This is a genomic window from Burkholderia sp. AU31652, assembly GCF_002223155.1.
In the GTDB taxonomy this organism is placed as follows: domain Bacteria; phylum Pseudomonadota; class Gammaproteobacteria; order Burkholderiales; family Burkholderiaceae; genus Burkholderia.
The window spans coordinates 448,025-504,003 of the sequence record NZ_NKFG01000004.1; the positions used below are offsets into that span (position 1 = coordinate 448,025).

Genomic DNA, 55,979 nt, shown 5'->3' on the forward strand with positions numbered 1-55,979 from the left:
CGACGCCGATGCGGCCCTTGCGGTGGATGTGACCCGGCATGATGCCGATCTTCAGTTCGTCCGGCGTGATCGTGCCCGGGCAGTTCGGCCCGAGCAGCAGCGTCTTGCGGCCTTCGCGACGCATGCGGTCCTTCACTTCGATCATGTCGCGCACGGGGATGCCTTCCGTGATGCAGATCGCGAGATCCAGATCGGCTTCGACCGCTTCCCAGATCGCAGCGGCTGCGCCTGCCGGCGGAACGTAGATGACCGACACGGTCGCGCCGGTTTCCGCCTTCGCTTCCTTGACGCTTGCGTAGATCGGAATGCCTTCGAAATCTTCGCCGGCCTTCTTCGGGTTCACGCCCGCGACGAATGCTTCGCGGCCGTTTGCGTATTCACGGCAGGCGCGCGTATGGAACTGACCGGTTTTGCCGGTAATGCCCTGCGTGATGACCTTCGTGTCCTTGTTGATCAGAATCGACATGTATTTTGACCTCTGTTCGATTGGCGTCGCGAGCGAACCGCGCCGCCATACCTATTCATTGAGCGCGCTTACTTGCCTGCGGCAGCCGCGACGACCTTCTGCGCAGCCTCTTCCATGCTGTCCGCCGAGATGATCGGCAGGCCCGAATCGGCCAGCATCTTCTTGCCGAGGTCCTCGTTCGTGCCCTTCATGCGCACGACGAGCGGCACGTTCAGGTTCACGGCCTTCGAACCGGCGATCACGCCTTCCGCGATCACGTCGCAGCGCATGATGCCGCCGAAGATGTTCACGAGGATCGCCTTCAGATCCGGGTTTTTCAGCATCAGCTTGAACGCTTCCGTGACCTTCTCGGTGGTCGCGCCACCGCCGACGTCCAGGAAGTTCGCCGGCTCACCGCCGAACAGCTTGATCGTGTCCATCGTCGCCATTGCCAGGCCTGCGCCGTTCACGAGACAGCCGATGTTGCCGTCGAGCGAGATGTACGCGAGGTCGAACTTCGACGCTTCGATTTCAGCCGGATCTTCTTCGTCCAGATCGCGGTATGCGACGATTTCCGGGTGGCGGAACAGCGCGTTCGAGTCGAAGTTGAACTTCGCGTCGAGTGCGATGACCTTGCCGTCGCTGGAAACGTTCAGCGGGTTGATTTCAGCCAGCGACGCGTCGGTTTCCCAGAATGCCTTGTACAGGCCTTGCAGGATCGCGCGCGCTTGCGGAATCGAAGCAGCCGGCACGCCGATCTTCGCGGCGAGGTCGTCGGCCTGTGCGTCGAGCAGGCCCGTCGACGGCTCGACGATGACCTTGTGGATCAGTTCCGGGTGCTTTTCGGCGACTTCTTCGATGTCCATGCCGCCTTCGCTCGAACCCATCAGAACGATCTTTTGCGTCACGCGGTCAACGACGAGGCTGACATACAGTTCCTGCTTGATGTCGGCGCCTTCTTCGACCATCAGACGGTTGACCTTCTGGCCTTCCGGGCCCGTCTGGTGCGTGACGAGCTGCATGCCGAGGATCTGGTTCGCGTATTCGCGGACCTGCTCGATCGACTTCGCCACCTTCACGCCGCCGCCCTTGCCACGGCCACCTGCGTGAATCTGAGCCTTCACGACCCATACCGGGCCGCCGAGCTCTTCTGCCACCTTGACGGCCTCGTCCACCGAGAACGCCGGCTTGCCGCGCGGTACCGCGACTCCGAATTTCCGCAGGATTTCCTTACCCTGGTACTCGTGAATCTTCATGCGTGATTCCCTTCAGTCTGAGAGTTGGATGAAAAGTCGCTTTAGACGCTTCTTCGAATGATTTCCGTTCATTCCTTCGTGCTGCCTTCACCGGGCACGTCCGGCCGGCTCGCGCCATACCAGCGCGGGTAGTACTGCCGCACGACCTCGCCGTCGAACCGCAACGCCCGGCAGCGGCCGAGCTGGAAAGGCGCTTCGTCGTGCACGCCGTCATGGTCCGGCCCCTCGCCCCCCTCCTCGCGCACGTTCCACACGTCACCGGCGAACGCCTGGATCGCTGCGGTCGGCAGCACGGCGCACAGTTCGGTGAGATGGGAGCAGCCTGCGACGCCGGCGAGCAGCCGGTTCGCGTTGCGGCGGAAATTGCGGAAGAGATTGAGCCCGATGAGGGCGCGATAGGCGGGAGTGGCGGATTGACAGTGACCGGGATAGGGAACCCATTCCGAAGACGCTTCGGCGTCGACGACATTGAGGTCACGATCGATAGTCACGCGCAGCCAGAGTTCGTGGATCGGCAGGCCCTGGGGCCGGATGCCCGACGCAAGCGCGACATCGCGCGGCTTGTGGTCGGTCAGGCAGGCTTCGATGTCCCACAAGCCGTCGCCGCGCTCGTAAGCTTCCGCTCGGATTGCGCGTTGATGTCGCAACTGACGGGGCACGGGCTCGGATAGCGGCATGCTGGAGGTTGAGGCCGAAGAGGAAAACCCAAGGATTTTAGCATATTGGGTATTTGAGACAGCTTGACGCAACGGCGGGTATTCCCGCCTGTCCGGAAGCGGTTGCGATGCAGCAAAATCGCGCGCCACGCGCGCGATCGGCGTGGTCAGTCGTCGACCAGGAAATCGTCGCCGACCTTCAGCAACTTCACGATGGTCGCACTCGAGAAGCCGCGCGCGGCGAGAAAGCGCGCCTGCTTCGCACGCTCGGCCGGCGTTTGCGGCAGTGCACCGAATTTCTTGCGCCAGACCGCCTGCGCACGCGCCCATTCAGTCTCGCGGAGCTGCGCATTCACCTCTTCGACGAGCGTGTCGCCCACCGCATGACGCTTCAGCTCGCTGACGATGCGTGCGACGCCGACACGCGACGCGCGACGATGCACGAGACTCTCGGCAAAGCGCGCATCGGACAGCCAGCCTTCCTGTTCCAGCGCATCGAGCACGGGATCGACGGATTCGTCTTCGCCGACGTAGGGCGCGAGCTTGCGCGCGAGTTCCGTGCGACTGTATTCACGGCGGGATAGATAGCCGAGCGCGCGGCCCTTCAGCGATCGCTGAGGCTTCGATGACTTGCGCTCGGTCGCGCCCGGAGCGTCACCTGATGCAGTGCTGGAAGAAGCACCCGGCGCGCGACGTGTGCGGCGCGGATGCTGGCTGCTGCGCGTATAGACATCTTCCCTGGCCGGCGCCGATGCATCGGCTGCGCGATCACCCGGGAAGCTGACACCGGAAACACGACGGCGGGAGCGATCGTGCGCGTCGAACGATTCATCGTCGTCGAACGGATCGTCCGGTGCGGCAATCTCAAACGAAACGAGGGCATCGTCGGATGCCCTCGTCGCGGTGCGGTTCGCGGCATTGCTGCCTGCGCCCCGCCGATCGGCGCCCGAGGATCCGGCTCGCCGGCCGGAGCGACCCGCCGTTTCGGGCGCGTCGCTCTCCTCCGGCTCGCCAGCCTGACCTCGGCGCCCGACCATCACTCTTCTTCGTCCATCGCCTCGGCTTCGTCCTGGCCTGCCCCATCGGGCATGGTGACCACGCCAAGCGATTCGCGAATGCGGTTCTCGATCTCGCGTGCGATTTCCGGATTCTCGCGCAGGAATTCACGCGCGTTGTCCTTGCCCTGGCCGATCTTCTCGCCGTTGTAGCTGTACCAGGCGCCCGCCTTGTCGACGATCTTCGCCTGCACGCCGAGATCGATGATCTCGCCCTGACGCGAAATGCCTTCGCCGTACAGGATGTCGAAGATCGCTTCGCGGAACGGCGGCGACACCTTGTTCTTGACGACCTTCACGCGGGTTTCGTTGCCGATCACCTCGTCGTTCTTCTTGATCGAGCCGATCCGGCGGATGTCGAGACGCACCGACGAGTAGAACTTCAGCGCGTTGCCGCCCGTCGTGGTTTCCGGGTTGCCGAACATCACGCCGATCTTCATCCGGATCTGGTTGATGAAGATCACCAGGCAGTTCGTGCGCTTGATCGTGCCGGTCAGCTTGCGCAGCGCCTGCGACATCAGGCGGGCCTGCAGACCCGGCAGCGAATCGCCCATCTCGCCTTCGATTTCGGCCTTCGGCACGAGCGCCGCGACCGAGTCGATGACGATCATGTCGATCGAGCCCGAGCGCACCAGCGCGTCGGTGATTTCAAGCGCCTGCTCGCCGGTGTCCGGCTGCGAGATCAGCAGCTCCGGCACGTTCACGCCAAGCTTCGCCGCATATTGAACGTCGAGCGCGTGCTCGGCGTCGATGAACGCTGCGGTGCCGCCGATCTTCTGCAGTTCGGCAATGACCTGCAGCGTGAGCGTGGTTTTACCGGACGATTCCGGACCGTAGATCTCGACCACCCGGCCGCGCGGCAGGCCGCCGACGCCGAGCGCGATATCGAGACCCAGCGAGCCCGTGGACACGACCTGGATGTTCTCGGCCGCCTCGCCGTCGCCCATGCGCATGATCGAGCCCTTGCCGAACTGCTTCTCGATCTGGGCAAGCGCGGCGGCCAGCGCCTTGCTCTTCTCGGCGGTCATCCCGGAGCCCTTCTTGCTATCTTCCATGAATCGTCCTTTGCTATGATGAGCAGCGTCTGTTAGAGGCGCGCCCGCTTTCAAGCGCTGCCCACGAATGCAGACACTGTATAAAAAAACAGTGTTTTGTGCAAGCCCGCAATGCAGAGCGTTGTACACGAATAACTTCGGAGACAGCCGGCCGGCGCGAACGCCCTGCCGGCCATCGGTCAGCACCATGCGAATTCTCATCGCGGAAGACGACAGCATACTCGCGGACGGCCTCACCCGGTCACTCCGCCAATCGGGCTATGCGGTCGACCACGTGAAGACCGGTGTCGACGCCGATACCGCGCTGTCGATGCAGACATTCGACCTGCTGATCCTCGATCTCGGGCTCCCGAAAATGCCCGGGCTCGACGTGCTCAAGCGCCTGCGCGCCCGCAATTCCAACCTCCCCGTGCTGATCCTGACGGCCGCCGACAGCGTCGACGAGCGCGTGAAGGGGCTCGACCTCGGCGCCGACGACTACATGGCCAAGCCGTTCGCGCTCAACGAGCTCGAGGCGCGCGTGCGCGCACTGACCCGGCGCGGCGCGGGCGGCGGCCCGACCGTCGTGCGCCACGGCTCGCTCGCGTTCGACCAGGTCGGCCGGATCGCGTATGCGAACGATCACGTGCTCGACCTTTCCGCCCGCGAGCTCGGCCTGCTCGAGGTGCTGCTGCAGCGCATCGGCCGGCTCGTGTCGAAGGAGCAGCTCGTCGACCATCTCTGTGAATGGGGCGAGGAAGTCAGCAACAACGCGATCGAAGTCTACGTGCACCGGCTGCGCAAGAAGATCGAACCCAGCGGCGTACGGATCTCGACCGTGCGCGGCCTCGGCTATTGCCTCGAGAAGGTCGCGCCCGCCGCGCCGGCCGACACGGCAGCGCCCCAGCCCGCGGTGGCCGGCACGCCGTTGCGCTGAACCCGGGCGTCGCCGCGATGGCCACGCCGGCCCCTACCCGCCATCCGACCGGCGCGCCGTCGTCGGCCGCCGACGAAGCGCGCGACGCGCGCTACGAGAACCCGTTCGCGCCGCCCGACGAAACCGATGCGCCCGAGGCGCCGCGCCCGCGCTCGCTGTTCGGCGAGATCCTCGACTGGATGCTCGCGCCGCTGCTGCTGCTGTGGCCGATGAGCATCGCCGTTACCTATCTGGTCGCGAAGACGATCGCGAACGGCCCGTTCGACCGCGCGCTCGAGACCAACGCCTATGTGCTCGCGCGGCAGATCCATCCGGTGAACGGTGTCGCCGAGCTGACGCTGCCGGAGCAGACCCGCGATTTCCTGCGCGCGGACAACGTCGACAGCGTGTACTTCCAGGTGCTCGGCACACGCGGCGAGCTGGTCGCGGGCGAAGCCGACATGCCGCTGCCGCGCGACGAGGACCGCCCGCCGCCGGGCGTCGTCATGTTTCGCGACGACCTGCTGCGCGGCAACGACGTGCGCGTCGCTTATACGACAGTCGCGCTGCCGCAAGCGGGCAGCCCGCAGCCCGTGCTCGTGCAGGTCGGCGAAACGCTGGACAAGCGCAACGCGCTCGCGAACGACATCATCAAGGGCGTGATCCTGCCGCAGTTCGTGATCCTGCCGCTCGCGATCCTGCTGGTCTGGTTCGGGCTGTCGCGCGGGCTCGCGCCGCTCAACGCGCTGCAGGCGCACATCCGCGCGCGGCGGCCCGACGACCTGTCGCCCGTCGAGGCGCAGCGCGCGCCGCCCGAGATCGAGCCGCTCGTCACGTCGTTCAACGACCTGCTCGCCCGCCTCGAACAGAACATGGCGCTGCAGAAGCGCTTCATCGCCGACGCCGCCCATCAGATGAAGACACCGCTCGCGGGCCTGCGCACGCAGGCCGAGTTCGCGCTGCGCCACCCCGTCCCGCCCGACGTGCAGCGCTCGCTCGAGCAGATCGCGACGAGCTCCGAGCAGGCCGCGCGGCTCGTCACGCAGTTGCTTGCGCTGGCGCGCGCCGAGAACCGCGCGAGCGGGCTGACGTTCGAGCCGGTCGAGATCGCCACGCTCGCGCGGCGCGCGGTGCGCGACTGGGTACAGGCCGCGCTCGCGAAACGGATGGATCTCGGCTACGAAGGCCCGCCGGACCCGCCGGACGACGGGCCGCTCGACGTCGACGGCAATCCGGTGATGCTGCGCGAGATGCTCGGCAACCTGATCGACAACGCGATCCGCTACACGCCGGACGGCGGCCGCATCACGGTGCGCGTGCGCGCCGAGCCCGCGGCGCGGCTCGTGCATCTCGAAGTCGAGGACACCGGGCCGGGCATCCCGGCCGCCGAACGCGAGCGCGTCGTCGAGCGTTTCTACCGGATCCTCGGCCGCGAAGGCGACGGCAGCGGCCTCGGGCTCGCGATCGTGCGCGAGATCGCCACGCAGCACGGCGGCACGCTGACGCTCGACGATCACGTCTACCAGCACGCACCGCGCCTCGCCGGCACGCTCGTGCGCGTCAGCCTGCCGCTGGCCGAAACCGCCCCGGATTAACCCTGATGGGCGCCGCCGCAGCACGCCGCGATTGAGTCGAAATCGACGATTTACCAGACAATCAAAGCACTTCGCAGCACGATGAGCTCACAAAGCCACCGATTCGGCGCGGGTTAACCTGCAGTCGTTTTGCACGCGCGAGTCAGTCGGCCGTAAGTTTCCGTACCAATAATCCTCGACAGGCCCGTCCACCCAAGGCGGCCGCACATCTATATCAAGGGACTTGGAGACGACTCATGGCAACGTTAGGCGGGCAAATTTCCCACTCGCCGATGACGGGCGAAGAGAAGAAAGTGATCTTCGCGTCGTCGCTCGGCACCGTGTTCGAGTGGTACGACTTTTACCTGGCCGGCTCGCTCGCGGCCTACATCAGCAAGAGTTTCTTCTCCGGCGTCAATCCAACCGCCGCCTTCATCTTCACGCTGCTCGGCTTCGCGGCCGGCTTCGCGGTGCGGCCGTTCGGCGCGATCGTGTTCGGCCGCCTCGGCGACCTCGTCGGCCGCAAGCACACGTTCCTCGTGACGATCGTGATCATGGGCATCTCGACGTTCGTGGTCGGCTTCCTGCCCGGCTACGCGTCGATCGGCATCGCCGCCCCCGTGATCTTCATCGCGATGCGGCTGTTGCAGGGCCTCGCGCTCGGCGGCGAGTACGGCGGCGCGGCGACCTACGTCGCCGAGCATGCGCCGGCCAACCGTCGCGGCTTCTACACCGCGTGGATCCAGACGACCGCCACGCTCGGCCTGTTCCTGTCGCTGCTCGTGATCCTCGGCGTGCGCACGTTCATCGGCGAGGAAGCGTTCGGCAGCTGGGGCTGGCGCGTGCCGTTCGTCGCGTCGATCCTGCTGCTAGCGGTGTCGGTGTGGATCCGGATGCAGCTGAACGAATCGCCGGTGTTCCTGCGCATCAAGGCGGAAGGCAAGACGTCGAAGGCGCCGCTGACCGAAGCGTTCGGCCAGTGGAAGAACCTGAAGATCGTGATCCTCGCGCTCGTCGGCCTGACCGCCGGCCAGGCCGTCGTGTGGTACACGGGCCAGTTCTACGCGCTGTTCTTCCTCACGCAGACGCTGAAGGTGGATGGTGCGAGCGCGAACATCCTGATCGCGATCGCGCTCCTGATCGGCACGCCGTTCTTCCTGTTCTTCGGTTCGCTGTCGGACAAGATCGGCCGCAAGCCGATCATCCTCGCGGGCTGCCTGATCGCGGCATTGACCTACTTCCCGCTGTTCAAGGCGCTCACGCACTACGCGAACCCGCAGCTCGAGGTCGCGACGCAGAAGGCGCCGATCACGGTCATCGCCGATCCGGCCGCCTGCTCGTTCCAGTTCAACCCGGTGGGCACGTCGAAGTTCACGAACTCGTGCGACGTCGCCAAGAGCGCGCTCGCGAAGGCCGGCCTGAACTACGAGAACGTCGCGGCACCGGCTGGCGCGACGGCCCAGATCAAGGTCGGCGACACGGTGATCCCCGCCTATGAAGGCAAGGCGGCCGACGCGAAGGCGCAGGGCGCGGCGTTCGACAAGACGCTCGCGTCGACGCTGAAATCGGCCGGCTACCCGGCGAAGGCCGACCCGGCGCAGCTCAACTGGCCGATGACGATCGTGATCCTGACGATCCTCGTGATCTACGTGACGATGGTCTACGGCCCGATCGCGGCGATGCTGGTCGAGATGTTCCCGACGCGGATCCGCTACACGTCGATGTCGCTGCCCTATCACATCGGCAACGGCTGGTTCGGCGGCTTCCTGCCGGCCACCGCGTTCGCGATCGTCGCGGCGAAGGGCAACATCTACTCGGGCCTCTGGTATCCGATCGTGATCGCGCTGGCCACGTTCGTGATCGGCCTGCTGTTCGTCAAGGAGACGAAGGACTCGAACATCTACGCGCAGGATTGATGGCGGGTGCGCAGCGGGGACGGTCGGCGGAAGGCCTCCTTCCGGGGACCGGCTCCCGCCCGCAATGAAGGTCGACACGGGCCGCCGGCGACTTTTTTCGGGAAAGATGGAAAAAGGTATTGACAGCCGACCGTCCGATCGACATAATTCAAGTCTTCGGCGAATTAGCTCAGTCGGTTAGAGCGACGGAATCATAATCCGCAGGTCCGGGGTTCGAATCCCTGATTCGCCACCAAATGCGAGAGCCGCTGTTTCGAAAGAAACAGCGGCTTTTTCATTTGCATCTTCCGATGCGCCGGTTCCGCTTTCACGAGCCGACCTTCGCGCCGCCTGAGTCGCGCATCAACACCGCCGCCCTGCTTCGAAGGCACAATGACGCCGTCCAGTACACGGCCGACGTCACCCTATGATCCCGAGCATCCCCGACAAGCCATGGCGCACCGCCGCCCTCGCACTTGTGGCGGTCGCGCTTTGCTATACCGGTGCCGGTGCGCCGACGCTCTCCCGCCTGCTCGACCCCGCCGTGATGGGCGAAGGTCTCGCCCTCAAACCGATCACCTATCACTGGGTCAATCACGTCGACCGCGCGATCCCTGAGGCTGACCTGTTCGCCAGCCGCTTCTACGTACTGGTGCTGGCCTCACTCAACGCCATGGCCGCGCTGTTTGCACTTGACGCCCATCGCAGCCGCAGGCGCTTCGCGCTCGTGCTCGGCTGGGCCTTCGTCATGCTGATCGTGCTCGTCAACGCGCAGATCCAGGCGTTCTACAACGTGGGCTGACCGATGAAGCGGCGCATCATGATCGTCATTGCCACGCTGCTCACGCTGATCGGGCTCGTGTTCGTCGCCGGCACATTCGTCAACCTGTCGACGCCCGACCAGTTGCATCGCCTGCTGAGCTACGACTACATGAGCTTCGCGGACAGCCTCGTCGAACGCGACCTAGGCAAATTCGCCAACAGCTTCTACATCGGCGTGGCGCTGATGCTCGTCGGCAGCACGCTCTTCATCCGGATCGAACGCACACGCACGGTCGCCCGCATCGTCACGTCGCTGCTGTTCGCGCTGCTCGCCTTCAGCCTCGTCTACGCGTGCCTGAATCCGCGCATCGGCATGCTCCCGACCTGATCGGGCGCGACTCGCTCGGCCGGTCTCGCCGCGCAAGGCTACGCCGCGACCGAGCTGCGCGGCTCTCGGACCGCCTGCGCCCCCACCCGCCCGCGCCAGTTCTCCCCACCTTCCAGCGACGGCGTCGACTCGAACACCTCCGCGATCCAGTCCGCGAACACGCGCACCTTCTGCGACAAATGCCGGTTGTGCGGATACACAATCGAAATCGGCTTCGGCTTCGGATTGCAGTCCGGCAGCACCTCGACCAGCGAGCCGTCGAGCAGGTGCGGCAGCACCATGAACAGCGTCGGCTGGATCATCCCGAACCCTTCGAGCCCGCACGTCACATAGGCATCCGAATCGTTGACCGTGACGCTCCCGTTCATCCGCACCTCGAACGGCTTGCCGTCGATCATGAACACCCACGGAATTGCCCGCGCGCCGTGGCTCGACCGAAAATTCACCGCGTGGTGGTCGGCGAGATCGGCAATCTCGTGCGGCTCGCCGTGACGCGCGAGGTAGTCGGGCGACGCGCAGGTCACGCGCTTCAGCATCCCGATCCGCCGCGCGACCATCGACGAATCCTCGAGCGGACCGACCCGGATCATGCAGTCGATCCCCTCCTCGACCGGATCCACGTAACGGTCGGAGAGCCCCAGTTCGAGCGTGATGTCCGGATAGCGCTGCCGGAAAATCGACAGTGACGGCAGCACGATGCGCCGCCCGAGCGAACTCGGCATGTGAACGCGCAACACGCCGCTCGGCTTGCGGTTGCCGGTCTGGAAACTCGCGTCGGCCTCCGCGATCTCCGAGATGATCTTCATGCAATGCTCGTAGTACGCCGCACCTTCCGGCGTCAGCGACAGCCGGCGCGTCGTGCGGTGCATCAGGCGCACGCCGAGCAGCGCCTCGAGATTCTGGATGATGGTCGTCACCGACGCGCGCGGCATCGCGAGCGTGTCGGCCGCGCGCGTGAAGCTGTTCGCGTCGACCACACGGGTAAAAACTTCCATTGCCTGGATTCGGTCCATGCTGCCCCCTTCGAATCGCCAACGAAACAGAATAGAGCGCGCGACGCGCGCGGCACAAGTCCCCACCCATTGTTCTTCGATCCTGAATAGTTTCGGCGTTTCGGACTGGAAAGCGATCGATTTCCGTTCAGTCCCACGCGGCGATCGTTCCGGCCCCGCCGGTCGCACGCCGCGCGTTACCGCACGAATCGCTCGCGATACCCCTGCGGCGACACGCCCAGCACGCGCACGAAACAGCGGCGCAGCGTCTCCTCCGAGCCGAAGCCGCACCGCGCGGCGATCCGCTTGACGGGCCATGCCGTTTCACCGAGCAGGCGTTGCGCGGCCTCGACGCGGATCTGCTCGACCGCTCGCGCGGGCGTGCGGCCGGTTCCGGCGCGGTAGTGGCGCACGAAGCTGCGCTCGCTCATGCGCACGCGCTCGGCCAGCGCGGGCACCGACAGGTCGGCCGCCAGGTGCTCGGCCATCCATGCGTGCAGTTCGCCGAACCGGTCGTCGGTGCGCTGCATCGACAGCATCGTGCTGAACTGGGCCTGCCCGCCCGGACGCTTCAGGAACACGACGAGTTCGCGCGCGACGTCGAGGGCGGTCGCGCGCCCGAGATCCTCCTCGACCAGCGCGAGCGCGAGATCGATGCCGGCCGTCACGCCGGCCGACGTCCACAACGCACCTTCGCGGATGAAGATCGGATCGGATTCGACGCGCACATTCGGATAGCGTGCCGCGAATTCTTCGCAGCGCGCCCAGTGCGTGACCGCCCGCCGCCCGTCGAGCAGGCCGGCCTCGGCGAGCAGGAACGCGCCGGTGCAGACCGATGCCACGCGCCGTGTGCGCGCCGCCTGCTGCCGCACCCAGCGCACCAGCCGCGCATCCTTCGATGCCGCATGCACGCCCTTGCCGCCGGCGACGATCAGCGTGTCCGGATGGCGCACCGCCGAGCGCAGCGATTCCGCCATCACGACCAGGCCCGACGACGTCTCGACGGGCCCCGCCTCGGCCGCGATAACGCGCGGCGCATACGGCGCCGGCTGGCCGCGCTCCTGCGCCAGCTCGTTGACGGACGCAAACACCTGCAGCGGCCCCGACACGTCGAGCAGCTGGGCACGAGGAAACGCGAGGATCAGGATCGAACGCGGGGTGGCAGGCATGGCGATTGGCTGAAAACGTGGGTGATATGGCAATTTCGCCAAACACTACGCGCCTAGAATCGACCTGTCCATCCCGTACCGGCTACGGCCCGCCCCCATCCAATCGGAGTCTTCGCATGACCCTGCATATCGGCTTTCTCGTGTTTCCAGGCGTCCAGCAACTCGATCTCACCGGCCCGCACGACGTGCTCGCGTCGGTGCCCGACGCCACCGTTCATCTGGTCGGGAAGTCGCGCGACTCCGTCGCATCGAGCAGCGGACTCGCGCTCGCGCCGACCTGCACGTTCGACGACTGTCCGCCGCTCGACGTGATCTGCATTCCGGGCGGGATCGGGATCAACGCGCTGTTGCTCGATGCCGAAACGATCGCGTTCGTGCAGCAGCGCGCGGCCGCCGCGCGCTACGTGACGTCGGTGTGCACGGGTGCGCTGCTGCTGGGCGTGGCCGGCCTGTTGCGCGGGCGGCGCGCGACGACGCACTGGGCGTTCCACTCGCTGCTCGAAACGCTCGGCGCGGTGCCGGTGCGCGAGCGCGTGGTACGCGACGGCAACTTGATCACGGGCGGCGGCGTCACGGCCGGCATCGACTTCGCCTTGACGATCGCCGCGGAGCTGGCCGGCGAAGATGAAGCGCAGGCGATCCAGCTGCAACTCGAGTACGCGCCGGCACCGCCGTTCGACGCCGGTTCGCCCGACACCGCACCGGCAGCGGTCGTGAAGCGCGTCACCGAACGGTCGGCCGCCGGTTTCGCAACGCGCAAGGCGACGATCGAACAGGCGCTGCGCGCGAGGTCGCGCTGAATGCGGACACCAGAAAATTGACTCGAAGACTGGCAGACGACGCGCATTCGCGCCGGAGAACCCATCGATGAACATCATCCGCAGCGCCGCGTTCACGGCGGATCGCGCGTGGGGCGCGCTCGACATCGCGAACCTGAACGGCATCACGGTCCGCCTGCACTGGACCGACCGGCCGTATCGGTGGCACGTCAACGACGGCGAGGAAGTGTTCGCGGTGCTCGACGGTCGCGTCGAGATGCGCTACCGAGAAGCGGGCGTCGAGCACGCGACGGTGCTCGAAACGGGTGACGTGTTCCACGCATCGGCCGGCACCGAGCACGTCGCGCATCCGCTCGGGGAAGCACGCATCCTCGTGATCGAAACCGAAGGCAGCGTCTGACGGCCAGCGGCCGGGCGTCGATGCCGCGCGGATGGCAGCCGCCTCCGCGCGGCGGGTTTCACCCGGTGATCGTCCCGGTGGCCTGCGACGCGATCAGCTTCGGCTGCGGCGTGCACAGGCACTGGCACAGGTCGTGTTCGAGCGCGACGACCTTGCCCATCACGGTCATCGTCCGCTCGCCGCCGTCGGACACGATCACGCCCGGCGACTTGCAGGCGGCGCAGAACACCGGCGCGCCGAGATAGGCGAGTTCGCGTCCGTCGAACGACGAATTGGCGATCCCTTCGAGCACGACGCCGCCGTGGTCGGTCGTGTCGCCCTTCAGAATGAATTTGCGGCTCATGTTGTCGGTTCTTCCCTCGGAAATGCCGTGCAACGCGGCAGCGCGCAGGCAGTCGGAATCTGCCCGTCGATCGCGGGCGTCCCGCGAGCATATCACCGCGCGCCTCAGCCGCCCCCCGGATCAGAGCTCGTGCCGTATGCTGCCGGCGCCGCCATTCAGACGAACAGCGCGAAACACAGCGCGGCACCGCACAGATACGTGCCGAGCGCGCCGACGAAACGCGCGGGATTCGGGTCGGCCATCGTCGGCCAGGCAAGCAGGCCGATCACGAGCAGGCAGCGGCACGCGGTCGCCGCGACGATCAGCGTCAGGATCGCGCGCGATGGATCGTGTGTACCGAAATAGAGAAACAGCACCGCGAGAAACGGCGCGTATTCGGCCGTGTTGCCGTGCGCGCGCACGATCTTGTGCAACCCGTTCGCGGGATCGGCCGCACACCCGGAACCGGTGGTGCACCGGAAGCGCGTGACGGACACGACGAGCCCGAGCCCGAACAGCAGCAGCCCGAGGATGGCCGTGCAAACGAGCGCGACGGGGTGGATCGGCATGGGACTCCCGGCAAACGCAGAAATGCGCCGCATAGCCAATGATCGTACCCGTGACCGACACGCGCGACCATCACGGAAACCCGCAGCATCGTCGTGCGGCGGACACAATTTTACGGTCGGGTTCCGATCCCAATTGTCGCGCCGCCGTACCGCACGAAACCGGTGCATCTCCCCCGCCTGCCGCGCCGTCCGGGCCTGCCCGCTGACCCACCCCAGCACACGGACATCCCGGCACGAAACGCGCAAACGTTACGCATGCGACGGCATGCACCATCGCAACACAACGCGGGTTACAGCGCGTCGCAGGCATGCGCGTTGCGTCGACGCATCTCGGTAGTGAACGTCCTTGGCAGCCCGCTGCGGAGGACTACACTAATCCTTAATGGGGTGCGGCCGGAGCCCGCGCCTTCAGGGAGACGCCGCCATGAATCGGCCGCTGAATCGTATCCTGCCGCGCGTGACCGGTCCCGCATCGGTCTGGACGTGGGTCAAGTGGTCTTTGCTGGCCGCGCTGCTGATCGCCGTGGCGATCGTTGCGCGACTCGTGCAGAGCGAGATCGAAACGTCCCGGTTGCAGGCGCACTACCTGTCCGAGCTCACCCGCGACGTCGGCTACACGGTCGAGACGGGCCCGAGCGATCACATCCGCTTCCCTGCGAACGGCCCCTACGACCAGCGCCTCGGCTACGCGATGATTCCGGCGTTCCAGGAGCGGCTGCTCGCGCGCGGCTTCGTCGTCGGCAAGCAGGCGCGCGATTCGCAGCGAATGCTGTCGCTCGGCGAGCGCGGATTGTTCCTCCCGTTTGAAGAAAAGGACCAGGCGGGCCTGATGCTGTTCGACTCGACCGGCGCGCCGCTGTTCGCGACCGTGTTCCCGCAGCGCGTCTACGCCGACTTCGACCTGGTGCCGCGCGTGGTGGCCGATTCGCTGCTGTTCATCGAGGATCGCTACCTGCTCGATGCGAACGAACCGAACCGCAACCCGGCGATCGACTGGGGGCGCTTCGGCCGCGCGGTCGCCGACCAGGCGCTGCACGTCGTCAACCGCCACCAGGCGCGCCCGGGCGGCAGCACGCTCGCGACGCAGATCGAGAAGTTCCGCCATTCGCCCGAGGGCCGCACCGCGACGCCGCCCGAGAAGCTGCGGCAGATCGCGTCCGCGTCGGTGCGCGCGTACCTGAACGGCCCGCAGACGATGCTCGCACGCCGCACCATCGTCGTGCGCTACCTGAACTCGGTGCCGCTCGCCGCACGGCCGCATATCGGCGAAATCACCGGCATCGGCGACGGTCTCGCCGCGTGGTACGGCCGCGACTTCAACGACGTGAACCGGATCCTGTCCGCGCCGACGACCGGCGACAACGTCGACGAGCAAGGCAAGACGTTCCGCGAGGTGCTGTCGCTGATCATCGCGCAGCGCGCGCCGTCGTACTTCCTCAACCGCGGCTACCCGGCGCTGCAGAAGCTGACCGACAGCTACCTGCGGCTGCTGTCGAACGGCGGCGTGATCTCGCCCGCGCTGCGCGACGCCGCGCTTGCCGCGCAGATCGAACGCAGCGCGCCGCCGGCCGCCGCGCATGTGCAGTCGTTCGTGTCGCGCAAGGCCGTGACGTCCGCGCGCGCGTCGCTGCTGTCGGCGCTCGGCATCAGCGACCTGTACCAGCTCGACCAGTTCGACCTGCAGGCGACCAGCACGCTCGACAACGGCGTGCAGCAGGCGGTCGCCGAACGGCTCGCGCAGGCGTCGACGCGCGACGGGGCGCAGAAGGCCGGCCTGTACGGTTTCGAGATGCTCGCGCCGAAGGACGACCCGTCGCACCTCACGTACAGCTTCACGCTGTACGAACACCGCAACGGCGCGAACCTGCTGCGCGTGCAGACCGACAGCGTGAACGAGCCGTTCGACGTGAATCGCGGCGGCCGCATCAACCTCGGCTCGACCGCGAAGCTGCGCACGCTGATCACGTACCTGCAGATCGTGTCCGACCTGCATGCGCGCTACGCGAACCTGTCGAACGCGGAGCTGGCGCGCGTGAAGCCCGACCCGATCGACGGGCTGTCGCGCTGGGCGCTCGACTACCTGTCGCATACGCGCGACCGCTCGCTGCAGGCGATGCTCGACGCGGCCGTCGAACGCAAGTATTCGGCGAGCCCGGACGTGTTCTACACGGGCGGCGGCGCGCAGGTGTTCTCGAACTTCGAGAAGTCGGACAACGGCCGCATCCTGACGCTGCACAAGGCGTTCGAGCATTCGGTCAACCTCGTGTTCGTGCGGCTGATGCGCGACATCGTCCACTACGAGACGCTGCAGGCGGCCGGCCCGTCGTCATCGTGGCTCGGCGATCCGGAGCAGCGCCGGCATTACCTGCAGCAGTTCGTCGACGGCGAAAGCCAGGTCTACGTGAAGCGCTACTACACGCGCTATGCGGGCAAGGCACCTGACGACGCGCTCGCGCTGATGCTGAAGGACGTGCGCAAATCGCCGCCGAAGATCGCGACGGTGCTGCGCAGCGTCGCACCGAACGAATCGCTCGCGTGGTTCGATACGCAGATGCGCGCGCAACTGAAGGGCACGCCGGCCGCGACGCTGTCCGACGACGATCTCGCCAGGCTCTACGCGAAGTACGCGATCGACCGCTTCAACCTCAACGATCGCGGCTATATCGCGAGCGTGCATCCGCTCGCGCTGTGGACGCTCAACTACCTGCGCGCGCATCCGGCAGCGTCGCTCGCCGATGTCCAGCGCGAGAGCCGCGACGCGCGTTTCTACACGTACTCGTGGCTGTACAAGACGCGCTACCACGCGACCCAGGACCGCCGCATCCGCCGCATGGTCGAGCTGCGCGCGTACGCGGAAATCACGAAGTCGTGGCGCGCGCTCGGCTACCCGTTCGCGGAAGTCACGCCGTCGTACGCGGCCGCGATCGGCGCATCGGGCGACCAGCCCGACGCACTCGCGAAACTGATCGGCCTGATCGCGAACGGCGGTCAGAAGGCGCCGACCGAGACGATCACGCGGCTCGACTTCGCGAAGGGCACGCCGTACGAAACGCGCTTCGTGCGCGCGGCCGCCCAGCCGCAGCCGATGCTGTCGCCGGAGATCGTCAACGTGGCGCACACGCTGCTGCGCGACGTCGTGCTCAACGGCACCGCGCGCCGCCTCGCGGGCGGCTTCACGCTGCCCGACGGCAAGACGCTCGACGTGTACGGCAAGACGGGGACGGGCGACCAGCGCTTCAACGTCTATGCGCGCGGCGCGCGGCTGATCGAGTCGCGCAAGGTGAACCGCAGCGGCACCTTCGTGTTCGTGCTCGGCGACCGGTTCTTCGGGGTCCTGACCGCAACGGCGCACGAACCGTATGCCGCACGCTACGACTTCACGAGCGCGATGGCCGTGCAGTTGCTGAAGTCGATGGCGCCGGCGCTCGCGCCGCTGATCGAGCGCCCGGCCGGCACGCGCACCGCGGGCCCCGCCCCGCAGGCGGAAACGCCCGCGCCGGGCGCCGCGACCGCGCAACCGTCCTGACGGCCACGCGTCCGTTCATGCGCCGGCGCGCCGCTCAATGCGAGCGGCCGTCGTAGTGCGTGACCGGCAGCGCGTCGATATCGACATCCTCGAGACAGCGCACGTTGATCGCGGCCATCGCGGTGCCGTTCGGGTGGACGCCCTCGCCGAACGTGTGAATCCCGCAGCGCTTGCAGAAGCGGTGCTGGATCACGTGCTTGTTGAACGTGTAGGTGGCGAGATGGTCGTCGGGCGTGAGGAGCGTCATGTGGTCGCGCGGCACGAACCACATCAGCGCGCCCTTGCGCCGGCAGATCGAGCAGTTGCACGCCATCACGCCCTGCAGGTCGCCTTCCGCCTCGAACTTCACGTCACCGCAGTGACAGCTTCCGCGATAAAGCATGGTCGTCTCCCGGTGCGGCCCGTGCGCATCGACGGCGCCCCGGCGGAACACCGTTGGCCGGGCCGATCCAAGCGGGTACAGTAGCGCGCACATGCGCCGCATGCAATGTCCGTGCGGCGCCCGTCCCGACCCTGTCCAAACCAAGGAAAACCGTCATGCTCGAACTGCGCCCCGGCTGCGAATGCTGCGACAAGGACCTGCCGCCCGATTCGGCCGATGCACGCATCTGTACGTTCGAATGCACGTTCTGCGCGACCTGCGCCGACGACGTGCTGAAGGGCCGCTGCCCGAACTGCGGCGGCGACCTGGTCGCGCGCCCGCGGCGGCCGGCGAGCCTGCTCGCGAAGTACCCGGCGTCCACCGAACGCATCCACAAGCCGGGCGGCTGCGCGAACGCCTGACGGCGCCGCACTGCCCCGCCCCTCCCGTCACGACATCTCGATCCGGGCGCGCGTCACCGCGAGCAGCGCGGCCATCGCGCGGCGCGCACCGTCCTCGTCGCGCACGCGGATCGCGTCGCTGACGGCCATGTGCTCGGCGAGCGACGCGTTGTATACGTCCGCGCGGCGCGCATTCAGATGCAGTTGCGCCTCGAGCGTGCGATCGATCAGCGTGCCGAGCGGTACCAGCAGTTCGTTGCCGCCGGCCTCGAGCACGCTCAGGTGAAAGCGCAGGTCGGCGCGCACCCATTCGTCGACGTTGCGCGCGGCGGCCATCGCGCGCGCCGCGCCGTCGATCGCGTCGAACGTCTCCGGCGTATGCATGCGCGCGGCGAGCGCGGCCGCGTACGGCTCGACCATCTCGCGCATCTCCTGCAGCTTCAGCGCGAACGCGATCGGCGGCGCGACACGCGCGTACCAGTCGAGCAGGTCGGCGTCGAGCAGGTTCCAGACGCCGCGCGGCCGCACGCGCGTGCCGATCTTCGGCCGCGACTCGACGAGCCCCTTCGACGTGAGCGTACGCAGCGCCTCGCGCATCACCGTGCGGCTCACGCCGTACATCACCATCAGGTCGGGTTCCCTCGGCAGCAGCGACTCGGGCGGGTAGTCGCCGCGCAGGATCGCCGTGGCGAGCCGGAAGGCCGTTTGTCCATGCAGGTCGCGTCGAATGATCGTTCTCCGTTATGCGAGTACCCGGGCGTGCCGGCTGCCCACTATCTGCACAATAGTGCTATTAATACTATTTTTTATCGGACTGCGCTAGGATAACCGCGAAAGCACGCGACTGCGCGCCGCGCCCGACTGCCCGCGCTGGTCAACCCTGGAGACTCGCACCGTGAAAATCACCCGCCTCGAAACCTTCGTCGTCCCGCCGCGCTGGCTGTTTCTCAAGATCGAAACCGACGAGGGCATCGTCGGCTGGGGCGAGCCGATCGTCGAAGGCCGCGCGCACACGGTCGAGGCTGCCGTGCAGGAGCTGGCCGACTACCTCGTCGGCCGCGATCCGCTGCTGATCGAGGATCACTGGCAGGTGATGTACCGCGCAGGCTTCTACCGCGGCGGCCCGATCACGATGAGCGCGATCGCTGGCGTCGACCAGGCGCTGTGGGACATCAAGGGCAAGCATCACGGCGTGCCCGTGCACGCGCTGCTCGGCGGCCAGGTGCGCGATCGCATCAAGGTGTATTCGTGGATCGGCGGCGACCGGCCGAGCGACGTCGCGAACAATGCGCGCGCGGTGGTCGAGCGCGGCTTCAAGGCCGTGAAGATGAACGGCTCCGAGGAGCTGCAGATCGTCGACACCTACGACAAGGTCGAGCAGGTGATCGCGAACGTCGCGGCGGTGCGCGACGCGGTCGGCCCGCACGTCGGGATCGGCGTCGACTTCCACGGCCGCGTGCACAAGCCGATGGCGAAGGTGCTCGCGAAGGAACTCGATCCGTACAAGCTGATGTTCATCGAGGAGCCGGTGCTGTCGGAGAACGCCGAGGCGCTGCGCGACATCGTCAACCAGACCAACACGCCGATCGCGCTCGGCGAGCGGCTCTACTCGCGCTGGGATTTCAAGCACATCCTCGCAGGCGGCTACGTCGACATCATCCAGCCCGACGCATCGCACGCGGGCGGCATCACCGAGTGCCGCAAGATCGCGACGCTCGCGGAGAGCTACGACGTCGCGCTCGCGCTGCACTGCCCGCTTGGGCCCATTGCGCTCGCCGCGTGCCTGCAGCTCGACGCGGTCAGCTACAACGCGTTCATCCAGGAGCAGAGCCTCGGCATCCACTACAACCAGGGCAACGACCTGCTCGACTACCTGCGCAACCCCGAGGTGTTCCGCTACGAGGACGGCTTCGTCGCGATCCCGCAGGGCCCGGGGCTCGGCATCGACGTGAACGAGGAGAAGGTGCGCGAGATGGCGAAGACGGGGCACCGCTGGCGCAACCCGGTGTGGCGTCACGAGGACGGCAGCGTCGCCGAGTGGTGAGCGCGATGCGCGGCGTGCGGCTTCGGCCGCGCGGCAAGTATCGATTCGAGAACGGCTGCCGACGGGCAGCCGTTTTTGCATGCGCAGTGCGGGGCCCGGCACGTGCCTGGTGCGCGACGGCGGCCTTGCGCCGCGCGCGCCCTGCCGTCAGCCGATCGCCGCGAACCCCGGCACGCTGAACGACAGCACGGCGGCCGCGACGAACACGCCGATCATCGTCAGCGCTTCGAGATGCAGGATGTTGCGGAACGTGTGCGCATCCTCGGTCGACGCGGTGCGGCGCAGGCGCGGCAGCGCCGCGAAGCGGTTCAGGCCGCCGAGCACGAGCGCGAGCGCGACGAGCAGCAGCTTCAGCAGCAACACGCGCCCCCACGTGCTGCCGTCGAGCGGTGCGAGCGAACCGCCGAGCCCGCGGATCGCATTGAGCGCGCCGGTGCCGAGCACGAAGACGACCGCGATGATCGACGTGCGCGACAGATGCTGGCCGATGCGGATCAGCGCGCCGCGCGCGACCGACGACCCGAGCGCCGGCAGCACCGCGAGCCCGCCCGCGAGCACGAGGCCACCCCACACGGCCGTCGCGAGCAGGTGCAGCGTCTGCACGCCGACCGCCGCGGACAGCGCACCCGTATCGGCCGCATGGCCGAGCGACGCCTTGCCGGCCGCGACCACGATCACCGCGAGCCACAGCACCGCGTGCGCGGCCGGGCCCTCCGGCTTCGCCAGCGCGACGATCGCGAGCACCACGGCGCCGGCGAACGCGACGCTCCACGCGAAGCCCGTATGCGTCTGCATCAGCATCACCGGAATCGCGGCGAACGCGCCGCCGAGCCCCGCCCCGCTCATCGTCGCGGCCTCGTAGACGAGCCAGCCGAGATCCGCGAGCACCAGCGCCAGCGCCGCCGCGACCAGCGAATGTTGCGCGCGCAGCCACGCGGAGTGCGACGGCGCGACGACCGGACGCGCACCGTCCTTGCCGAGCCATGCCTTGAGCAGCGCCGAGCCGACCGCCATCGCGAACGCGGCGTCCATCAGTGCCGCGAGCGCGACCTGACCGATCCACAAGCTGTCGAACTTCATCGCGCACACCCTCCCGACAGCGGCAGGCCGACGAGATGGCAGCAACGGGATGGACAGCGTGAGGAAGGCAACGGCACGGTAGAAAACGTCATCGATGAATCCGGAAACGGGAGAAATGACTGGACCTGCGGCGGAGGCGGCGCCGCGCGACCCGCGAGTGTACGGTCTTCGATGGTGAAAACGCACGCCGGTTCACACCGACACGTCGCAATGCGCGTCAAATTGTCGCAAGTCGCAAACGGACAGGAACCGATGTCCTTTTGCCAAATAGCCGTCATTACCCATCGATGATAGAATGCCGCGTCGCAGCAGCCCGGCTGCCCTGCCGTCATGCGCCGAGCCGATCGTAGCCCGGACAACAGGTCCCCGTCGAATAAACATGGAGTCTCGTGTGTCTTCAAGACGCCTCTTCCGTCCGCTGCTCGCCGTACTGATGTTCGGCAGCGCGGGCCTTATGAGCGCTGCCCAAGCGCAGACCAAGCCCACGGAGCAAGCGCACGCCCAGCAGGCGCCGCTCAAGGCACCCGATACCATGGCCGAGCGTGTGCGCGGCTGTACGGCCTGCCATGGCGTCCATGGCCAGGGCACGGACAACGACTACTTCCCGCGTCTTGCCGGCAAGCCGGCCGAGTACCTGTACAACCAGCTCGTCAACTTCCGTGACGGCCGGCGCAAGTACCCGCCGATGAACTACCTGCTGACGTACCTGAACGACGACTACCTGCGTGAAATGGCCGAGCACTTCTCGGCCGAACGCCCGCCGTACCCGGCGCCGGCGAAGCCGACGCTGCCGGCCGCGACGCTCGCGCGCGGCAAGCAGCTCGTCACGCAAGGCGACCCGTCCCGCAAGCTGCCGGCCTGCGTGGCCTGCCACGGCGCGACGCTGACCGGCATGCAGCCGGCGATCCCGGGCCTGGTCGGCCTGCACGCCGACTACCTGAGCGCGCAGATCGGTGCATGGCGTTCGGGCAACCGTCACGCGAAGGCGCCTGACTGCATGCATGAAGTCGCGTCGAAGCTTTCCGACGAAGACGTGACGGCCGTGACCGCATGGCTTGCCGCGCAACCGGCGCCCGCCAACCCCGTGCCGGCTCCGGCGCGTTCGATGAAGACTCCGCTCGCCTGCGGCAGCGAACCGCAATAAGGCAAGGGAGACAGACACAATGAAACGCAAGTCCCTGTTTGCACTCTCGGCCGTCGCGATCGTCGCGGCTGCCGCTCTCGTGCCGGTCCTGTGGCCGGGCAACGACACGCTGCACGGCGCTTCCGCCGTCGCGGCCACGCCGGCCGACCAGGCCGCGCTGATCAAGAAGGGCGAATACCTCGCGCGCGTCGGCGACTGTATCGCGTGCCACACCGTGCGCGGCGGCAAGTCGTTCGCGGGCGGCCTGCCGATGGCGACGCCGTTCGGCACGATGTACACGCCGAACATCACGCCGGACGACAAGGATGGCATCGGCAAGTGGACGTCGGACGACTTCTACCGCGCGATGCACACCGGTCGTTCGAAGGACGGCAGCCTGCTCTACCCGGGCTTCCCGTTCGCGAGCTACACGAAGGTCACGCGTGCGGATTCGGACGCGATCTACGCGTACCTGCGCTCGGTCGCGCCGGTGTCGGTGCCGAGCCGTCCGCATGAACTGAAGTTCCCGTTCAACAACCGCAACCTGCTGATCGGCTGGCGCACGCTGTTCTTCAAGGAAGGCGAATACAAGCCGGATCCGACCAAGTCGGTCGAATGGAACCGCGGCGCGTACCTCGTCGAAGGCCTCGGCCACTGCTCGATGTGCCACACGTCGATCAACATGATGGGCGGCCCGGTGACGGGCTCGGCGTTTGCCGGCGGCCTGATCCCGCTGCAGAACTGGTATGCGCCGTCGCTGACGAACGACAAGGAACTCGGCCTCGGCGACTGGCACGTGCAGGAGCTGTCCGACCTGCTGCAGGCCGGCGTGTCGCAGAAGGGCGCGGTGTTCGGCCCGATGGCGGACGTGGTCCACAACAGCCTGCAGTACATGACCGACGAAGATACGCGCGCAATGTCGACGTACCTGAAGTCGATCCCGCAGAAGGCTGAAGCGCCGAAGAACATGCAGTACGAGCCGTCGAAGCAGTTCGGCAACGCGCTGTTCGACCAGGGCAAGAAGATCTACGCGGACAACTGCGCGACCTGCCACGCCGAAAACGGCGCGGGCAAGCCGCCGGCGTATCCGCCGCTCGCGGGCAACCACTCGATCATGATGGAATCGGCCGTCAACCCGATCCGCATGGTGCTGAACGGTGGCTATCCGCCGAGCACGTTCAAGAATCCGCGTCCGTACGGGATGCCGCCGTTCGCGCAGTCGCTGTCGAACCAGGAAGTTGCGGCGGTCGTCACGTATATCCGGGTATCGTGGGGCAACAACGGTACGCCGATCTCGCCGCAACAGGTGAGCGACCTGCGTTCCGCGCCGCTCGACTAAGAAGCGGCTGACACAAACGGGGCGCGGCTGCGGGAAACCGCGGCCGCGCCCTTTTGCATTTTGCATTTTGCGATGTCACTTCCCGCGCGGGCCGCGCGCGACGTCGCCGATCATAAAACTGAAGAGTGGTATCTATGTCTTTCGAATCTCTCGGCTTGGCCGAACCGCTGGTCAAGGCGGTCAACGAGCTCGGCTACACGTCGCCGACCCCGATCCAGCAACAGGCGATCCCGGCCGTCCTCGGCGGCGGCGACCTGCTCGCCGGCGCGCAAACGGGCACCGGCAAGACCGCCGGCTTCACGCTGCCGATCCTGCAACGCCTGCATACGTTCTATGCGGAACATCGCGGCGCGAAGCGCGCAGTGCGCGCGCTGATCCTCACGCCGACGCGCGAACTCGCCGCCCAGGTCGAGGAAAGCGTCCGTGCGTACAGCAAGTACCTGAAGCTGCGCTCGACCGTGATGTTCGGCGGCGTCAGCATCAATCCGCAGATAGATGCGCTCAAGCGCGGCGTCGACATCGTCGTCGCGACGCCGGGCCGCCTGCTCGATCACATGCAGCAGAAGACGATCGACCTGTCGGACCTCGACATCCTCGTGCTCGACGAAGCCGACCGGATGCTCGACATGGGCTTCATTCACGACATCAAGCGCGTGCTCGCGAAGCTGCCGCCGCAGCGCCAGAACCTGCTGTTCTCGGCCACCTTCTCCGACGAGATCAAGGCGCTCGCCGACAGCCTGCTCGACTCGCCCGCGCTGATCGAGGTCGCACGCCGCAACACGACCGCCGAAAGCGTCGCGCAGAAGATCCACCCGGTCGACCGCGACCGCAAGCGCGAACTGCTCACGCACCTGATCCGCGAACACAACTGGTTCCAGGTGCTCGTGTTCACGCGCACGAAGCACGGCGCGAACCGGCTCGCCGAGCAGCTGACGAAGGACGGCATCAGCGCGATGGCGATCCACGGCAACAAGAGCCAGTCGGCCCGCACGCGCGCGCTGGCGGAGTTCAAGAACAGCACGCTGCAGGTGCTCGTCGCGACCGACATCGCCGCGCGCGGGATCGACATCGACCAGCTGCCGCACGTCGTCAATTTCGACCTGCCGAACGTGCCGGAAGACTACGTGCACCGGATCGGCCGCACGGGCCGCGCGGGCGCGACCGGCGAAGCCGTGTCGCTCGTGTGCGTCGACGAGAAGCAGCTGCTGCGCGACATCGAGCGGCTGATCAAGCGCGAGATTCCGCAGGAAGTGATCGCGGGCTTCGAACCCGATCCGAACGCGAAGCCGGAGCCGATCCAGCAGCGCCGCGGGCAGCAGCAGCCGCGCGGCGGTGGCGGCGGCGGTGGCAATCGCCAGCCGCGCGCAGGCGGCTCAGGCCAGCCGGCCGCGAAACGCGACGGCAATGCGCAACCGAAGGCGACCCAGCAGAAGGCCGCGAAGCCGCGCACGCAAGGGCAAGGCGGCGCCGGCGGCAACGGCGGGCGTCCGGCCGGTGGCGGCAACAGCGCACGCCCGGCGAACGGCAATGCCGCGCACGCGAACCGCAACCGCTCGTCGCGCAGCGGCCAGCGCGGTCACTGAAGCCGTGCGGCTGCGCGCCGCAGGTGCTCGACCTGGCGTTGCCAGCGCGCGAGCACCTCGGTGCGCTCCCCTTCCAGCGTGAACGTGACACCTGTCGCGAGACGCGCATAGCCGACCCGCTGCGCATCGCCGTGCGCGATCGTCGCAGCGAATCCGGCCAGTCCGCCGAAATCTCCTTCGAGCGGCGCCATTCTCAATTGCGCCTGAAAGAACGCGCCGTCCGCGACCAGCGTCAACGCGGCCGACCGCCGTTGCGCGATCGCGCGCGCCGCACGCGATTGCGGCCAGAGCGCCAGCAGCAGCGTGCGCGCATCGTGTGCATAGATTTCGCCGACGCCGAGCAGCGTCGTGCGCAACTGGCCATCGTCGGTCGCGACGATCAACGATGCGGCGAGGTCGGCATGACGCTCGAGCGCGGTACCGTCGAACAACGAGACGACGGCCGGCGGCCACGCATCGAACGTCCATTGTTCGAGCGCGTGGCGATGGGTATCGGTCATGATGGCGTGGCCCCGATGGATAAGCGGATGAAGAGCCGCAGCATACGCGCGTCGGGCCGCGCCGCGGCGCTCAGCGCAGGAACACGTGCCGCGTGATCTTCGTGAGCGGATAGTGAACGCCCGGCTGGATCTTCGCGGGCAGGTCGAGCGGCTTGAGCAGCATCTTCACGCACATGTCGGCCGACAGGTTGCGCCGCACGAGCGTGCTGATGCGCGCGGCGCGTTCGCGGTTGTACTGGCTGTCGCCGACACGATCCGGATAGCGCACCGCGAACACGTGGCGCAGCGCGATCTCCGAATCCTCGTTCTTGATCTCCATCACGCGGCGCGCCAGCGCGCCGAGCACCGCAAGGCGGCCATTGCCTTCGACCTGGTTGTACTTCTTGAAGAACTTGAAGAAGTGCTTGTAGTGGCGCACTTCGTCGGTGCGGATGTTGTCGGTGATTTCCTTCAGCACGGGCTCGTCCGAGCACTCGTTGATCGCGCGATAGAGCGTGGCCGTGCCCGTCTCGACGACGCAGCGCGCGACCATCTCGAGCGCGCGGGTCTTCTCGAACGCCTCGACCTTGCAGGTCTGCGAATACTCGGCGAAGAAGTTCGCGAACGCGGTATCCCAGTCGAACTCCGGCCACACGTGCGCGATGTATGCCTTCAGCGCGCGCCCGTGCTGCAATTCTTCGTGCTCCCATGCATTGTTGAGCCATGCGGAGACTTCCGGATCGTCGTTGAAGAACTGGCTCAGATTGCTCGTGTAGAGATCCGAGCCGCTTTCGATGAACGACGACGCGCACAGCAGCAGCAACAGATCCTCGTTCGCGGCGGCACGTTGACGATCGATCCGGTTCAGGTCGATGTCCTCGATTCGCCACGGCATCACATGCGTCGTTTTGGTGTCCATGGTGGTGCGCTCCCAGTCGTCGCGCGGAGGCCGGCCCATGCCTTCGGCACAGGCGCCGGCCCTCCCGCAGGCGGCGTTTTACTTGCGTTTATAGTGGATTGGTCCGGCCGAACCATGCTGGCATCTTAGCCGGACTTTGATGTTCATGCTTCAAAGCACTGACCATACCCGACAAGCGCAGTTCCACGGCGTCTGTTGCCGTTCGTTAGACGAGTCCTTCAAACCGCTTGCGCCCGCGCGGTGATACGGCTTGCCGCAAACGAAACGGGCGGCCATTCGGCCGCCCGCTAAGCACACGACATGCCGGCGAACGTCGCCGGGAATCCGTCAGAAACCGGCCGCCAGACCGTCGCGCCGGCTGTCGCTCGCGGCCACGTAGCCGCGCTCGCGATCGTCGCGATCGAGACGCCAGATGAACTGCCCCGAACCGAAATCCATGTAAGGATCGTCGATCGACTTGATCGTATGGCCGCGTGCGGCCAGCCCATCGACGGTCGCGCGATGCATCGTTGCCTCGACGTCGAGCGTGAAGTCGCGGTTGACCTTCCAGCGCGGCGCATCGCAGGCCGCCTGCGGTTGCTGCCCGTAGCCGAGCATCCGCACGACGGTCTGCAGGTGTCCTTGCGGCTGCATGTCGCCGCCCATCACGCCGAAGCTCATCACGGCCTCGGTCCGGCCTTCGACCTCCTCGGTGACGAACGCCGGGATGATCGTGTGGAACGGCCGCTTGCCGCCCGCGACGACGTTCGGCGAAGCCGGGTCCATCGAGAAGCCGTGCCCGCGATTCTGCAGCGCGATGCCGGTGCCGGGCACGACGAGCCCCGAGCCGAAGCCCATGTAGTTCGACTGAATGAAGCTCACCATCATCCCGCGCTCGTCGGCCGCCGACAGGTAGATCGTGCCGCCCGAATGCGGCCGGCCAGCGGCGAAGTGCGTCGCGCGCGCGGGGTCGATCAGTTTCGCGCGCTCGGCGAGATACGCGTCGTCGAGCATCTGCTCGGGCGTGACTTCCATCGCGCGCGGATCGGCGACGTAGCGATAGACATCGGCGAACGCGAGCTTCATCGCCTCGATCTGCAGATGCTGCGAGTCGACCGAATCGACTGGCCACTCGGTCACGCCCGCATGCCCGGCGATCCCGAGCGCGATCAGCGCGGCGATGCCCTGCCCGTTCGGCGGAATCTCGTGGATCGTGTGACGGCCGAAGCGCTTGCCGATCGGCTCGACCCATTCGGGCCGGTAAGCCTGCAGGTCGGCTGCGGTCAGCGCACCACCGCCTTCGCGGGAGAACGCGGCGATGCGCTCGGCGAGCACCCCCTCGTAGAACGCGCGCGCACCTTCCTTCTGCAGCGTGCGCAACGTCTGCGCATGGCCCGGCAGGCACACGCGCTCGCCCACCTGCGGTGCGCGGCCATGCGGCATGAAGGTGTCCGCGAAACCCGGCAACCCCTTGAGTTCCGGCACCGCGGCCGCCCACTTGTGCGCGACGATCGGCGGCACCGCATAGCCGCGCTCCGCGATCTCGATCGCCGGTTCGAGCAGGTCCGCGAACGGCAGCGAACCGAACTTCGCATGCAGCGCTTCCCAACCCGCGATCACGCCCGGCACGGTGACGGTGTCCCAGCCGCGCGTCGGCTTGTTCGCGATGCCGTTACCCGCGTCGCCGTGGCGCGTGCGGAAATAGTCGACGTTCCATGCGGCCGGCGCGACGCCCGACGCGTTCAGCCCGGACAGCCGCTCGCCGTCCCACACGAGCGCGAACGCGTCGCCGCCGAGCCCGCACGACACGGGCTCGACGACCGTGATCGCGGCCGCGGCGGCCAGCGCCGCGTCGACCGCGTTGCCGCCCTTCCACAGCATCCGCAGCCCCGCCTGCGCGGCGAGCGGGTGCGACGTCGACACGACGTTGCGCGCGAACACCGTGATGCGGGTCGTCGGATACGGGTTGTGCCAGTTGAAGCCAGTCATCGGTTCCACCTCGTCGAAAGCTGAATGATCGCGCCGGACGCGCCCCCCGCGTGCGCGGGCAATCCGCCATTGCAGCGCGATCGGCACAATCGCACAAATTCATTTGTCACATGAATCCATGCGATTTCCGCATGAATATCAGGCAACCGTGCGGGCCGGGCCGGCCTAACGCCGTTGCCGCCCTTACAATACCCGCTCCGTCTCACGACACGACCATCGAGCCATGACCCGAGATCCCCGCCTCACCCTCAACGCGCGCCAGCAGGAATTGCTCGAATGGGTGCAGCGCGACGGCTTCGTGACCGTCGACGATCTCGCCGCGCACTTCGCGGTGACGCCGCAGACGATCCGCCGCGACGTGAACTGGCTGGCGGACCTGAACCTGCTGCGCCGCTACCACGGCGGCGCGAGCCTGCCGACCAGCTCGGAGAACGTGTCGTACACCGCGCGCCAGCGGATGTTCCACGACGAGAAGCGGCGCATCGCGGCGCTCGCGGCGTCGCACATCCCCGACCAGGCGTCGCTGTTCATCAACCTCGGCACGACCACCGAGGAAGTCGCACGCGCGCTGAACCGCCACCACGGGCTACACGTGATCACGAACAACCTGAACGTCGCGTCGATGATGAGCGGCTACCCCGACTGCGAGGTGCTGATCACGGGCGGCATCGTGCGGCCGTGGGACAAGGGGATCGTCGGCGAACTCGCGATCGACTTCATCCGCCAGTTCAAGGTCGACTACGCGATCATCGGCACGTCGGCGATCGAGGCCGACGGCACGCTGCGCGACTTCGACACACGCGAGGTGCGCGTGGCCGAGGCGATCATGCAGCATGCGCGCACCGTCTATCTCGTGACCGACCATTCGAAGGTCGGCCGTCCCGCGCTGGTGCGCCAAGGCCACCTGAGCCAGGTGCACGCGCTCTTCACCGACAAGCCGCTGCCGCCCGAGATGGCCGACACCGTCGCGGCCGCCGGCACCCAGGTATACGTCGCCGAGTGACGGTTCCGATGCTGCACCGCACCCGAAACTTCAAGTGAAATCAAGAAGTTGGCGTCGCGAGCAAACCGCTTGCGCGTGGCTCGGCTGTCAAACGGAAAATTAACGGGGCCCGATTTGTCGTTGCCCGCGCGCTCGACTAGACTCCAGTTCCCCGGCCCATTTCGACCGTTCCGCCTGTGCCAGGGCGCGGACGAATGGCATGGCCGGCGAATACAGCTTTCCCCCCAAGCCATACCCCGCTGGGTATCGCGCGTCGGCCCGTGCGCCGGCCGCGCGGGCTGACTGGTCGCCATGGAGAGAACGATGCTGAGTCCGCATGAATTCGCCACGCTATTGCTTGTTAAGGACGCTCCCGATCAAACCCACATGGATCGGGACGAAATCGACGCACTGCTCGAACAGCAGCTCGTCCGTCTGGAAGGACTCGGTTCGGGGCGCAAATACTGCGTGACCGAAACCGGCGACGCCGCGCTGCGATCCATCAAGTACCGCTATTCGTAAAACCACACCGTTCCTGACCTGACCGCGCCGCCCGGCTGCCGGGCCGCGCGGTCACCCCCGCTTCCCTCCCCCCGCCCCGCCGCAGCCTGCTTCAGCCGCCGCGCAGCGTCGGATCGACCGCCGCCCGCCAGCTGATGGCCTGCGCACGCGCGCCGTTGAAATACGCGATCCAGCCGGCACGCGCCGCCGCATCGGGCGCCGCATAGTGCGTCGAAAGTTCGTTTACGAACGCACAATAGCTCGCATCGGTCAGCCCACGATACCGTTTCGCCACGTACGCGTCATACAGCGTCGAGTAGACCGGCTGCGCGTCCGCACCCCAGTCCCGTGCCGTGCCGCCGCATGACGTCTGCAGGTCGACGAACGACGGCGTGCGCCAGTTGCCGGCGAGCGGCGGCATCCCAGCAGTGCACCCCGCCAGAAGGACGGCGCATACGCCGGCCCACATCCCAATACGCATGATTCACCTCGTGAAACGGTCGATTTCGCCAGTATCGTCCGGGATCGCGCCGCGCGCTACTGGCCCCGCTTTATCGAACTTTACTTTTTCGATTTCGTTCGTTAAATTTCGAATTCGAACATTTCCTGTTCACCCATTTCCATCAGACGATAAGGACAGCAGGTGACCCAACCGAATCGCTACGATCTGCTCGTCGTCGGCGGCGGCATCAACGGCGCGGGCATCGCGCGCGATGCGGCCGGCCGCGGCCTGTCGGTCATGCTCTGCGAGCAGGACGATCTCGCGTCGCACACGTCGTCGTCCAGCACGAAGCTGATTCACGGCGGCCTGCGCTACCTCGAGTACAACGAGTTCGGGCTCGTGCGCAAGGCGCTGCAGGAGCGCGAGACGCTGCTGCGCGCGGCGCCGCACATCATGTGGCCGCTGCGCTTCGTGATGCCGCACATGCCGAACCTGCGTCCGGCCTGGCTGATCCGCATCGGCCTGTTCCTTTACGATCACCTCGCGAAACGCGAACTGCTGCCCGGCTCGCGCGGCATCGACATGCGCCGCCATGCGGCCGGCGCGCCGCTGATCGATTCGATCAAGCGCGGCTTCGTCTATTCGGACGGCTGGGTCGACGACGCGCGCCTCGTCGTGCTGAACGCGATGGATGCGAAGGAGCGCGGCGCCCAGATCCTGACGCGCACGAAGCTGGTGTCCGCCGAACGCCGCGGCGACGAATGGGAAGCGCGACTGCAGCACGCCGACGGCTCGATCCGCGTCGTGCATGCGCGCGCGATTGCGAACGCGGCCGGCCCGTGGGTCGGCGACGTGCTGAAAGGCGCGCTCGGCCGCGGCGCGCACCACAGCGTGCGGCTCGTGAAGGGCAGCCACATCATCACGCGCCGCCTGTTCGATCACGACCACGCGTACATCTTCCAGAACCCGGACAAGCGGATCATCTTCGCGATTCCGTACGAGCACGATTTCACGCTGATCGGCACGACCGACGTCGAATACACGAACGATCCCGCGAAGGTCGCGATCGATCGCGACGAGACGCAGTACCTGTGCGATTCGATCAACCGCTACTTCAAGCGCAAGATCTCGCCGGCCGACGTGCACTGGACCTACTCGGGCGTGCGCCCGCTGCTGGAAGACGAAAACGCCGCGAACGCATCGGCCGTCACGCGCGACTACCGCCTCGAGCTGGACGACGGCGCGGGCGCCCCGCTGCTGTCGGTGTTCGGCGGCAAGATCACGACGTTCCGCAAGCTCGCGGAAGAAGCCGGCGACATGCTGTGCCGCGCACTCGGCCGCGACGCGAAGACCTGGACGGCCGGCGTCGCGCTGCCGGGCGGCGACATCGCGAACGCGAAGTTCGACGCATTCGCCGATACGTTCGCCAAACGCCATGCGTGGCTGCCCGCCGCGCTCGCCCGCCGCTATGCCCGTGCATACGGCACGCGCGCGGAACGCGTGATCGACGGCGCGAAGTCGCTCGCCGATCTCGGCACCGAAATCGCACCGGGCATCTACGACGCCGAACTGCGCTACCTGCGCGACGCCGAATGGGCGACCTGCGCGCAGGACGTGCTGTGGCGCCGCTCGAAGCTCGGCCTGCACGTCGCGCCCGGCACGCTCGACGCGGTGACCGCCGCGGTCGACGCGTGGTTCGCCGCCGCGCACGCGCCGCACGCCTGACCGGAATGCAGTTGCAGTTGCTTGACCGACGTTGACTCACCGACGCGCCGCCCCACATGCGGCGCGCATCACAACTAAGCCAAATCCACGGATGGAGATGAGAGACATGCAGGATCAGTACATCCTCGCGCTTGACCAGGGCACCACGAGTTCCCGCGCGATGCTGTTCGATCGCCAGGGCAATATCGTTTCGATCGCCCAGAAGGAATTCGAGCAGATCTACCCGCAACCCGGCTGGGTCGAGCACGATCCGCAGGAAATCTGGTCGACGCAAGCCGGCGTCGCCGCCGAAGCCGTCACGCGCACGGGCCTGAACGGCACGTCGATCGCCGCGATCGGCATCACCAACCAGCGCGAAACCACGATCGTCTGGGATCGCGAGACGGGCCAGCCCGTCTACAACGCGATCGTCTGGCAGGATCGCCGCACGGCCGACTTCTGCGATTCGCTGAAGGCCCAGGGCTTCGAGGCGAAGGTGCGCGCGAAGACCGGCCTGCCGATCGATTCGTACTTCTCCGGGACCAAGATCCGCTGGATTCTCGACAACGTGCCGGGCGCACGCGAGAAGGCCAAGCAGGGCAAGCTCGCGTTCGGCACCGTCGACAGCTGGCTCGTGTGGAACTTCACGAAGCACGAACTGCACGTGACCGACGTGACGAACGCGTCGCGCACGATGCTGTTCAACATCCACACGCGCGAGTGGGACAACGAACTGCTCGACATGCTCGACATCCCGCGCAGCATGCTGCCGGAAGTGAAGGCATCGTCGGAAATCTACGGCCACACGAAGACCACCGTGTTCGCATCGAAGATCCCGCTCGCGGGCATCGCAGGCGACCAGCACGCGGCGCTGTTCGGCCAGATGTGCACGACGTCGGGCATGGTGAAGAACACCTACGGCACCGGCTGCTTCCTGATGATGAACACCGGCGACAAGCCGATCGAGTCGAAGAACAACCTCGTCACGACCATCGCCTGGCAGATCGGCGACGACGTGCAGTACGCGCTCGAAGGCAGCATCTTCATCGCGGGCGCGGTGGTGCAGTGGCTGCGCGACGGCGTCGGCATCATCAAGTCGGCCGCTGAAATCGAAGCGCTCGCCGCGAGCGTGCCGCACACCGACGGCGTCTACCTGGTGCCCGCGTTCGCCGGCCTCGGCGCACCGCACTGGAACGCGCGGGCGCGCGGCTCGGTGTTCGGCGTCACGCGCGGCACGACCTCCGCGCACCTCGCACGTGCGGCGCTCGATTCGATCGCGTACCAGTCGCTCGACGTGCTGGCCGCGATGGAAGCCGATTCGGGCATCAGCATCGGCGAGCTGCGCGTGGACGGCGGCGCGAGCGCGAACGACCTGCTGATGCAGTTCCAGGCGGACCTGCTCGGCGTCGACGCGGTGCGTCCGCAGATCACCGAGACGACCGCGCTCGGCGCGGCCTACCTCGCGGGCCTCGCGATCGGCTACTGGAAGAACCTCGACGAAGTGCGCGACCAGTGGCAGCTCGATCGCCGCTTCTCGCCGTCGATGCCGAAGGAGCACGTCGAACGCTGCATGTCGGGCTGGCAGCGTGCGGTGCGTGCCGCGAAGGCATGGGCCGACGACGCGCAGTAACCGTCAGGCATCCGGACGAAATACAACAACACCGGCGGACCGTGCACTGCGCGAGTCCGCCGTGATTCAAGAGAGACAAACATGTCACCTTATATTGCGGAATTCATCGGCACAGCGATCCTCGTGCTGCTCGGCAACGGCGCGGTCGCCAACGTGCTGCTTGCAAAGACCAAGGGCAAAGGCGCGGACCTGATCGTGATCGTGATGGGCTGGGCGATGGCCGTGTTCGTCGCCGTCTACGTGACCGCGTCGTTCAGCGGCGCGCACCTGAACCCGATCGTTACCATCAGTCTCGCGCTCGCGGGCAAGTTCGCGTGGTCGAAAGTCGGCGGCTACGTCCTCGCGCAGATGCTCGGCGGGATGGCCGGCGCGCTGCTCGTGTGGCTCGCCTATCGCCAGCACTTCGCGAAGGAAGCCGATGCGGACCTGAAGCTCGCGGTGTTCTGCACGGCGCCCGCGATCCGCAGCGTCACGCACAACGTGCTGACCGAAGCGATCTGCACGTTCGTGCTGATCCTCGGCGTGCTGTACCTCGCGTCGCCGCAAGTCGGCCTCGGCGCGCTCGACGCACTGCCCGTCGGCCTGCTCGTGCTCGGCATCGGCATCTCGCTCGGCGGCCCGACCGGCTATGCGATGAGCCCCGCGCGCGACCTGTCGCCGCGCATCATGCACGCGCTGCTGCCGATCCCCGGCAAGCGCGACAGCGACTGGCGCTATGCATGGGTGCCCGTCGTCGGTCCGCTGCTCGGCGGCGCCGCGGCGGCCGGCCTGTACCTGCACCTGCATACGACGATCTGATCGTGGCTTGACCGAAACGCGCGGCGGTCCTCGCCGCGCGTTTTGCTTTCCTTCCTTCGTTCGCCTTCCCTCGCGCTTCGTTTCCGCTACCGGCCTCACTCGGCCGATACCAGCGACTTCAGCTTCACCCCCGTATCCGCGACAGCCAACGGGCTCACGTCGCTCCCGCGCTCGACCAGCATTCTCGCCACCCGCATGTCCTTGACGAACCCCGACGCGCGGCCGAAACCGCTTGCGGCGACGAGCCGCGCTCCGGCATCGAAATGGAAATGGATTTCCGCGTCGTCGCCGAGCACGCGCGCGACCGATCGCTCGCCAAGCGCCGGCTCTCCAGCCACCTGCAACTGCGCGTCGTATTGATCCGACCAGAACCACGGTGTCTCGCGATACGGCTCGTCGGCGCCGAGCATGTTGCGCGCGGCGACGCGTGCCTGGGTCTCGGCGCCGTGCCAGGTTTCCTGCCGGACCGGCCGGCCCGACAACGCACTCGGGAACACCGCCACGTCGCCCGCTGCGTAGATGCCGCGCGCCGACGTCTCGAGCCGCTCGTTCACGACGATGCCGCGCTCGACGGCGAGGCCCGCCTCACGCGCCAGCTCGTCGGCCGGCTCGATGCCGATGCCGGCGACGACCGTGTCGGCGATCAGCGTGTCGCCGTCGTCGAGCACGACGGCCAGCGCGCCGCCCGCCGTCCGCTCGATCGCAACCGGCTTCCGCTTCACGCGAATGGCCACGCCCTGCCGTTCGTGAAGCGCGTGCACGCGCGCCGCGATCGCCTCCGGCACCGCACGCCCGAGCAGGCGCGGCGCCGCATCGAGCACCGTCACGCGGCACCCGCGCAGTCGCGCCGACGCCGCGACTTCGAGGCCGATGAAACCGCCGCCGATCAGCACGACCCGTGCATCGGGCACGAGCCGCGTGCCGAGCGCCGCCGCGTCGTCGAGCGTGCGCAATGCAAACACCCCGTCTAACGTCGCACCTGGAATCGTCAAGCGACGCGCGCGGCCGCCGGTCGCGAGCAGCAGCGCGTCGTAGCCGGACACGCGGCCATCCGACAGGCGCACTTCGCGTGCGTCCGGATCGATACGCTCGACCGTCGCGACGACCGGCTCGATGTGATCGGCCGCCCACGCTTCCGGATCGCGCAACCGGCACTGCGCCGCGCTGCGTTCGCCGGTCAGCACGCCCTTCGACAACGGCGGCCGCTCGTACGGCAGGTGCGCCTCCGCGCCGATCAGCACGATCCGCCCGCCCCAGCCGGATTCGCGCAGCACCTGCGCCGCGCGGCCGCCCGCGTGGCCCGCGCCGACGATCGCCATCACCCGGTCGCTCGTCATCGCGTTACACCTCGATCAGGATGCGGCCGTTGTCGATCTTCGCGCGGTACGTGCGCAGCTTCTCGCAGGCGGGCGCGGACAGCGGCCGGCCGTCGCGCACGTCGAAGCGCCCGTTGTGCTTCGGGCATTCGATCACGTGGTCGATCACGAGCCCGTCCGCGAGATGTACTTGCTCGTGCGTGCACAGGCCGTCGCTTGCATAGACTTCGCCGTCGATGCGGTAGATCGCGTACGTGTGGCCGGCATGGTCGAAGCGCGCGACGTCTTCGTCGTCGATGTCGTCGAGCGCGCCGGTGTCGATCCATTGCGTCATGTTGCATGTCTCCTGGGTTGGAAGGTTCGATGTCGGTCACGCGCGCGCGGCATCCGGCACGGGCCGCACGACGTAATCGGTCGGGTCGCGCGTCTGCCTGACCAGCGCCGGCACGATCTCCGCATACGCGTCCAGCGTGCTGCGGTACGGCGGCGGCATGTCGGCCTTCACCGCCTCGTGCAGCTTCGGCAGCGCGTGGAACGGCACCATCGGGAACATGTGGTGCTCGACGTGGTAGTTCATGTTCCAGTACAGGAAGCGGAACACCGGATTCATCATCACGGTCCGGCAGTTGCGCCGGTGATCGAGCACGTTCTCGGGCATGCCCGCGTGCTGCGTGAGGCCGAAATACAGGTACAGCCACGCGCCGTAGAGGCTCGGCAGCCCGATGTAGAGCAGCGGCAGGATCGTGTGCCAGTAGAGCGAAGCACCGGTCACGAGTGCGTACACCGCGAGATGGAGGCGAGACTCGCGCACCACCTTCGGCCGTTCCGATTCGGGCACGTAGGTGCGCTCCTCGTCGTCGAGCCGTCCGGTGAAGGCCGTCACAATCATCTTGCGCAGCTCGCCGGCCACGTGCTTCAGCGCGACGATGTTCAGCGCGAGCGAGGCCCAGTCGGTCGGCTTCGGCGCGGCGATTTCCGGATCGCGCCCGACGACCAGCGTATCGGTGTGATGACGTGCATGGCTCCAGCGCCACGCCGTCGCGCGGCGGAACACCTGGAACGACGCGACCTGGTACAGCACGTCGTTCATCCAGCGCGTGCGGAACGCGGTGCCGTGCCCGCATTCGTGCCAGCGCGAGTCGGCCGGGCTGCAGTAGAGCGTGCCGTACACGAAGAACGCGGGAATCGCCCACGCCGAATGTGCGCGCCACGCCAGCCATGCGAGCCCCCCGCTGATCGCGATCGCCGCGTACCAGATCAGCGTGTCGCGGATCGCGCGCGCGTTGCCGCGCTGCATCAGCTGCTTCATCAGCGGCCGCGGCACCGGGCATCGATACCACTCCGCGTTGGCGAGCCCGGCCGCCTGCGCGCGCTCGCCGGCGCCGCCGATCATCCGGTAGGCCTGACGGCGCGCCACCGTGCGGTCGTGCGCCTGGTCGTCGATATGAGCCACGTGCGTCTCCTGGATTCCTTGTTCGTAGGAAGCGCGGCAAGCGCTTCGGCATGGAATCAAAATTAGGCCCGCGGCCTCCCTCGCTCAATCGAAACGTTGACGAAATTTCGCCATCGCTTTAGCGTTCCCCGCATTGCCACGTCTCGATGGCGACCCCACGATGGAGACATCCATGGCAGGCGAATCCGGGCCGCGCTGGCGCAAGCGCACCGCACGCTTCGACGAGATCGCGGCGCTTGCCGGCGTCAGCACGACCACCGTCGACCGCGTGCTGAACGAGCGCGGCAGCGTCTCGGCGCAGGCGCGCGAACGCGTGGTGGCGGCCGCGCGGCAGCTTGGCGTGCCGCGTCAGTTGCCCGACACGCGGCACGGGCTGCTCCACGTCGACGTGCTGCTGCCGGACACCGACGCGGCTTTCTTCAAGCGGCTGCAGCTGGCGCTGCAGCGCTCGCTGCAGATGCTCGACCGGCGCGTGGTCGTGCACCGGACGATCCTGCCCGCCGCCGACGACGAGCGGGCCGCCGCGCTGATCGAACGGCCCGCCTACCGGCGCGCGGCGCTGATCGTCACGGCGCGCGACACGAGCCGCGTGCGCGACGCGCTGGCCGGCGCGATCGCGCGCGGCGAGACCGTCGTCACGATGGTCACCGACATCGGCGGCATCGACCGCGCGCACTTCGCCGGCATCGACAACTACCGGGCCGGGCGCACGGCCGGCTATTACATCGGCCGCCTGGCGGCACGCCCCGGCCGCGTGCTGCTGCTCGGCGGGCGCATGGGCTACCGCGCGCACGCCGACCGGATGGCCGGCTGCCGCGACCAGCTCGCCGAAGCGTTCGCCGCCGTCCGCTGCGACGCCGAGCCGGTCGAGACGCTCGACCAGGACGACCGCTGCTACCGCGCGGTGACGAAGACGCTGCATGCGCACGACGACGTGGTCGCGATCTACAACAGCGGCGCCGGCTCGGCCGGCATCGAAGCGGCGCTGCGCAAGGCCGGCGCGGCCGGCCGCGTCGTGTGGATCGGCCACGAGATGATCGACCTGCACCGCACCTTCATCGAATCCGGCGCGATGGATCTCGCGATCGACCAGGATCCGGACGGCCAGGTGATTTCCGCACTGCAGCACGTGCTGCATGCGTGCGGGATCGTCGAACAGCCGCCACCGGCCGATCCGGTCGAATTCCGCGTGTTCTGTCCGGCAAACGTGCGGACGAGCGCGTACCTGCCGGCCTGAATTCGAACGCCCGGCCCACCGTCTGTCGCGCCGCATGCGCGTTGCGAAAATATCGACTGCCGCATTGGCGATTTTTCGCCAACGTTTGTCATGCAGCCCGCGCCGCGCCTCCGTACATTGGGCAGCCCATCCCATGACAATGGCGGACAGGAGACGATGGCTGAACCGATCCTCATCGGCGTGAACCTCGACGGCGTGCTCGAACACGACGGCCTGCCGTTGCCCGCGCCCGCCGAACGCTTCCGGATGGTCGCCGGCGCCGGTGTGTTCGACTACGTCGAAAAGAATCCGGCGCGCGGCGAAGACCTGTCGCCGTATTTCGCGCTGGTCGAACGCCATGCGCTGCCGATTCGCGTGATCGGTGGCATCTGGTGCGCGGGCCGTGACGAAGCGCACGTCGCCGAGATCGTCGACGCGGGCGCGCGCTTCGGCAGCACGGTGCTCAACTGTCAGCTGCATGCGCGTCACGCGAGCGGCCATCCGCTGTCCGATCGCGAGGTCGCCGATTTCTACCTGCGGACCTACGAGCGCGGCGAGCCGGCCGGCTGCCTGCCGAGCCTCGAAGTGCACGTCGACATGTGGAGCGAGGATTTCACGCGCATCGCACGCGTCGCACGGCTTGTCGAGCAGGCCGGCGTGCCGTTCCGGATCACGCTCGATCATTCGCACCTGCTGTTCAAGATCGGCAACCACACCGAACTCGATGCATCGGGCATCCGCGACGCGGCCGACGGCGGCCGGCGGTTGCTCGACCCTGCATCGCCCGACGCCCTCTACGCCGACTGGATCGCGTGCGGCTGGGTCCGGCATGCGCATGCCCGCAGCGTGATGCCGAATAATCCGGACAACGCGTGGATGCGCCGCGCCGACGGCAGGCCCGGGCGCGGGATCCAGTATCCGTTCGTCGCGCCGGCACCGGGCACCTATCACGGCGCATGGCGCGCTGAGGCACTCGACACGTGGAAGGCCGCGCTTCGGCAGTTGCTGCACGCGCAGGCCCACGCACAGCCGGCGCGCGTCGAGCAGATCAGTTGCGAATTCATCCCGTTTCCCGACTACGGCGGCGGCGCGCGCTATTCGATCTTCGACAACAACGTCGCATGCGCGCACTGGCTGCGCGACACGTGGCGTGCCCTCGCCGCGCCGCCGGCAACCGACGTCGCACACACCGGCACCTGATTCGCCCCCCGCCCCCACTCGAGACCCAAGGACAGAACGATGACGCAAGCCTTCCATTTTTCGCTGAACCGGATGAGCGCCCCGCGCTTGCCGTTCGACCGTTACGTCGCGCTGTGCCAGCGCCTCGGCGTCGACACGATCGAGATCCGCAACGATCTCGACGGCGTCGAGATTGCCGACGGCACGCCGGCCGCCACCGTGCGCGCAACGGCCGAAGCCGGCGGCGTGACGATCCTGACGATCAACGCGCTGCAGCGCTTCGAGCAATGGAACGCCGAGCGCGCGGACGAGGCGACCGTGCTGGCCGACTACGCGGCGCAATGCGGCGCGCGTGCGCTGGTGCTGTGCCCGACCAACAGCCGCGGCGACACGCGCAGCGCGGACGTGCGCCACGCGGATCTCGTGAAGGCGCTGAAGGCGCTCAAGCCGATCCTCGACGCGCGCGGCCTGCTCGGCTTCATCGAGCCGCTCGGCTTCGAGGAATGCGCGCTGCGCCGCAAGTCGGATGCGGTGAAAGGCATCTACGACGCGGCGGGCGAACAGGTGTTCCGGCTCGTGCACGACACGTTCCACCATCACCTGTCGGGCGAGGACATCTTCTTCCCGAACCTGACCGGCCTCGTGCACGTCTCTGGCGTCGAAGAGGACGACCTGCCGGTCGACCGGATGCGCGACGGCCATCGCGTGCTGGTCGGCGGCGCCGACCGGCTCGGCAATATCCGGCAACTGCGCCAACTGCTCGCGCGCGGCTACCGTGGCGCGTTCTCGTTCGAGCCGTTCGCGCACGAAATCGCCGAAGCCGACGACATCGAGGACCGGCTGCGAGCGAGCATCGACTACGTGCGCGGCGAACTGGCGAATCAATGAGCGCCGCCACGGTGCACGGCCAACTGCAGCCGCGCACCGGCGCATATTCACGAAATCAACAGGAGAACGGAATGATCGAATTCGCGTTGTTCGGCGCGGGACGGATCGGCAAGATCCATGCGGCGAATCTCGCGCGCCATCCGGGCGCGAAGCTGAAATACGTCATCGACCGGCATGCGCCGTCGGCCGAAGCGCTGGCCCACGCGCACGGCGCGCAGGTGGCCGACATCGAGCGCGCACTCGGCGATCCGGCTGTCCGGGCGGTCGTGATCGCGTCGAGCACCGACACGCATGCGGACCTGATCGTCGCGGCCGCGAATGCGGGCAAGGCCCTATTCTGCGAGAAGCCCGTCGACCTGAACGTCGAGCGCTCGCGTGCGTGCGCGGACGCCGTCCGGCGCAGCGGCGTGACCTGCATGATCGGCTTCCAGCGCCGCTTCGACCCGACGTTCGCCGCGCTGAAGGCGCGCGTCGAGCGCGGCGAGATCGGCGCGCCGGAAATGCTGGTCGTCACGAGCCGCGACCCGGGCGCACCGCCCGTCGACTACATCCGCAGTTCGGGCGGCATCTTCAAGGACATGCTGATCCACGACTTCGACGTGTTCCGCTGGATTCTCGGCGACGAAGCGCAGACGCTGCACGCGACCGGCAGTTGCCTGACCGATCCGGCCGTGCACGACGCGGGCGACATCGATTCGACGGCCGTGACGATCCGCACGCGACGCGGGCTGCTGTGCCAGATCAACACGTCGCGGCGTGCCGCGTACGGTTACGACCAGCGTTTCGAGCTGCTCGGCAGCACCGGAATGCTGCAGGCCGGCAACGTGCGGCCGACCGAGGTGAGCGCGTGGCTCGCGGCCGGCATCGCGACGGATGTGCCGGAGCCGTTCTTTCTCGAACGCTACCGGCACGCGTATGCGGCCGAGATCGCGCACTTCGTCGATGCGCTGCGCGACGGCACGCCGGTCCGCACGACGATCGACGACGGGCTCGCCGCGCTCGAACTGGCCGAGGCCGCGATGACTTCGTGGAAAACGGGGCGCGTAATCGAGCTGTGACGTCACGGGCGACAAGCGGTGACAAGCGGTGACAGGCGGCGGCGAACCGCGCAAGCGGGCCGCCGCCGGACGATCGGCAACCCACCCGGGCGAGACGCAGTCAGCGCGCGACCGCGTCGGGAAAATTTGCCGAAGCGTCGCGCGGCGTGTGCGTGAATGCACGTATGATGGCGAATTGATCTGTGTCGCCGACATCCCGCTTTTTCACCACCATGCTCGATCACCTCATCTGCGACTGCGACGGCGTGCTCGTCGACAGCGAAATCATTGCCGACCGCGTCCTGCTCGACACGCTGTCCGCCACGTTCCCGAATCTCGATTTCGAAGCCGCCGCCAAGTCGGCGTTCGGCCAGCAGACGTCGCGCTTCCTGGCGGGAATCGAATCCCGCTTCGGGATCGAGATGCCGGCCAACTTCATCGAGACCATCGAGCACAACATCGAGCGCGCGCTGGCGCAATCGCTCGCGCCGATCTCCGGCGTGCGCGATGCGCTGCTGAAGGTGAGCCTGCCGGCGGCCGTCGTGTCGAACAGCCGGCTCGCACGCGTGCGCAGCTCGCTGAAGCGCGCGGCGCTCACCGAGATCTTCGGCGATCGCGTGTTCAGCTCCGAGCAGGTGGCGCGGCCGAAGCCCTACCCCGACGTCTACCTGCATGCGGCGCACACGCTCGGCGTCGCGCCGGAGCGCTGCATCGTCGTCGAGGACAGCGTGTCGGGGCTGAATGCCGCGCGGGCGGCAGGCATGAAGACGATCGCATTCGTCGGCGCGAGCCACATCCCCGACAACTACGCGGACGCGCTGCGCGCGATGGGCATCACGCGAATCATGCGCAAGATGGACGAACTGCCGGCGCTCGTCGAAGCCGGCATGCGCGGCGAATTCGGAGACGTACAGTCCTGATGGTCGTGCCGGCCCGATCAGGCTGATCGGGCCGATCCGGCGTGCACCGGTTCACGCACGCCGTGCAACGGGCGCGCAAACGCGCCCGCCTTCCCCTTCACAGCACTCAGGCCGGTTCGCAGCAGCGCTCGCGCGCGGCGGCCAGCGCCTCGCGAAACTCGACGAGTTCCGCGATCGTCAGCATCGGCAACCCGTGCTGTTGCGCGAAACGTTCGACATCGTCGCCGCGCGTCATCGTGCCATCCGGATTCATCAGCTCGCACAGCACGCCGGCCGGCTTCAGGCCCGCGAGGATCGACAGGTCGACCGTGCCTTCGGTGTGACCGCGACGCGCCAGCACGCCGCCCGGTTGCGCACGCAACGGAAACACGTGGCCCGGGCGCACGATGTCGTGCGGCGTCGCGCCTTCTGCGATCGCCGCGCGAATCGTCGTCACGCGATCGGCCGCCGATACGCCCGTATGCACGCCTTCGCGCGCCTCGATCGACACGGTGAACGCGGTGCCGTTGCGGCTCTCGTTGGTCTGCACCATCGGCGGCAGCTCGAGCGCACGCACGGTGTCGTCGGTCAGACACAGGCACACGATGCCGCTGCATTCGCGGATCAGCAGCGCCATCGTCTCGGGCGTGATGCGCTCGGCGGCAACGATCAGGTCGGCTTCGTTCTCGCGGTCGTGGTCGTCCTGCAGCACCACGGCACGGCCGGCGCGCATCGCTTCGAGCGCGGCGGCGATGCGCGGCGGCACCGGTTCGGAATCCAGCAACGGGAGATCGGCAAAGGCGTCGGCGGGGGCCGACGAAACGGACATCAAGGACATGTGAAACGCTCCTCGCAAATACGATTTGGGCGAAAAACGTTTCAGGGCATTGCAAACAGACAGAACGACAACCCGCTTCGCACACACGGCGAAGCGGCCCTGACGGACATGACTATCTGCACATCTTCTCTCATCCGGACTATGACCGTCGGCTCTGGCATTCGACCAGATCTGCTGACCCCGCGCGGATGCGCGGGCGCTCGCGGGCTCGCCGGCTTACGCCAGCCTACCGCCGGTGGGGAATTGCACCCCGCCCTGAAGACGCACTGATTTGCCGGATGGGCCAACCCCATCGACGGCGGGCCAAGCATACAACAGCTGCGCGCTCGGCGCAGCGGACACGGCCTAAAACCTTACTGACGACTCCGTCTAACGGCATCGTCCAAACGGCCGACGGCCGACCCGCGTTCTCGTCCGAACGGCGAGCACGCGAGCCGCTTCCGTGCGGCCTGCGTTGCGCGGTCAGCCGGCCGCGTGCGCGGCATGTGCCGCGTGCGCCGCATCGGGCACGAGCCAGCGCGGCGGCACCTCGGGACTCACCGTCACGCGAAATGCACGCGCTTCGCTGTCGCCCGGGTTGCGCAGGCTGTACGGCTGGTCGGCATCGAACACGATCGCGTCGCCGGTCGCGAGCAACTGGCGGCGGTCGTGCACGCTGACTTCGAGCGTGCCCTCGCTGACGACGAGGTTGACCGTCGTGCCGGGCGCGCGGCGGGCGCCGGGCTCCGTATGCAGCGGCGCGATCCGCAGCTCGTGGAACTCGGCCGCGGCCGGCTCGCCTTCCGGGTACAGCGCGCGTGCCGAGAAGCGGCCGTTCGAGCTGACGACCCGCGACGCACGCTCGGCCGCCAGATGCTCGAAGCCGTTCACGGCATGGCGGCGCAGGAAGGCGGCGACCGATACCTTCAGCGCCGCGGCGATCTTGCAGAGCACCTTGATCGACGGCACGCTGCGCGCCGACTCGATCTGCGCGAGCATCGCGCGCGACACGCCGGACAGCCGCGCGAGCGCATCGAGCGACAATTGCCGCTCGGCACGCAACCGCGCGAGGTTCACGCCAACGACCTGTTCGAGCACGTCGAGCGACGCGGACGCCCGCGCATCGGCGGCGTTGCCGGATTCGAAGGAAGACACGTCGCGCACGAGCGCCAGGGATGAAGACATAGCATTGCCTCCGGGCCGCGGTGCAGCCCTGCGAATGGGGTAAGCCGGGATCGGAATCGGGTTGCGCCAGCAACGGCGCGTATCGAGACGCTATCACCCGGTCTTGCACCGGCAAACGAAGTTATCTTCACACCGTTATCAGCATCGCGGAGGAATGCGTTCCTCGCGAACCTTTTCCTGCCGCTATCGCGTCGTGCGGGCGCCGCGCGTTGCACCGCTCATTGCGCCGCCGGTGCCGTGCCGCGCGACGGCCCGCGCGCGCCGAGCCGCATCGCGAACCACGTGACGACGAGCGCCGCGAACGTCACCGCGACGGCCACCCAGGGCAGCGCATCGAGCGCCAGGCCGTGTTCCAGCGCAAGGCCGCCGAGCCACGCGCCGAGCGCATTGCCGACGTTGAACGCGCCGATGTTCAGCGTCGATGCGAGATGCGGCGCGCTTGCGGCCTTCTCGACCACGTGCGCCTGGAGCGGCGGCACCGTCGCGAATGCGGCGATCCCCCATACGAACACGGTGACGGCCGCCGCGACCGGATGGTGGCTCGTCCTGGCGAACACGACCATCACGGCCATCAGTGCGACGAGGATCGCGATCAACGACGGCATCAGCGCGCGGTCGGCGAGCTTGCCGCCGAGCGTGTTGCCGATCGTCAGCCCCGCGCCGAACAGCACGAGGATCAGCGCGACCGCGCGCGGCGAATAGCCCGACACGGTCTGAAGAATCGGCGCGATGTACGTGAACACGACGAACACGCCGCCGAAGCCGAGCACGGTCATCAGCAGCGCGAGCCACACCTGCGGCTCCTTCAGCACGCGCACTTCTTGGCCGAGGCCGACCGGCCCGCTGTCGTGGCGGTTCGGCACCAGCGCGGCGACGCCGCCGAGCGACAGCACGCCGAGCGCGGCGACGATCCAGAACGACGCGCGCCAGCCGAGCAGCTGGCCGACGAAGGTGCCGAACGGCACGCCGAGCACGTTCGACAGCGTGAGCCCCGTGAACATCAGCGCGATCGCGCTCGCACGCTTGTCGGCGGGCACGAGCGACGCGGCGACCACCGCGCCGATCCCGAAGAACGACCCGTGCGCGAACGACGTGACGACCCGCGCGACCATCAGCATCGCGTAGCCGGACGCGGTCGCGCACAGCACGTTGCCGACGATGAAGATCGCCATCAGCCACTGCAGCGCGGCCTTGCGCGGCATGCGGCTCGTCAGCACCGCGAGCAGCGGCGCGCCGGCCGCGACACCGAGCGCGTAGCCCGTGACCAGCAGGCCGGCCGACGGCAGCGACACGGCCAGATCGCGTGCGACCTCGGGCAGCAGGCCCATGATGATGAACTCGGTGGTACCGATGGCGAAGGCGCTGATCGCAAGCGCCAGTAACGGAATGGGCATGTCGTTCTCCGGAAGGCGGCGGGCGCGGCGCCCGGTCGGTGCCGCACCGCACAAAAGGCAGGATGTGCGCATTGTCCCGAAGATGCCGATATTTGATAATTGGCGTGGCATTTGAACCATTTTCAAATATTTCTGGAAAATCGCATGGATCGACTGGGCGATATCCGGCTGTTCGTCGAGGCGGCCGAACTGGGCAGCCTGTCCGCCGCCGGGCGCAAGCTGAACCTCACGCCGGCCGCCGCGAGCGCGCGGCTGGCGAAGCTCGAGGCGGCGGTCGCCACCCGGCTGTTCGACCGTTCGACCCGGCAGTTGCGGCTCACCGACGAGGGCCGCCTGTACCTGAACGGCTGCCGGCAGGCATTGCAGGCGCTCGACGACGCGAACGCGCTGCTGCAGGCCGGCCGCAACGTCGTCGGCGGCCGGGTGCGGCTGTCGGCGACGTCCGATTTCGGCCGCCGACGACTGCTCGACTGGCTCGACGAATTCACCGCGCGCTACCCGGACGTGACGTTCTCGCTGACGGCGTCCGACTCGACGGTGAACCTGTGGCAGGACGAGATCGACCTCGCGATCCGCTTCGCGGCGCCGCCCGACGGCGCGCTGATCGCCCGCCGGCTCGCCGCGGACCGGCGCGTGCCGTGCGCGTCGCCGTCGTTCATCGAACGTCACGGCGTGCCGAGTGACCCGCACGATCTGGCCCGCTTTCCGTGCAACGTGATCACGGTGGCGTCCGGACCGATGAACACCTGGCGCTTCACGCGCGGCGACGACACCCAGACCTGCACGGTGCCGCTCGCCACCGCGTTCGAGACCAACGACGGCGGCCTCGCCCGCGAGTGGGCGCTGCGCGGCCGCGGCATCGTGCTGAACTCGATCTGGGATGTCGCCGACGACATCCGCGCCGGGCGGCTCAAGGTCCTGCTGCCGGACTGGCGGCACCAGAGCGCGCCGCTGCACGCGATTTATCCGGGCAAGCGCTACATGGCGCCGCGCGTGCGCGTGCTGCTCGACTTTCTCGCCGAACGCTTCGCGCGCGAGGAAACCGCGCACGAAGACCTGCTGAACGCGTGCCGCTGACGGCCGGCGCGCCGACGCCAAGGGGTCGGAACGTGGCGGACGGCGTCGCGCGGCCGCAACCCGCCGCCCGTCCCGGCCAGCATGAAAAGCTATAATGGAAGGCTTTCCCGACGGCTTTTCATGCTGGCTGTGCGCCACCCGCGTGCAGCGCACGGCCGTCCCGATTCACCTGATAGACGACGCCCCCAGGTCAACCACTGCGAACGGCGAACCCCCATGACCAAGAAAGTTTACGTAAAGACCTTCGGCTGCCAGATGAACGAGTACGACTCGGACAAGATGGTGGACGTGCTGAATGCGGCCGAAGGCCTCGAAAAGACCGATACGCCGGAAGACGCGGACATCATCCTGTTCAACACCTGCTCGGTGCGTGAAAAGGCGCAGGAGAAGGTGTTCTCCGATCTCGGCCGCGTACGCGAGCTGAAGGAAGCGAAGCCCGGCCTGCTGATCGGCGTCGGCGGCTGCGTCGCGAGCCAGGAAGGCGCATCGATCGTGTCGCGCGCGCCGTACGTCGACCTCGTGTTCGGCCCGCAAACCCTGCACCGCCTGCCGCAGATGATCGACGCGCGCCGCGAGAGCGGCCGTGCGCAGGTCGACATCTCGTTCCCCGAAATCGAGAAGTTCGACCACCTGCCGCCCGCGCGCGTCGAGGGGCCGAGCGCGTTCGTGTCGATCATGGAAGGCTGCTCGAAGTACTGCAGCTACTGCGTGGTGCCGTACACGCGCGGCGATGAAGTGTCGCGCCCGCTCGACGACGTGCTGACCGAAGTGGCCGGCCTCGCCGACCAAGGCGTGCGCGAAGTCACGCTGCTCGGCCAGAACGTGAACGCATATCGCGGCGCGCTGGCGGCCGGCTCGTCGGAAATCGCCGATTTCGCGACGCTGATCGAATACGTCGCCGACATCCCCGGCATCGAGCGGATCCGCTACACGACGTCGCACCCGAAGGAATTCACGCAGCGCCTGATCGACACCTACGCGAAGGTGCCGAAGCTCGTGAGCCACCTGCACCTGCCCGTCCAGCACGGCTCCGACCGCATCCTGATGGCGATGAAGCGCGGCTACACGGTGCTCGAATACAAGTCGGTGATCCGCAAGCTGCGCGCGATCCGCCCGGATCTGTCGCTGTCGACCGACATGATCGTCGGCTTCCCCGGCGAGACCGAGGACGATTTCGACAAGATGATGGCGCTCGTGCACGAGATGCGCTACGACACCAGCTTCTCGTTCATCTACAGCCCGCGCCCCGGCACGCCGGCCGCGAACCTGCATGACGACACGCCGCGCGACGTGAAGCTCAAACGCCTGCAACATCTGCAGGCGACCATCGAGGAAAACGTCGCGCGCATCAGCGAGTCGATGGTCGGGAAGGTCGAGCGGATCCTCGTCGAGGGCCCGTCGCGCAAGGACCCGAACGAACTCGCGGGCCGTACCGAGAACAACCGGGTCGTGAATTTCCCGGCGCCGCTCGCGTCGCACCCGCGCCTGATCGGCCAGATGATCGACGTGAAGATCAACCACGCCTACCCGCATTCGCTGCGCGGCGAGCTCGTGCTCGTCAGCGACGACGCGAGCGCGGCCACGCACTGACGCTCAACAGGAGCCCGACGCCACTTTGAAGCCGACCCAAGCACTGGAATTCGTCGCGCCGCGCGACGACAACGCGCGCCTCGCCAACCTCTGCGGCCCGCTCGACGAGAACCTGCGGCAGATCGAACAGGCGCTCGACGTCACGCTGTCGCGACGCGGCCACCGGATCGCGATCCGCGGGCGCGGCGCCAAGCTCGCGCTCGCCGCACTCGAGAACTTCTACAACCGCGCGCGCGATGCGCTGTCGGTCGACGACATCCAGCTCGCGCTGGTCGAAGTGCGCCATACGTCCGGCAACGGCCGCCAGGACACGCTCGACGTGCGCTTTCGCGGCGACCCCGACCATCCGTTCGACGAGCCCGTCGTGCAGCTCGACGCCAGCGAGCCGGACGAGGAGCCCGCGCCGAAGCTCTACACGCGGCGCGCCGACCTGCGCGGCCGCACGCCGGCGCAGCGCGAGTACCTGAAGCAGATCCTGTCGCACGACGTGACGTTCGGCATCGGGCCGGCCGGCACCGGCAAGACCTACCTCGCGGTCGCGTGCGCGGTCGACGCGCTCGAGCGCGACCAGGTCAAGCGGATCGTGCTGACGCGCCCGGCCGTCGAGGCCGGCGAGCGGCTCGGCTTCCTGCCGGGCGATCTCGCGCAGAAGGTCGACCCGTACCTGCGTCCGCTGTACGACGCGCTGTACGACCTGCTCGGCTTCGACAAGACGGCGAAGATGTTCGAGCGCCAGATGATCGAGATCGCGCCGCTCGCGTACATGCGCGGCCGCACGCTGAACCACGCGTTCATCATCCTCGACGAGGCGCAGAACACGACGCCCGAGCAGATGAAGATGTTCCTCACGCGGATCGGCTTCGGCTCGAAGGCCGTCGTGACCGGCGATACGAGCCAGGTCGACCTGCCGCGCGGCCACAAGAGCGGCCTCGTCGAGGCGCAGCAGGTGCTCGGCGGCGTGCGCGGCATCGCGCTCACGCGCTTCACGAGCGCGGACGTCGTGCGCCATCCGCTCGTCGCGCGCATCGTCGAGGCGTACGACGAATTCCACGCGCAGCACCAGGACGGCTGACCGGCCGGCGGCCCCCGTACGCCGCCCCGGCCCGACAGCCCGGCCCGGCCCGCCACACGGCGCGCCGGGCTTTTTTTCGCCTGTGCGAATTCGGGTGCGATCGGCCGTTTGGTGTATCCTCAACGCGTCCTAATCGCCGTACGCGTCATGAAATCCTCCCGTTCCCGCAAGTCCGGGCGCGCCCAGCCGGCCGCGCCCGCCTCCCCCCGCCTGTCGCTGTTCGATGCGAAGGGCAAGGCCCGGACCGTCAACGCGCAAGGGCTGCGAATCGACTTCCCGGATGGCCGCAGCCTGATGTTCGACCTGTCGGGCAGTTCGGGAGAAGCCGCCGTCGCGATCGTCGCGCAGCACAACGATCCGGCCATGCGCGCGAAGCTCGCGCTGCAGCCCGAGCACTACGACAGCGTGACGCTGCACGTGGGCGCCGAGCCCGCGCCGCGCGAAGACGACGCCGAGGACGCGCTGCGCGAGCCGGAGCTCGACCTGTCCGTGCAATACGGTGACGAAATCACGAGCGACGTGCGCAAGACGCTGCCCAAGCGCAAGCTGATCGCCGAGTGGATCGAGCCCGCGCTGTTCGCCAGCGCGCAGCTCACCGTGCGCTTCGTCGGCGAAGAAGAAGGCCGCACGCTGAACGCCGGCTACCGCCACAAGGACTATCCGACCAACGTGCTGACCTTCGCGTACGACGCGGCACCCGACGGCACCGTGATCGGCGACCTCGTGCTGTGCTGCCCGGTCGTCGAGAAGGAAGCGCACGACCAGGGCAAGCCGCTCACGGCCCATTACGCGCACCTGCTGGTGCACGGCGCGCTGCACGCGCAGGGCTACGACCACGAGACGAGCGACGAGGACGCAGCCGAAATGGAAGCGCTCGAAGTCGACATCCTCGCGAAGCTGGGCTTCCCGAACCCGTACCAGTAAGCCCTCCGCACGATGCGCAACGCCGCGACGCTCCCGCCCGCCTACCCGCCGTCGATCGGCGCCGGGCGCCTGCTGACGGAAGACGAGCTCGCGGCCTCGCTCGCGCACACGATGCGCGATTGGGACGGCCAGCAGGATCTCTGGCTGTTCGGCTATGGCTCGCTGATCTGGAACCCGGGGTTGCCGACCGTCGCCGCGGTGCGCGGCAAGGTGCACGGCTATCACCGCGGGCTCTACCTGTGGTCGCGCGTGAACCGCGGCACGCCTGAACGCCCGGGCCTCGTGCTCGCGCTCGATCGCGGCGGCTCCTGCTCGGGCATCGCGTTCCGGCTCGCCGGCCCGACCGCGCAACCGCACCTCGAAACGTTGTGGAAGCGCGAAATGCCGATGGGCTCGTACCGGCCCGCGTGGCTGCCGTGCTCGCTGGAAAGCGGCGAACGCGTGAACGCGCTCGCGTTCGTGATGCGCCGCGACGCGCCGACCTACACGGGCAAGCTGACCGATCCCGTCGTGAAGGAAGTGTTCAGCTGCGCGGCCGGCCGCTACGGCACGACGCTCGACTACGTGAGCCGCACGGTCGACGCGCTGCGCGCGAGCGGCATCCCCGATCGCGCACTTGAAGGCCTGCTCGCGCGATGCCGGTGACGCGGCCTGGCGCCCGGCTTGCCGCCACGCGCTGCCGCGCCGCGTGCGCATTCGAACGAGGGCACGCCCGATGATGAAACCGTCACGCTGGTCGCGTTGCAGGATTGCCGCGCTGCTCGTTGCCGCGAGCGTCGCGCTGTCCGGCTGCGGCATCCTGGGCTGCGGCGGCGCCGCGACCAACGGCGCGGCCGCCGGCGGCTGCTCGGCCGGCATGCGGTTCTGAACCGCGGCGCGGCGACAAAACCCGCGTGCGTCAGAATGCCGCCCCAGGCCGCCTCCGCCGGACGTTTTCCCGCGTCACGGCGCCCCCCCTTCCGCACCCGTTTTTTGCCGCCGCTGCCCCACCGCGCCTTTCTGAGATAGGATGGAACCGAGGACGATGCCGCGCCCGGCGCGGGCGTCCGCGAGCGGGGCCCGCGCGAGCCGCCCACCCTGGCCGTGCGGCCGGTGTGACACGGTCGCGTCGTGCCCTTGGTGTATCCTTGCCTACTCCGTGACAGCGCGCTCCGGCATGACCCGGGCGCACCACCATGAACGATTCGTATCCCAGTCGTAAGCTAACCGACAAACCGCAAGAAAAGCGCTCGCTGCTCGAGCGCCTGACCGACTTCATCTCGCCCGAGCCCGAATCCCGCGGCGAGCTGCTGGAAATCCTCCAGGACGCCCACGAGCGCAACCTGATCGACGCCGATTCGCTGTCGATGATCGAAGGCGTGTTCCAGGTATCCGACCTGTGCGCACGCGACATCATGGTGCCGCGCGCCCAGATGGACGCGATCAACATCGCCGACAAGCCCGAAGATTTCATCCCGTTCGTCCTCGAGAAGGCGCACTCGCGCTACCCCGTGTACGAGGAGAACCGCGACAACGTCATCGGCGTGCTGCTCGCGAAGGATCTGCTGCGTTTCTATGCCGAAGAGGAATTCGACGTGCGCGGGATGCTGCGCCCGGCCGTGTTCATTCCCGAATCGAAGCGCCTGAACGTGCTGCTGCACGACTTCCGCGTGAACCGCAACCACCTCGCGATCGTCGTCGACGAATACGGCGGCGTCGCGGGCCTGATCACGATCGAGGACGTGCTCGAGCAGATCGTCGGCGACATCGAGGACGAATACGACTTCGACGAGGAAGCCGGCAACATCATCTCGGGGCCCGACGGCCGCTATCGCGTGCGCGCGCTCACCGAGATCGAGCAGTTCAACGAGACGTTCGGCACCGATTTCCCCGACGACGAAGTCGACACGATCGGCGGGCTGATCACGCATCATTTCGGCCGCGTCCCGCATCGCGGCGAAAAGCTGCAGCTCGGCAACCTCGTGTTCGAGATCCAGCGCGGCGATGCGCGCCAGGTCCACGTACTGCTGGTGCGCCGCAATCCGCTCGCCAGCCGTCGCGCCGAAACCTCGCACGAGGACTGACCGTCGCGCGCCAGCCGCGCGTTCCACAACCGCTCGCCCACTTCCGCTTCACATGGACGATCCGATCCTGTCCCGCCCGGCTGGCGGCCTGCTCGCGCCGACTCCCGGCCGCGCGCTGCCGCGCTGGCACTACCCGGCCGCGCTGCTCGCCGGCGCAGCCAATACGCTCAGCTTCGCACCGACGCCGCATGGCGGCTGGCTGCAACTCGTCGTATTCGTCTGGTTTTTCGCGCAGCTCACGCGCACCGCGAGCTGGCGCAGCGCCGCGCTCACCGGCGGCGCGTTCGGCTTCGGCAACTTCATCACCGGCGTCTGGTGGCTCTACATCAGCATGCACGTGTACGGCGAGATGGCCGCGCCGCTCGCGGGCGGCGCGCTCGTGCTGTTCTCGCTGTACCTGTCGCTGTACCCGGCGTTCTCCGCCGGGCTGTGGTCGTTCTGCGCGGGCCATGCGTGGCATCGCCGCACGCCCGACCCGCGGCCGTTCTCGCCGACCTGGCACGGCGCATTCGCGTTCGCGAGCGCGTGGGCGCTCGGCGAATGGCTGCGCGGCACCGTCCTCACCGGCTTCCCGTGGCTCGCCAGCGGCTATCCGCAGGTCGACGGCCCGTTCGCGGGCTTCGCGCCGGTCGCCGGCGTGTACGGGATCGCGTGGGTGCTCGCGCTGTTCGCCGCGCTCGTCGTGCAGGCGCTCGCCGCCGCCCGGCCGTCGCCGCTTGCCGAGCCCCGCGCCGGCGATGCGCGCGTGCGCATCGCCGCGCCGGCCGGCATCGCGCTCGCGCTGATCGCGGCCGGTCTCGGCCTGTCGCAGGTCACGTGGACCGTGCCGGCGAACAAGCCGCTCACCGTGCGGCTGCTGCAGGGCAACGTGAAGCAGGACATCAAGTTCGAGGAAGCGGGCATCGACGCGGCGATCAAGATGTACACGCAGATGATCATCGAGAAGCCGGCCGACCTGATCGTCACGCCCGAAACCGCGATCGCGGTGATGATCCAGGAGCTGCCCGAGCCGTTCGCCGTCGCGATCCGCAAGTTCAGCGACACGACGGGCTCGGCCGTGCTGTTCGGCGCGGTCGGCGCATCGGTGACCGAGGACGGCCACTACGTCGACTACACGAACAGCCTGTACGGTGTGACGCCGAATTCGCGCGACATCTATCACTACGACAAGCACCACCTCGTGCCCTTCGGCGAATTCATCCCGTGGGGCTTCCGGTGGTTCGTCGACCTGATGAAGATGCCGCTCGGCGACTTCGCGCGCGGCGCCCCCGTGCAGAAGCCGTTCCTCGTGCACAACCAGCCCGTGATGGCCGACATCTGCTACGAGGACTTGTTCGGCGAGGAAATCGCCGCGACGATCCGCGACAATCCGCAGCCGCCCGGCGTGCTCGTCAACGTGACGAACCTCGCGTGGTTCGGCGACACGATCGCGCTCGACCAGCACCTGCAGATCGCGCGGATGCGCTCGCTCGAGACGGGCCGGCCGATGCTGCGCGCGACCAACACGGGGATGACGGCCGCGATCGATGCGCGCGGCCGCGTGCTCGGACAGCTGAAGCCGTTCACGATCGGCTCGCTCGACGTGCGGATCGAAGGCACCAGCGGCTTCACGCCCTACGTGACGAGCGGCAACAACATCGTGCTCGCGGTGTCGCTCGTGCTGCTCGCGTTCGGTTTCACGTTCGGCCCCGGGCTGCGCCGGCGCAACGGCAAGAAGAACGGCGACGACCAGCCGGAATGACGCAACGGGCGGCCGCCGCGCAGTGCGTGGCGGCCGCCGTCGAATCCAACATGCTGCAACATGCGGCAGCGGCCCGCAGCCGCGAAACGGCCGGCCGCTCAAGCCTGCCGGGTCGACTCCTCCGATTGAACCGGCTGCGCGGCCAGACGCCGCAGGTCGCGGCTCACCTCCTCCATCACCGGCGCCCACGCGCCGAACACCGGTTGCCGGTACAACGTCGCGGTCGGGTACCACGGGCTGTCCTTGCGTTCGAGCAGCCACGGCCAGTGCGGATTCACGTCGAGCAGCACCCAGGTGCGCGCGCCGAGCGCACCCGCCAGGTGCGCGACCGACGTGCACACGGTGATCACCAGATCCAGCGCGCCGATGAACGCGGCCGTATCGTCGAAGCTCGTCAGTTCCGCCGTGACATCCTCGATCGCGAAGCCCGCCGCGCGCGCCGCCTCGACATCCGCGTTCGCGCCCGGCTGCAGCGAAAAAAACGCGACGTCGTCGATCCCGCGGAACGCGTCGGCATAGCGCTCGAGCCCGACCCGCCGGAACGGATTGCGCTGGTGCCCCGCGCTGCCCGTCCACACGAGCCCGACCTTCAGCCGGCGGTCGCCCGCGAGTCGCGCGCGCCACGCCTCGCGCGCATGCGGATCGGCCCGCAGGTAGGGCACCGACGACGCGAGTGTCGACGCTTCCATGCCGAGCATCAGCGGCAGGCCGATCAGCGGCACTTCGTAATCGAAGGCCGGCAGCAATTCGATGCCGCCGCCCGCGCTGAATGCGTCCGCATGCGCGCCGAGGCTGCGCTGCATCAGCGTGCCCACCAGCGGGAACGTATTCCAGATGAGCCGGCCGCCCTCGCGATGCACGCGCTCGGCGAGCGGCGCGACGAAGCGGCAGAACTGCAGTACGTCGCCGAGCCCCTGCTCGCCCCACACGAGCAGCGTCTTGCCGGCGAGCGGCTCGCCCTGCCAGCGCGGGCCCGGCAGCACCGGCCGGCGGCCGCGCAACTCGCCCGCGCCGTCCCAGCGCGCCTCGTGGCCGC

At 67.8% G+C, this 55,979-nt stretch carries 54 protein-coding genes, 1 tRNA gene and 1 riboswitch (2 of these 56 running past the window's edge); of the genes, 32 read left to right on the plus strand and 23 right to left on the minus strand.

Features of this window, described 5'->3' with window-relative positions; translation table 11 throughout:
- The 5 genes from sucD to recA form a co-directional block, all read right to left on the minus strand.
- A protein-coding gene (gene sucD, locus CFB40_RS14480; protein WP_006477916.1) for a succinate--CoA ligase subunit alpha crosses the window boundary here: on the minus strand, positions 1–466 show its 5' portion. 416 nt of this gene lie to the left of the window's left edge; 466 of the gene's 882 nt are visible here — the first part of the coding sequence; the start codon lies at positions 464–466; its stop codon lies beyond the left edge, outside the window.
- A 68-nt stretch (positions 467–534) separates the two neighbouring features.
- Complete coding sequence (gene sucC / locus CFB40_RS14485) at positions 535–1,701, minus strand: ADP-forming succinate--CoA ligase subunit beta (protein ID WP_011353083.1); 1,167 nt, start codon at positions 1,699–1,701, stop codon at positions 535–537.
- A 68-nt stretch (positions 1,702–1,769) separates the two neighbouring features.
- Complete coding sequence (locus CFB40_RS14490) at positions 1,770–2,378, minus strand: DUF2889 domain-containing protein (RefSeq protein WP_039360581.1); 609 nt, start codon at positions 2,376–2,378, stop codon at positions 1,770–1,772.
- Positions 2,379–2,524: 146 nt separating this feature from the next.
- Positions 2,525–3,394 (minus strand): recombination regulator RecX, encoded by an 870-nt coding sequence (gene recX / locus CFB40_RS14495; protein ID WP_089426252.1) that lies wholly within the window; start codon positions 3,392–3,394, stop codon positions 2,525–2,527.
- Positions 3,394–4,467 (minus strand): recombinase RecA, encoded by a 1,074-nt coding sequence (recA, locus tag CFB40_RS14500; RefSeq protein ID WP_089426253.1) that lies wholly within the window; start codon positions 4,465–4,467, stop codon positions 3,394–3,396. Before recA ends, recX begins: the two co-directional genes overlap by 1 nt.
- A 187-nt stretch (positions 4,468–4,654) precedes the next feature.
- Here recA and CFB40_RS14505 point away from each other — a divergent pair, with 187 nt between their 5' ends.
- From CFB40_RS14505 to CFB40_RS14535, 6 genes are all read left to right on the plus strand, one after another.
- A complete protein-coding gene (locus CFB40_RS14505) occupies positions 4,655–5,383 on the plus strand; it encodes a response regulator transcription factor (RefSeq protein ID WP_041492943.1) in 729 nt (242 codons plus the stop codon).
- 17 nt (positions 5,384–5,400) lie between these two features.
- Entirely contained in the window at positions 5,401–6,957 is a 1,557-nt protein-coding gene (locus CFB40_RS14510; RefSeq protein WP_089426254.1) for a sensor histidine kinase, read from the plus strand.
- A 236-nt stretch (positions 6,958–7,193) separates the two neighbouring features.
- Positions 7,194–8,852: an MFS transporter gene (locus CFB40_RS14515; RefSeq protein WP_089426255.1), complete on the plus strand. Its 1,659-nt coding sequence runs from the start codon at positions 7,194–7,196 to the stop codon at positions 8,850–8,852.
- 158 nt (positions 8,853–9,010) lie between these two features.
- Positions 9,011–9,087 (plus strand) — tRNA-Met (locus tag CFB40_RS14525).
- A gap of 171 nt (positions 9,088–9,258) precedes the next feature.
- Positions 9,259–9,633 carry a hypothetical protein gene (locus tag CFB40_RS14530; RefSeq protein ID WP_089431653.1) on the plus strand — a complete coding sequence of 125 codons (375 nt, stop codon included), beginning with the start codon at positions 9,259–9,261 and terminating at the stop codon, positions 9,631–9,633.
- An 18-nt stretch (positions 9,634–9,651) separates the two neighbouring features.
- A complete protein-coding gene (locus CFB40_RS14535; RefSeq protein WP_143329847.1) occupies positions 9,652–9,981 on the plus strand; it encodes a hypothetical protein in 330 nt (109 codons plus the stop codon).
- A gap of 38 nt (positions 9,982–10,019) precedes the next feature.
- On the opposite strand, the gene CFB40_RS14540 is transcribed toward CFB40_RS14535, so the two are convergent.
- Positions 10,020–10,994, minus strand: coding sequence for a LysR family transcriptional regulator (locus tag CFB40_RS14540; protein WP_089431654.1), 975 nt, complete (start codon positions 10,992–10,994; stop codon positions 10,020–10,022).
- A 176-nt stretch (positions 10,995–11,170) separates the two neighbouring features.
- On the minus strand, positions 11,171–12,142 hold the full coding sequence (locus CFB40_RS14545) for a GlxA family transcriptional regulator (protein ID WP_089426260.1): 972 nt from the start codon (positions 12,140–12,142) through the stop codon (positions 11,171–11,173).
- A gap of 116 nt (positions 12,143–12,258) precedes the next feature.
- Here CFB40_RS14545 and CFB40_RS14550 point away from each other — a divergent pair, with 116 nt between their 5' ends.
- Positions 12,259–12,942 carry a DJ-1/PfpI family protein gene (locus tag CFB40_RS14550; protein ID WP_089431655.1) on the plus strand — a complete coding sequence of 228 codons (684 nt, stop codon included), beginning with the start codon at positions 12,259–12,261 and terminating at the stop codon, positions 12,940–12,942.
- A 67-nt stretch (positions 12,943–13,009) separates the two neighbouring features.
- Positions 13,010–13,321 (plus strand): cupin domain-containing protein, encoded by a 312-nt coding sequence (locus CFB40_RS14555; protein ID WP_089431656.1) that lies wholly within the window; start codon positions 13,010–13,012, stop codon positions 13,319–13,321.
- Between the two features lie 58 nt (positions 13,322–13,379).
- On the opposite strand, the gene CFB40_RS14560 is transcribed toward CFB40_RS14555, so the two are convergent.
- Both CFB40_RS14560 and CFB40_RS14565 read right to left on the minus strand, forming a co-directional pair.
- Positions 13,380–13,664, minus strand: coding sequence for a PAAR domain-containing protein (locus CFB40_RS14560; RefSeq protein WP_048242675.1), 285 nt, complete (start codon positions 13,662–13,664; stop codon positions 13,380–13,382).
- 155 nt (positions 13,665–13,819) lie between these two features.
- Positions 13,820–14,212 (minus strand): MAPEG family protein, encoded by a 393-nt coding sequence (locus tag CFB40_RS14565; RefSeq protein WP_089426263.1) that lies wholly within the window; start codon positions 14,210–14,212, stop codon positions 13,820–13,822.
- Between the two features lie 424 nt (positions 14,213–14,636).
- Here CFB40_RS14565 and CFB40_RS14570 point away from each other — a divergent pair, with 424 nt between their 5' ends.
- Positions 14,637–17,738: a transglycosylase domain-containing protein gene (locus CFB40_RS14570; protein ID WP_089431657.1), complete on the plus strand. Its 3,102-nt coding sequence runs from the start codon at positions 14,637–14,639 to the stop codon at positions 17,736–17,738.
- A 34-nt stretch (positions 17,739–17,772) separates the two neighbouring features.
- Here CFB40_RS14570 and CFB40_RS14575 read toward each other — a convergent pair whose 3' ends face one another.
- Positions 17,773–18,120: a GFA family protein gene (locus tag CFB40_RS14575; protein WP_089431884.1), complete on the minus strand. Its 348-nt coding sequence runs from the start codon at positions 18,118–18,120 to the stop codon at positions 17,773–17,775.
- Between the two features lie 155 nt (positions 18,121–18,275).
- Between CFB40_RS14575 and CFB40_RS14580 the strand changes: the two genes are divergently transcribed.
- On the plus strand, positions 18,276–18,521 hold the full coding sequence (locus tag CFB40_RS14580; protein ID WP_039359973.1) for a DUF1272 domain-containing protein: 246 nt from the start codon (positions 18,276–18,278) through the stop codon (positions 18,519–18,521).
- A 27-nt stretch (positions 18,522–18,548) separates the two neighbouring features.
- Here the strand turns inward: CFB40_RS14580 and CFB40_RS14585 are convergent, their stop codons facing one another.
- Positions 18,549–19,232: a FadR/GntR family transcriptional regulator gene (locus CFB40_RS14585; protein ID WP_089426265.1), complete on the minus strand. Its 684-nt coding sequence runs from the start codon at positions 19,230–19,232 to the stop codon at positions 18,549–18,551.
- Positions 19,233–19,395: 163 nt separating this feature from the next.
- Between CFB40_RS14585 and dgoD the strand changes: the two genes are divergently transcribed.
- On the plus strand, positions 19,396–20,544 hold the full coding sequence (dgoD, locus tag CFB40_RS14590) for a galactonate dehydratase (protein ID WP_089426266.1): 1,149 nt from the start codon (positions 19,396–19,398) through the stop codon (positions 20,542–20,544).
- A 147-nt stretch (positions 20,545–20,691) separates the two neighbouring features.
- Here the strand turns inward: dgoD and CFB40_RS14595 are convergent, their stop codons facing one another.
- Complete coding sequence (locus CFB40_RS14595) at positions 20,692–21,624, minus strand: CopD family protein (RefSeq protein WP_089431658.1); 933 nt, start codon at positions 21,622–21,624, stop codon at positions 20,692–20,694.
- Between the two features lie 379 nt (positions 21,625–22,003).
- Here CFB40_RS14595 and CFB40_RS14600 point away from each other — a divergent pair, with 379 nt between their 5' ends.
- From CFB40_RS14600 to CFB40_RS14610, 3 genes are all read left to right on the plus strand, one after another.
- Positions 22,004–22,768, plus strand: a complete 765-nt coding sequence (locus CFB40_RS14600) for a c-type cytochrome (protein WP_046544481.1) — start codon at positions 22,004–22,006, stop codon at positions 22,766–22,768.
- A gap of 19 nt (positions 22,769–22,787) precedes the next feature.
- Positions 22,788–24,086 (plus strand): c-type cytochrome, encoded by a 1,299-nt coding sequence (locus CFB40_RS14605; protein WP_089426268.1) that lies wholly within the window; start codon positions 22,788–22,790, stop codon positions 24,084–24,086.
- Positions 24,087–24,220: 134 nt separating this feature from the next.
- Positions 24,221–25,669 carry a DEAD/DEAH box helicase gene (locus CFB40_RS14610; RefSeq protein WP_089426269.1) on the plus strand — a complete coding sequence of 483 codons (1,449 nt, stop codon included), beginning with the start codon at positions 24,221–24,223 and terminating at the stop codon, positions 25,667–25,669.
- Here the strand turns inward: CFB40_RS14610 and CFB40_RS14615 are convergent.
- The 3 genes from CFB40_RS14615 to CFB40_RS14625 form a co-directional block, all read right to left on the minus strand.
- Entirely contained in the window at positions 25,663–26,169 is a 507-nt protein-coding gene (locus tag CFB40_RS14615; protein ID WP_089426270.1) for a hypothetical protein, read from the minus strand. The genes CFB40_RS14610 and CFB40_RS14615 overlap by 7 nt on opposite strands.
- 70 nt (positions 26,170–26,239) lie before the next feature.
- A complete protein-coding gene (locus tag CFB40_RS14620) occupies positions 26,240–27,067 on the minus strand; it encodes a ferritin-like domain-containing protein (protein WP_039360322.1) in 828 nt (275 codons plus the stop codon).
- A gap of 327 nt (positions 27,068–27,394) precedes the next feature.
- On the minus strand, positions 27,395–29,035 hold the full coding sequence (locus tag CFB40_RS14625) for a gamma-glutamyltransferase family protein (protein WP_089431885.1): 1,641 nt from the start codon (positions 29,033–29,035) through the stop codon (positions 27,395–27,397).
- Between the two features lie 223 nt (positions 29,036–29,258).
- On the opposite strand from CFB40_RS14625, the gene CFB40_RS14630 reads away from it, so the two are divergent.
- The gene (locus CFB40_RS14630; protein WP_006493999.1) at positions 29,259–30,038 is read left to right on the plus strand and encodes a DeoR/GlpR family DNA-binding transcription regulator; all 780 of its coding nucleotides are present in this window, start codon (positions 29,259–29,261) and stop codon (positions 30,036–30,038) included.
- Positions 30,039–30,341: 303 nt separating this feature from the next.
- Positions 30,342–30,539, plus strand: coding sequence for a hypothetical protein (locus CFB40_RS14635; protein ID WP_011353109.1), 198 nt, complete (start codon positions 30,342–30,344; stop codon positions 30,537–30,539).
- A gap of 91 nt (positions 30,540–30,630) precedes the next feature.
- Here the strand turns inward: CFB40_RS14635 and CFB40_RS14640 are convergent, their stop codons facing one another.
- Positions 30,631–30,999, minus strand: coding sequence for a hypothetical protein (locus tag CFB40_RS14640; protein WP_089431659.1), 369 nt, complete (start codon positions 30,997–30,999; stop codon positions 30,631–30,633).
- Positions 31,000–31,161: 162 nt separating this feature from the next.
- On the opposite strand from CFB40_RS14640, the gene glpD reads away from it, so the two are divergent.
- The 3 genes from glpD (at position 31,162) to CFB40_RS14655 (ending at position 35,092) form a co-directional block, all read left to right on the plus strand.
- Positions 31,162–32,685, plus strand: a complete 1,524-nt coding sequence (gene glpD, locus CFB40_RS14645; protein ID WP_089431660.1) for a glycerol-3-phosphate dehydrogenase — start codon at positions 31,162–31,164, stop codon at positions 32,683–32,685.
- A gap of 106 nt (positions 32,686–32,791) precedes the next feature.
- Positions 32,792–34,294: a glycerol kinase GlpK gene (glpK, locus tag CFB40_RS14650; protein ID WP_089431661.1), complete on the plus strand. Its 1,503-nt coding sequence runs from the start codon at positions 32,792–32,794 to the stop codon at positions 34,292–34,294.
- An 81-nt stretch (positions 34,295–34,375) separates the two neighbouring features.
- A complete protein-coding gene (locus CFB40_RS14655; RefSeq protein ID WP_006484467.1) occupies positions 34,376–35,092 on the plus strand; it encodes an MIP/aquaporin family protein in 717 nt (238 codons plus the stop codon).
- A gap of 95 nt (positions 35,093–35,187) precedes the next feature.
- On the opposite strand, the gene CFB40_RS14660 is transcribed toward CFB40_RS14655, so the two are convergent.
- From CFB40_RS14660 to CFB40_RS14670, 3 genes are read right to left on the minus strand one after another with little or no spacing between them, the layout of a single operon-like run.
- Complete coding sequence (locus CFB40_RS14660; protein ID WP_089426272.1) at positions 35,188–36,429, minus strand: NAD(P)/FAD-dependent oxidoreductase; 1,242 nt, start codon at positions 36,427–36,429, stop codon at positions 35,188–35,190.
- Between the two features lie 4 nt (positions 36,430–36,433).
- Positions 36,434–36,742, minus strand: coding sequence for a non-heme iron oxygenase ferredoxin subunit (locus tag CFB40_RS14665; protein ID WP_089426273.1), 309 nt, complete (start codon positions 36,740–36,742; stop codon positions 36,434–36,436).
- Positions 36,743–36,778: 36 nt separating this feature from the next.
- On the minus strand, positions 36,779–37,861 hold the full coding sequence (locus tag CFB40_RS14670; protein ID WP_089426274.1) for a fatty acid desaturase family protein: 1,083 nt from the start codon (positions 37,859–37,861) through the stop codon (positions 36,779–36,781).
- A 172-nt stretch (positions 37,862–38,033) separates the two neighbouring features.
- On the opposite strand from CFB40_RS14670, the gene CFB40_RS14675 reads away from it, so the two are divergent.
- From CFB40_RS14675 to CFB40_RS14695, 5 genes are all read left to right on the plus strand, one after another.
- A complete protein-coding gene (locus tag CFB40_RS14675; RefSeq protein ID WP_089431662.1) occupies positions 38,034–39,098 on the plus strand; it encodes a LacI family DNA-binding transcriptional regulator in 1,065 nt (354 codons plus the stop codon).
- 156 nt (positions 39,099–39,254) lie between these two features.
- Positions 39,255–40,277 carry a xylose isomerase gene (locus CFB40_RS14680; RefSeq protein ID WP_089431663.1) on the plus strand — a complete coding sequence of 341 codons (1,023 nt, stop codon included), beginning with the start codon at positions 39,255–39,257 and terminating at the stop codon, positions 40,275–40,277.
- 39 nt (positions 40,278–40,316) lie between these two features.
- The gene (locus tag CFB40_RS14685) at positions 40,317–41,144 is read left to right on the plus strand and encodes a TIM barrel protein (RefSeq protein WP_089431664.1); all 828 of its coding nucleotides are present in this window, start codon (positions 40,317–40,319) and stop codon (positions 41,142–41,144) included.
- A gap of 71 nt (positions 41,145–41,215) precedes the next feature.
- The gene (iolG, locus tag CFB40_RS14690; protein ID WP_089431886.1) at positions 41,216–42,202 is read left to right on the plus strand and encodes an inositol 2-dehydrogenase; all 987 of its coding nucleotides are present in this window, start codon (positions 41,216–41,218) and stop codon (positions 42,200–42,202) included.
- Positions 42,203–42,414: 212 nt separating this feature from the next.
- Positions 42,415–43,101: an HAD family hydrolase gene (locus CFB40_RS14695; protein WP_089431665.1), complete on the plus strand. Its 687-nt coding sequence runs from the start codon at positions 42,415–42,417 to the stop codon at positions 43,099–43,101.
- A gap of 106 nt (positions 43,102–43,207) precedes the next feature.
- Here CFB40_RS14695 and ribB read toward each other — a convergent pair whose 3' ends face one another.
- The 3 genes from ribB to CFB40_RS14710 form a co-directional block, all read right to left on the minus strand.
- Entirely contained in the window at positions 43,208–43,918 is a 711-nt protein-coding gene (gene ribB / locus CFB40_RS14700) for a 3,4-dihydroxy-2-butanone-4-phosphate synthase (protein ID WP_089431666.1), read from the minus strand.
- 118 nt (positions 43,919–44,036) lie between these two features.
- A riboswitch (FMN riboswitch) is annotated at positions 44,037–44,185 on the minus strand.
- 195 nt (positions 44,186–44,380) lie between these two features.
- Positions 44,381–45,082 (minus strand): helix-turn-helix domain-containing protein, encoded by a 702-nt coding sequence (locus CFB40_RS14705; protein ID WP_069248802.1) that lies wholly within the window; start codon positions 45,080–45,082, stop codon positions 44,381–44,383.
- Between the two features lie 218 nt (positions 45,083–45,300).
- The gene (locus CFB40_RS14710) at positions 45,301–46,476 is read right to left on the minus strand and encodes an MFS transporter (RefSeq protein WP_089431667.1); all 1,176 of its coding nucleotides are present in this window, start codon (positions 46,474–46,476) and stop codon (positions 45,301–45,303) included.
- A 144-nt stretch (positions 46,477–46,620) separates the two neighbouring features.
- Between CFB40_RS14710 and CFB40_RS14715 the strand changes: the two genes are divergently transcribed.
- The 8 genes from CFB40_RS14715 (at position 46,621) to lnt (ending at position 54,943) form a co-directional block, all read left to right on the plus strand.
- The gene (locus tag CFB40_RS14715) at positions 46,621–47,553 is read left to right on the plus strand and encodes a LysR family transcriptional regulator (protein WP_089426279.1); all 933 of its coding nucleotides are present in this window, start codon (positions 46,621–46,623) and stop codon (positions 47,551–47,553) included.
- A 216-nt stretch (positions 47,554–47,769) separates the two neighbouring features.
- Positions 47,770–49,143 carry a tRNA (N6-isopentenyl adenosine(37)-C2)-methylthiotransferase MiaB gene (miaB, locus tag CFB40_RS14720; protein WP_089431668.1) on the plus strand — a complete coding sequence of 458 codons (1,374 nt, stop codon included), beginning with the start codon at positions 47,770–47,772 and terminating at the stop codon, positions 49,141–49,143.
- 25 nt (positions 49,144–49,168) lie between these two features.
- Positions 49,169–50,215 (plus strand): PhoH family protein, encoded by a 1,047-nt coding sequence (locus CFB40_RS14725; protein WP_089426281.1) that lies wholly within the window; start codon positions 49,169–49,171, stop codon positions 50,213–50,215.
- 147 nt (positions 50,216–50,362) lie between these two features.
- A complete protein-coding gene (gene ybeY / locus CFB40_RS14730) occupies positions 50,363–51,139 on the plus strand; it encodes an rRNA maturation RNase YbeY (RefSeq protein WP_089431669.1) in 777 nt (258 codons plus the stop codon).
- Positions 51,140–51,151: 12 nt separating this feature from the next.
- Complete coding sequence (locus CFB40_RS14735; RefSeq protein WP_089426283.1) at positions 51,152–51,784, plus strand: gamma-glutamylcyclotransferase; 633 nt, start codon at positions 51,152–51,154, stop codon at positions 51,782–51,784.
- Positions 51,785–51,854: 70 nt separating this feature from the next.
- A complete protein-coding gene (locus CFB40_RS38650; protein ID WP_174972906.1) occupies positions 51,855–52,007 on the plus strand; it encodes a hypothetical protein in 153 nt (50 codons plus the stop codon).
- Between the two features lie 307 nt (positions 52,008–52,314).
- Positions 52,315–53,202: an HlyC/CorC family transporter gene (locus CFB40_RS14740; RefSeq protein ID WP_089426284.1), complete on the plus strand. Its 888-nt coding sequence runs from the start codon at positions 52,315–52,317 to the stop codon at positions 53,200–53,202.
- Positions 53,203–53,254: 52 nt separating this feature from the next.
- On the plus strand, positions 53,255–54,943 hold the full coding sequence (lnt, locus tag CFB40_RS14745) for an apolipoprotein N-acyltransferase (RefSeq protein ID WP_089431670.1): 1,689 nt from the start codon (positions 53,255–53,257) through the stop codon (positions 54,941–54,943).
- 98 nt (positions 54,944–55,041) lie between these two features.
- Here lnt and CFB40_RS14750 read toward each other — a convergent pair whose 3' ends face one another.
- On the minus strand, positions 55,042–55,979 hold the 3' portion of the coding sequence (locus CFB40_RS14750) for a hypothetical protein (RefSeq protein WP_089431671.1). The gene runs 718 nt beyond the window's last position; only the last 938 of its 1,656 coding nucleotides appear in the window; its start codon lies beyond the right edge, outside the window; it ends in the stop codon at positions 55,042–55,044.

Bases quoted from the DNA above. Each gene is read 5' to 3' on its own strand.
- sucC (WP_011353083.1), bottom strand. From the start codon at position 1,701: ATGAAGATTCACGAGTACCAGGGTAAGGAAATCCTGCGGAAATTCGGA.
- CFB40_RS14490 (WP_039360581.1), bottom strand. From the start codon at position 2,378: ATGCCGCTATCCGAGCCCGTGCCCCGTCAGTTGCGACATCAACGCGCA.
- recX (WP_089426252.1), bottom strand. From the start codon at position 3,394: ATGGTCGGGCGCCGAGGTCAGGCTGGCGAGCCGGAGGAGAGCGACGCG.
- recA (WP_089426253.1), bottom strand. From the start codon at position 4,467: ATGGAAGATAGCAAGAAGGGCTCCGGGATGACCGCCGAGAAGAGCAAG.
- CFB40_RS14505 (WP_041492943.1), top strand. From the start codon at position 4,655: ATGCGAATTCTCATCGCGGAAGACGACAGCATACTCGCGGACGGCCTC.
- CFB40_RS14510 (WP_089426254.1), top strand. From the start codon at position 5,401: ATGGCCACGCCGGCCCCTACCCGCCATCCGACCGGCGCGCCGTCGTCG.
- CFB40_RS14515 (WP_089426255.1), top strand. From the start codon at position 7,194: ATGGCAACGTTAGGCGGGCAAATTTCCCACTCGCCGATGACGGGCGAA.
- CFB40_RS14530 (WP_089431653.1), top strand. From the start codon at position 9,259: ATGATCCCGAGCATCCCCGACAAGCCATGGCGCACCGCCGCCCTCGCA.
- CFB40_RS14535 (WP_143329847.1), top strand. From the start codon at position 9,652: ATGATCGTCATTGCCACGCTGCTCACGCTGATCGGGCTCGTGTTCGTC.
- CFB40_RS14540 (WP_089431654.1), bottom strand. From the start codon at position 10,994: ATGGACCGAATCCAGGCAATGGAAGTTTTTACCCGTGTGGTCGACGCG.
- CFB40_RS14545 (WP_089426260.1), bottom strand. From the start codon at position 12,142: ATGCCTGCCACCCCGCGTTCGATCCTGATCCTCGCGTTTCCTCGTGCC.
- CFB40_RS14550 (WP_089431655.1), top strand. From the start codon at position 12,259: ATGACCCTGCATATCGGCTTTCTCGTGTTTCCAGGCGTCCAGCAACTC.
- CFB40_RS14555 (WP_089431656.1), top strand. From the start codon at position 13,010: ATGAACATCATCCGCAGCGCCGCGTTCACGGCGGATCGCGCGTGGGGC.
- CFB40_RS14560 (WP_048242675.1), bottom strand. From the start codon at position 13,664: ATGAGCCGCAAATTCATTCTGAAGGGCGACACGACCGACCACGGCGGC.
- CFB40_RS14565 (WP_089426263.1), bottom strand. From the start codon at position 14,212: ATGCCGATCCACCCCGTCGCGCTCGTTTGCACGGCCATCCTCGGGCTG.
- CFB40_RS14570 (WP_089431657.1), top strand. From the start codon at position 14,637: ATGAATCGGCCGCTGAATCGTATCCTGCCGCGCGTGACCGGTCCCGCA.
- CFB40_RS14575 (WP_089431884.1), bottom strand. From the start codon at position 18,120: ATGCTTTATCGCGGAAGCTGTCACTGCGGTGACGTGAAGTTCGAGGCG.
- CFB40_RS14580 (WP_039359973.1), top strand. From the start codon at position 18,276: ATGCTCGAACTGCGCCCCGGCTGCGAATGCTGCGACAAGGACCTGCCG.
- CFB40_RS14595 (WP_089431658.1), bottom strand. From the start codon at position 21,624: ATGAAGTTCGACAGCTTGTGGATCGGTCAGGTCGCGCTCGCGGCACTG.
- CFB40_RS14600 (WP_046544481.1), top strand. From the start codon at position 22,004: ATGGAGTCTCGTGTGTCTTCAAGACGCCTCTTCCGTCCGCTGCTCGCC.
- CFB40_RS14605 (WP_089426268.1), top strand. From the start codon at position 22,788: ATGAAACGCAAGTCCCTGTTTGCACTCTCGGCCGTCGCGATCGTCGCG.
- CFB40_RS14610 (WP_089426269.1), top strand. From the start codon at position 24,221: ATGTCTTTCGAATCTCTCGGCTTGGCCGAACCGCTGGTCAAGGCGGTC.
- CFB40_RS14615 (WP_089426270.1), bottom strand. From the start codon at position 26,169: ATGACCGATACCCATCGCCACGCGCTCGAACAATGGACGTTCGATGCG.
- CFB40_RS14620 (WP_039360322.1), bottom strand. From the start codon at position 27,067: ATGGACACCAAAACGACGCATGTGATGCCGTGGCGAATCGAGGACATC.
- CFB40_RS14625 (WP_089431885.1), bottom strand. From the start codon at position 29,035: ATGACTGGCTTCAACTGGCACAACCCGTATCCGACGACCCGCATCACG.
- CFB40_RS14630 (WP_006493999.1), top strand. From the start codon at position 29,259: ATGACCCGAGATCCCCGCCTCACCCTCAACGCGCGCCAGCAGGAATTG.
- CFB40_RS14635 (WP_011353109.1), top strand. From the start codon at position 30,342: ATGCTGAGTCCGCATGAATTCGCCACGCTATTGCTTGTTAAGGACGCT.
- CFB40_RS14640 (WP_089431659.1), bottom strand. From the start codon at position 30,999: ATGCGTATTGGGATGTGGGCCGGCGTATGCGCCGTCCTTCTGGCGGGG.
- glpK (WP_089431661.1), top strand. From the start codon at position 32,792: ATGCAGGATCAGTACATCCTCGCGCTTGACCAGGGCACCACGAGTTCC.
- CFB40_RS14655 (WP_006484467.1), top strand. From the start codon at position 34,376: ATGTCACCTTATATTGCGGAATTCATCGGCACAGCGATCCTCGTGCTG.
- CFB40_RS14660 (WP_089426272.1), bottom strand. From the start codon at position 36,429: ATGACGAGCGACCGGGTGATGGCGATCGTCGGCGCGGGCCACGCGGGC.
- CFB40_RS14665 (WP_089426273.1), bottom strand. From the start codon at position 36,742: ATGACGCAATGGATCGACACCGGCGCGCTCGACGACATCGACGACGAA.
- CFB40_RS14675 (WP_089431662.1), top strand. From the start codon at position 38,034: ATGGCAGGCGAATCCGGGCCGCGCTGGCGCAAGCGCACCGCACGCTTC.
- CFB40_RS14680 (WP_089431663.1), top strand. From the start codon at position 39,255: ATGGCTGAACCGATCCTCATCGGCGTGAACCTCGACGGCGTGCTCGAA.
- CFB40_RS14685 (WP_089431664.1), top strand. From the start codon at position 40,317: ATGACGCAAGCCTTCCATTTTTCGCTGAACCGGATGAGCGCCCCGCGC.
- iolG (WP_089431886.1), top strand. From the start codon at position 41,216: ATGATCGAATTCGCGTTGTTCGGCGCGGGACGGATCGGCAAGATCCAT.
- CFB40_RS14695 (WP_089431665.1), top strand. From the start codon at position 42,415: ATGCTCGATCACCTCATCTGCGACTGCGACGGCGTGCTCGTCGACAGC.
- ribB (WP_089431666.1), bottom strand. From the start codon at position 43,918: ATGTCCTTGATGTCCGTTTCGTCGGCCCCCGCCGACGCCTTTGCCGAT.
- CFB40_RS14705 (WP_069248802.1), bottom strand. From the start codon at position 45,082: ATGTCTTCATCCCTGGCGCTCGTGCGCGACGTGTCTTCCTTCGAATCC.
- CFB40_RS14710 (WP_089431667.1), bottom strand. From the start codon at position 46,476: ATGCCCATTCCGTTACTGGCGCTTGCGATCAGCGCCTTCGCCATCGGT.
- CFB40_RS14715 (WP_089426279.1), top strand. From the start codon at position 46,621: ATGGATCGACTGGGCGATATCCGGCTGTTCGTCGAGGCGGCCGAACTG.
- miaB (WP_089431668.1), top strand. From the start codon at position 47,770: ATGACCAAGAAAGTTTACGTAAAGACCTTCGGCTGCCAGATGAACGAG.
- ybeY (WP_089431669.1), top strand. From the start codon at position 50,363: ATGAAATCCTCCCGTTCCCGCAAGTCCGGGCGCGCCCAGCCGGCCGCG.
- CFB40_RS14735 (WP_089426283.1), top strand. From the start codon at position 51,152: ATGCGCAACGCCGCGACGCTCCCGCCCGCCTACCCGCCGTCGATCGGC.
- CFB40_RS38650 (WP_174972906.1), top strand. From the start codon at position 51,855: ATGATGAAACCGTCACGCTGGTCGCGTTGCAGGATTGCCGCGCTGCTC.
- CFB40_RS14740 (WP_089426284.1), top strand. From the start codon at position 52,315: ATGAACGATTCGTATCCCAGTCGTAAGCTAACCGACAAACCGCAAGAA.
- lnt (WP_089431670.1), top strand. From the start codon at position 53,255: ATGGACGATCCGATCCTGTCCCGCCCGGCTGGCGGCCTGCTCGCGCCG.